The following is a 57,671-nucleotide window of genomic DNA, read 5'->3' as shown; positions in this document are numbered from 1 at the left end:
CAAACCTTCGGGCCCCAGCGAGTTCTTGCTGTCCAGCGATTGCGGCGTCTCGATCAGGCCGGGAATCACCGCGTTGCAACGGATGCCCTTCGGGGCGAGTTCCACCGCCAGTGACCGGCACAGCCCTGGCACGCCGGCCTTGGCCGCTGCGTAATGGGAATGGTCCTGCCAGCCATACACACCACCGGCAATCGAGGAAATCGCCACCAGCGCGCCGCCCTCGCCCATATGCCGGACGGCGGCGCGGAAGGTGCGCATAACGCCGGTCAGGTCCACGTCGAGCATCTCGTTCCAGCGCTCGTCGGTCATTTCCAGCAACGGCGCGCGGCGCAACAGCCCGGCATTGGCGACTGCGTAGTCGATGCGGCCGAACAACTTGACCGCCTGCGCGGCCAGGTCATCGACCGACTCGGTGAAGGTCACGTCCAGTGGCAGCATCAGGCATTCGCCGCCCGCCTCCGCCACCAGCCTGCGGGTTTCGTCCGGATCATGCGGGTCAGCCGGATAGAACCCGCCTGCCACCGCCACACCCTGGCGGGCAAAAGCCACTGCCAGGGCCTGACCGATGCCGCTGGCGGCACCGGTTATCACTGCAACTTTACGCGTCATGTGCTGCTCCTCATTTCACCGTTTCAGGTCGCACGTGTTTAGCGGCAAACATCAGCGCACCCGACAGGAAGCAGGGCACTGCACCGAAGTACAACGCTGAGGTCTGCCAGTCGCCGCCTGCGCTCAGTACCGATGTGGCACCGAAGCCTGCGACCACAGCACCGAGCGGGCCCATGGCATGGATGATTGCGCCGCCCGTGGCACGAATGCTGGTCGGGAAGCTTTCGCTGATGAAGAACAATGCCGCCGAGTAAGGGCCGATCAGGAAGAACAGCCCCAGGCTGTACAAGCCGACCACTGTCACCATGTTGCTTGGCCCGTACAGCATGCCGGCAAACGCCAGGCCGCCGAGCATCCAGCCAAGGCCGATGACATTGCGGCGACCGATCCGGTCACCCATCCAGCCGTGACACAGGTAGCCGCAATAGCCCACCAGGTTGGACAGCACCAGAATGATCAGCGAGTTCTCGAACGAGATGTGGTGGACGCTGACGATCACCGTCGTACCCAGCACGCTGAACACCTGAATGGCCGCCCAGTTGAGCAGGATCGCAGCACCGATCACCAGGGTCGCGCGGCGCGAGGAACCGCGAAAGGCAGCGCCGATACCGGCCTTGCTGTGTTCTTCGTAATCCACCCCGTACGTCTGCGCCACGGCCTTCGCCTGGCTGAGGTCGCCCTTCTTGCGCAACTGGGTGATGCGTTGATGGATCTGAAACTGCGGGCTCTCCTTGAGCTTGCGCGCCAGGATCGCGATGACGATGGCCGGGATGGCCGCAAACACAAAGCAACCCTGCCAGCCGATGACCGGCAACAGCACCGCCGTCAAACCGGCCGCGATCAGCGCACCGACCGGCCAGCCGCCTTGCACCAGGCTATAGATGAAGCCACGGCGCTTGGTCAGTCGCGGGTCGTCGGATGCGGCGTAGATTTCGCTCAGGTAGGTCGCGTTGACTGTTTCCTCGGCATAACCCAGACCGCCCAGCGAACGAATGAGGATCAGGGGCGACTTGCCCCACGCTCCGCCGATGGCCGTGAGCGCCGAGCAGATCGCCGAGCCACTCACGGTGAAAATGATACCCACGCGCCGTCCCAGGCGATCTACCAGCGGGCCGATGGCCAGAGCCACCACCGCGGTGCCGACCGCGACCCAGGTCGCGATTTCGGCCTGTTCGACCTCACTCCAGCTGAAATGCCGACCGATTTCCGGTAACAGCGTGCCAAACAGAATGAAGTCATATACCGCAAACACCCACGCGAAAAACGCAATCCATGTGGCGAACCGTACTTGCTCCGGAGTCAGTTGCTCAGGTTTCCAGCCGGTCAGGTCGAGCTTATTGTAAATGGACATGAGTGACGCCTCGGACAGGGCAATGAATCAGCGGGTACGGGGGTTGCGACGCACGAAGTCGTCGGCAATCTCGTCGAAAGTGACGAACTTGACGCCAGCATGGCTTTGAATGTGCTCGATCAAGCGCTCCAGCATCAGCAGCACTTGCGGGCGACCAGACACGTCCGGGTGAATGGTCATGGTGAATACAGCGTGTTCGTGTTCGCGATAGACCCAGTCGAACTGGTCGCGCCACATTTCTTCCAGGTGCCGAGGGTTGACGAAACCGTGGCTGTTCGGCGCCTTCTTGATGAACATCATCGGCGGCAGATCGTCCAGGTACCAGTTGGCCGGGATTTCCACCAGATCGGTTTCTTCGCCACGTACCAGGGGCTTCATCCAGGTATCCGGGTGCTGGCTGTAATCGATTTTGGTCCACTTGTCGCCCACCCGAACGTAGTAAGGATGGAAGTCGTTGTGCATCAGGCTGTGGTCGTACTTGATGCCTTTCTTGAGCAGCAGCTCATTGGTGACGTTGCTGAACTCCCACCACGGCGCGACATAGCCGGTCGGACGCTTGCCGGTCATTTGGGTGATCAGGTCGATGGACTTGTCGAGCACGATCTCCTCTTGCTCCGGGGTCATGGCAATCGGGTTTTCATGGCTGTAACCATGCACACCGATTTCATGCCCGGCATCCGCCACGGCTTTCATCTGCTCGGGGAAGGTCTCCATGGAGTGCCCCGGGATGAACCAGGTGGTGCGCAGACCGTAACGCTCGAACAACTTGAGCAGACGCGGCGCGCCGACTTCACCGGCGAACAGGCCGCGGGAAATGTCGTCCGGCGAATCCTCACCACCATAGGAGCCCAGCCAGCCGGCAACGGCATCCACATCCACACCAAACGCACACAGAATTTCTTTGGCCATCGTTGTTCTCCCACGGGTTAATCAGATCGGCTTCGCGCGGTACGGCACGCGGGCCGGTTGGCACTGCAAAACGTGTTCAAGGGGCTGCGATCAGTGACTCCACAGCCAGCGCCGCACGCAGCAGCCGTGCGTCTTCGCCTGCCGGTGCACTGAGCAACAGCCCGGTGGGCAAGCCCGAGGCATCGCGGCCGCTGGGCAGTGACACGCCGGGCATGTTCAGCAGGCTGCCGGGCATGGTCAGGCGCAGCGTGGCGAGGTTGGTTTGAACGAACAGATCGTCGTCCGTCAGCAGCGGTGCGAGCGGCGGCGCCACATGGGCCACGGTCGGGGTAATCAGCAGCGCGCCGTCCAGTTCGAGGGTCAACTGCTCCTGCAAGCGCTCGCGCGCGGCATACAGATTGACCAGCAGGCTGGCCGGCATGGAACGGGCTGCCTCCAGGCGCTTGCGAACTCTGGGGTCAAGCTGGCTGGCGGCGTCGCTGTCGAGCAACGCCTGATGCAGCGCAAACGCTTCGGCCGCACCAAGCCAGCCCTGTTGCTGGGTCAACAGCAACGTGGCCTGAAATGCCTGGCAAGGCTTGACCTCGATCAGCGCACCACTTGCACGCAGGGCGTCGACGGCACGCAACAGGTTGTCGCGAACGGCCGGCGTGACGCGCTCGTCTTCCAGCACCGCCTGATCGAGCAGAAAACGTTGACCGGCCAGGCTGCGTGGTATCAACGATGAAGGTTTGCTGCGCGCACAGAGCAGATCGTCGATCACCAGAGCGTCACGCACGCTGCGGGTCAGTGGTCCGACGCTGTCCAGCGTCAGCGCCAGCGGGAAAACGCCGTCGCGGCTATAGCGGCGGCTGGTGCTGCGAAACCCTACCAGACCGTTGAGCGCTGCCGGCACACGAATAGAACCGGCGGTATCGGTGCCCATCGCGATTGGTACGGTTCCGTTGGCTACGGCGACTGCCGAACCCGAAGAGGAGCCGCCAGGAACGCGTGGCGAGCTGTCGCTGCTGGGGTTGACCGGCGTGCCGAAATGCGGGTTCAGGCCCAGCCCTGAATAAGCGAATTCACTGAGGTTGGTCTTGCCCAGGCTGACCATCCCGGACCGTGCCAGCAGCCCGACAGTCGGCGCATCCAGCAGCGCCGGCGAAAGGCTGGTGCGCACCGCGGCACCGGCGGTTGTAACGCTGCCTGCCACGTCGAAAAGATCTTTCCAGGCGATAGGCACGCCGTCGAAGGGGCTCAATGGCTGCCCTTGTTGCCAGCGGGCCGCAGACGCTTCGGCTTCCCGGCGTGCCCGTTCGATACTCATGGAAATGAACACATGATCGGCGGTTTCTGCCTGTTGCAGAGCCTTGTCCAGAGCCTGCACAGGGTCGCTGCACCCCTGAGCAAAATCCTCGGCCAGCGCGCAGGCATCACGGGTAACGCTGTGACTCCCGGTATCGGTCATGGACATCACACCCTTAAAAAATGTACTTATTAATAAAATGTACATTTAATAAAGGCAGGTTCCATGCCAATCTGCACGTCGCGACGCCCTGACCCGACCGGGCTGATAGCCCTTTCGCGCTGGAACCGCCGTGCTAGAAACCTTTTTTCAAAGGCATCAATCAGTTGCGACAACGCTTCGCCAGCGCACAAAATCGTCATAAAGAAATAATGTATCTTTTATAAAAGGTACATTTCGGTGCAAAAAAGTAACGGTGGCCCCATGAACGAGCATAAGGACGTGTGCCAAGGTGACAACAACGCTTCTGTGCGAGAATCGTCCGTCAACCGCCAGAAGTGTATGAAACCGATGTCAGAAGAGGACCCGCGCACCGCGTCGCGCTACGCCATGATCCGCGAGGTGTTGCGTAACGCTATCGTCTCGGGCGCGGCCGCCAACGGACTGGTGCTGCTTGAAGCACCGCTGGCAGAACTGTTCGGCACCAGCCGGGTGCCGGTGCGCAAGGCGCTCAACCTGCTGCATGAAGAAGGCTTGATCAGCCGCTTCGACGGCCGGGGCTATCTGGTCAATCCTGACGCGCGGGAAGTCGAGCCGCTGCGCCTGAGCCTGAGCCACAAGCAGTTCGGGCTGGACAGCAGTGAAGAACTGGTCGACACCCGCCCGCTCGGCGAACGTATTCATGACGAGATCGGTGCGGCACTGTCGGCCTGTATCGCCTTTGGTCACTACCGGCTCGATGAGCAAAGCGCCGCGCAGCATTATGGAGTAAGCCGCGCAGTGGTTCGTGAGGCGCTGATGCGTCTGCGCGATCGCGGCCTGGTGGAAAAAGAGCCTTACTCGCAATGGCTGGCGGGGCCGCTGACGGCCCGGGAAATCACTGAAGACTACGAACTGCGTGCCTGCCTCGAGCCCGAAGCCTTGCGCCAGACTGCGCCACAGCTGAGCCGCGAAACCCTCGAAGCAATGCTGGCCAGGGTCATCGAGGCGCAAGACGCCGAACAGTGCAGCCTTGAGGAAATCGAGCGCCTTGAGGATGATCTGCATCAGCAATGCCTGGGCGGCCTGCAAAACCGCAAGATCGCCACGCTGATCAGCCAGGCGCAGAGCCCGATGATCATCAACCGGATTTTCTACCGCCTGCTGAGCATTGGCGCCGATGACGCGATGCTGGCCGAACACCGGCTGATCATCGAATTGCTGCTGCACGGTGCCTTCGACGCTGCTGCCCTGAACCTCAAGGAACACCTGCTACGCGCCCGGCAGCGCATGCTGCAACGCCTGAAAGTCCTGTCGGTATTGCCGGAGCAGGAAGTGCCGGGGTATCTGACGCGGTTGAGTTGAGGCGGGCTGGATCACTCTCGCTGCCACGCTATATAAACGAGTCAACTCGCACTCGGTGTGAAACCCGGTTTCTGTAGGAGCGGACTTGTCCGCGAAAGGGCCTGTACATTCACAACATTTCTGCTGCTCAAAGGCCCTCTTCGCGAACAAGTTCGCTCCTACACAAGCGTCCGATTTCGTAGCGCCCGGCAGCGCATGCCACGCTATAAACGAGTCAACTCGCACTCGGTGTGAAACCCGGTTTCTGTAGGAGCGGACTTGTCCGCGAAAGGGCCTGTACATTCACAACATTTCTGCTGCTCAAACGCCCTCTTCGCGAACAAGTTCGCTCCTACACAAGCGTCCGATTTCGTAGCGCCCGGCAGCGCATGCCACGCTATAAACGAGTCAACTCGCACTCGGTGTGAAACCCGGTTTCTGTAGGAGCGGATTTGTCCGCGAAAGGGCCTGTACATTCACAACATTTCTGCTGCCCAAACGCCCTCTTCGCGAACAACTTCGCGCCTGCACAAGCGTCCGATTTCGTAGCGCCCGGCAGCGCATGCCACGCTATAAACGAGTCAACTCGCACTCAGTGTGAAACCCGGTTTCTGTAGGAGCGGACTTGTCCGCGAAAGGGCCTGTACATTCACAACATTTCTGCGGCCCAAACGCCCTCTTCGCGAACAAGTTCGCGCCTGCACAAGCGTCCGATTTCGTAGCGCCCGGCAGCGCATGCCACGCTATAAACGAGTCAACTCGCACTCGGTGTGAAACCCGGTTTCTGTAGGAGCGGACTTGTCCGCGAAAGGGCCTGTACATTCACAACATTTCTGCTGCCCAAACGCCCTCTTCGCGAACAAGTTCGCGCCTGCACAAGCGTCCGATTTCGTAGCACCCGGCAGCGCATGCCACGCTATAAACGAGTCAACTCGCACTCGGTGTGAAACCCGGTTTCTGTAGGAGCGGACTTGTCCGCGAAAGGGCCTGTACATTCACAACATTTCTGCGGCCCAAACGCCCTCTTCGCGAACAAGTTCGCGCCTGCACGAGCGTTCTATTTCTTAAGATCCAGGCTACGACTTACTTGCCGATCACTTGGCCACGCATCGGTGCCAGGCGGGCGATGAGGCGGTTTTGTACGGGGACCGGGACCTTTTCGGTGTCCATCGAGGCGATGAGGTCTTCGACCAGCGCGTTGAAATCGCTGGGGGTCAGGTTCTGCCCCTTGTGCGCCTCGGCCATGCTGTCGCCGCTATAGCGACACGGGCCGCCGGACTCGACGCAGAGTTGTTCGACCAGCTTGTCGCGCAGACGCACGATGTCCACTTTCTTGAAGTGCTCGACGATCCGCTGATCCTTGGCCACGTTTATCAGCATGCCTTCGACGATGCGCTGGATACCGGCACGCTGGCCCAGGTCGTGGTAGAGGCTGTCATCCTTGGGTGGCTGTTGCTGCTGCGCGCAACCGGCCAGCAGCGTCAGCATCATGGCTATCAGCAGACGCCTCATCAAAAACTCCCCTGCACAGACAGATAGGTGCCGTTCTGGTTGTCCAGGGTGGCGATTTCACCCAGGCGGGCGTAAGCCAGGACCACGGACACGTGCTTGTTGGGGAAATAGCCGAGAAAAACATCGGCCCAGTCACTTTCGCCCGCAAACGAAAGGTTGTCCGGCTTCTCGCGATATTCGACGCCCAGCGCCCAGCGCGGATTGAACAGCACGGCTACCGAACCCTCCTTGAGCAGGCTGCGGCTGTCGCGCCGATCGCCGCCGAACCCCAACAGTCCGGTTTCGTTGGCGCGGCTGTAACGCACGCCGCCGTTGACCACGACGTTGTAGCCGAACGCCGCGCCCATGAACAACCGACTGGCCGTCAGGTAGCCTTCGACATCCGAGTCACGCCGGGCGCCGACCAGGCTGGGAATCAGGAAATCGTTCTGATGCTTGTACTGCACACCCAGAGAAACCTGCGGCAGGCTTTCGTAAATCAGGTCGCCGAACAGCCGCACTTTGACGCCGAACACGTCCTGACTGAGGTTATCGTCCGGCAGGCTGAGCCTGTGCTGCAGGTTGCTGATATCGAAACGCTGATGGGCGTAGGACAACTCCACGCGATTGCCATAGGCGAACGCCAGGCCTGCCACATCGAGGTTGTAGTCCGGCAGATTCACGTGCGTGGCGAAGGCGGTAGCGCCCCACTCGCCTTGCTCGCTGTACCCGGTGATCACCGCCCACGGGGTTATGCCGCCGCCGGCGCTGCCTTCAATGCTGGTCGCGCCGCCCGTGGCGATCAACCGGCCGTTGTCGCCCAGGGCGGACGTCGGAGTAGCGCCCGCCATGCCCACCAGCAAAGACCCCAACAGCAGCGATGTTTTGTGCAACATGGATTAATTCACCATAAGACCGGGTGAGGCCTGATACGTAGCAATCCATGCCTCGAACGCCGACGCGGTCAGCGGTCGACTGATCAGGTAACCCTGGGCCGTATCGCAGTGCCAACGCCGGAGCAGGTCCAGGCTGTGTTGATACTCGACACCTTCTGCCACCACCTTCAGTCCGAGGTTGTGGCTCATTTCAATGGTCGATCGCACGATCACTGCGTCTTCACTGGTTTCATCCAGGTTGCGCACGAAAGACTGATCGATTTTCAGCTCTTGTACGGGCAGACGTTTCAAGTGGGCCAGTGACGAGTAACCGGTGCCGAAATCGTCGATCGACAGGCTGATGCCGCAATCGCGCAGGCGATGCAGGACGATCAGTGCCTTTTCCGGTTCGCTCATGACGGCGCTTTCGGTGATCTCGAATAACAGTTGTTCGGCAGGTACGGCGTATTGCTTGAGCAGTTTCACGACATAGCCGACCAGATCATCACCCAGCAGGTCATCAGCGGAAATGTTTACCGATACCTGCAGGACCAGACCGCGCTTGCGCCATTCGGCCAGCTGGCGCATCGCCTCTTCGATCACCCAGTTGGTCAGCAGGTAAATGCTCCCGGTGCGCTCGGCGAGGACGATGAATTCGGCGGGCGAGACACTGCCGAACTGCGGATGAGCCCAGCGCAATAGCGCTTCAGCCTGACGCACATAGCCCTGGCGGATATCCAGCTTGGGCTGGTAATGCAGCATCAATTCGCCATTCTGCGCGGCCTTGCGCAGGTCACGAATGAGCGTGATCTGTCGCTGGTGAGCCAGGTCGCGGCCATCCTGATAGATCTGCAGGCGACCGGGGAGGAACGCGGCGTCCTTGCGGGCAATTACCGCACGGTTGAGCAACTCCTGGGCGGAGTCACCGTGTTCCGGGTACACCGTGATACCAATGCAGCATTCAAGCTCCAGCTCATGATTGTCGATACGCTGCGGCTCACTGAGCAGACGCTGCACAGCGTCAGCCATGCCCACCGCGCCATCGCTGGCCGTGTTGTCCAGCAGCAGCAGAAACTCATTGGCCCCCAGGCGCGCCACGGTATCGCCTGCGCGCAGATTACCTTGCAGGCGCTGGCCCACCTGTCGCAACAACTGGTCCACGCCTTCGGCGCTCACGCTTTCGCTGACCGTAGCGAGGTTCTCGACACTCAGAGATAGCAGGGCAACTGCACGATCTGCGGCAATCGAACTGCCCAGACGCTCCATCACCAGCGCCCGGTTGGGCAGCCCGGTCAGGTTGTCGTGCAGGGCGTTGTGGGCCAATTGCCCCTCACGCACCGCAATGCCTTGCTGCATGGTGTTGATCGCGTCGGCGAGCATGCCCAGTTCATCACTGCGGACCAAGGTGACCGGGGTTTTATAGTCGCCATCACCAATACGCTTGGCCGCCGTGGCCAGGACCTGAACCGGCAGCGAGACGCTTCGCGCCAGCGCCAGGGTGCCGATCAGCGAAGCCACCAGGGCGGCCATGGAAATCCAGAAGATCTTTTGATTCAGTGGCGCGAATGCCTGATAGGCCTTGTCCAGAGGGCTCTGCAACAGCGCGATGACCTGCCCGTCGCCGCCATTGCTGGTGTTGGCGAGCATCAGCGTCTGGCTGAGAAAGTTAAGGTTCGATTGCTCGGTGAGCAGCATCTGGCCTTCCGAGGAACTGCGCATCAGCTCGATCAGGCCCGCGTGCAGGGCCTCCGGCTGGGTACTGATCAGATCGCCGTTCTTGCCGTCTTCTACAGTGAGAAAAGACACTTCCAGGCCGCTGAGCGAACGCAGCTCTTCGGCAATATCGCTGTCGATGGTAAATCCCATGACCACACGGCCGATCGGCAATGGCGCGAGAACGGTGGCCTCCACCAGCAAATGAGGGTCTCCGCCGCCGGGCACAATGAGCACTGACTGACCGGCACGTTTGGCGTTGCGCAGGGCCTGGTCATAGACAAACCTGGAACCCTCGGGAACTTTCTGTACGGTGCTGGCAATCACTGTGCCATCCATGCCCAACAGGAACATGTCGCTGGCATTGATGCGTTTGCCATGGTTGAGCAACACCGAACGAATGGTCGAGGAGTCGGCACTGGCCACCGCGTCGCGAAAGCCGAAATCGGCTGCAACCAATTGCACGGTGTCACGCAGACGTTTGCCGCGCAGATCGATCAGCCGTTCGAACACACGACTGCCCACCTCCAGTTGCGCCTGAGCCTGAGTGCGTACCGCCTCCTCTGTTGCAACCTTGACGGCGAGATAGACCGCACTCACGACAATCAGCAACAGAACAATCAGCACCCCGGCGATGCGCGCCTGAAAGCTGGCTTTAAATTTCATTAATGCGTGGCCTTGTGGAAAGCGTCACCGAAGCCGCCAGGTGCGGGCTTGCCGGGTTTGTCCTCAGCTTGAATTTCAACCGCGAGGTTGAAACGCTGGGTAAGGCCGGCGGCAGGCACCTCGAACTCGCCGCCCGATACCGGCTGCATGTCCGCGATCTTCGGGTGCCAGAGGGTGGCATTGTAGTGCCCGGCAGGCATCTGATCGAGCTTGAGCTGGCCGTTGCTGTCGGTCACGCCGAACCATGAATCGTCTGTGACGTAGATGTAACCGACCATCCAGTCGTGAATGTTACAGCCCAGCACCACGATGCCGGGCTTGTCGAACAACAACGGATCCGAGGGTGTGCCCTCGTAAAGTCGCAATTCGAAGCGCTTGGCCTTAGAAAAGGAGTAGACCTGATGGCGGATGTTGTCGCTGTTGGGAAACTTGACCTGAGTGCCGGTGTGGATGGCCAGTACATGTGGCGCAAACTCCTGATCACGCTGATCCATTGATGCCTTCAGCGCAACGGGTGAAGGATCGGGCGGCCCTTTGAGGGTGACCACCGCATTCGCAAGGGGCTTGTCCTCCTTGTCCATCACCTGCGCGGTAAAGGTAGAAGCGGATGCGCTCGCAGCCGAGGCTACGCACAGTCCGGCCAGTAATGCCGATATAAATACGTTGGTCATACCTGATTCAACCCATAACGGCAGCGCCGTAAATGAAATAAGCCCGCTCTTTTCTACCTGACAGGCCCACCACTCATAAATAGCGGTTTTCCAATCGCTTTACAGACTATCGACCGAGACTATTGAAACCTGAGAGCCACCGCCCCATCTAAGAGCCATGTTCAACTTCTCAGGTGCCCCATGAACGACCAGCAGACAGACTCGCCAGATTTGCCCAACGACGCAGACGAGCACGATGTGTCTCTGAGTTCCGACAGCACCTCGCTTGCCTTGCCCGGCCAGAACCTGCCCGACAAGGTCTACATCATTCCGATCCACAATCGTCCTTTCTTTCCGGCGCAGGTCCTGCCTGTCATCGTCAATGAGGAGCCGTGGGCCGAAACGCTGGAGCTGGTCAGCAAGTCCGAGCATCATTCGCTGGCGCTGTTTTTCATGGACACTCCGCAGGAAGATCCACGCCACTTCAAGACCGACGCACTCCCCGAGTATGGCACTCTGGTCAAGGTTCACCACGCCAGTCGTGAAAATGGTCGTTTACAGTTCGTCGCGCAGGGCCTGAGCCGGGTGCGCATCCGCACTTGGCTCAAGCATCATCGCCCGCCGTATCTGGTAGAAGTCGAATACCCGCAGCAGCCCAATGAGCCGACCGATGAAGTGAAGGCCTACGGCATGGCCCTGATCAACGCGATCAAGGAACTGCTGCCGCTCAACCCGCTGTACAGCGAAGAGCTGAAGAATTATCTCAACCGTTTCAGCCCCAATGACCCCTCGCCGCTCACCGACTTTGCCGCTGCCCTGACCTCCGCCACCGGCGTCGAATTGCAGGAAGTACTCGATTGTGTGCCGATGCTCAGGCGCATGGAGAAGGTCCTGCCGATGCTGCGCAAGGAAGTCGAGGTTGCGCGCCTGCAAAAGGAAATTTCTGCCGAGGTGAACCGCAAGATCGGCGAGCATCAGCGGCAGTTCTTTCTCAAGGAACAGCTCAAGGTCATTCAGCAGGAACTGGGCCTGAGCAAGGACGATCGCAGCGCCGACATCGAACAGTTCGAGCAGCGTCTGGAAGGCAAGACCCTGCCGCCACAGGCGCGCAAGAAGTTCGACGAAGAAATCGGCAAACTCAAGGTGCTGGAAACCGGCTCGCCCGAATACGCTGTGACTCGCAATTACCTGGATTGGACCAGCTCGCTGCCGTGGGGCATCTACGGTGCCGACAAGCTGGACCTCAAGCACGCGCGCAAGGTGCTCGATCAGCACCATGCCGGGCTTGACGACATCAAGGCGCGGATTCTGGAATTCCTCGCCGTCGGTGCCTACAAGGGTGAAATCAGCGGTTCGATCGTGCTGCTGGTCGGCCCGCCAGGCGTGGGCAAGACCAGCGTCGGACGCTCGATTGCCGAATCGCTGGGGCGGCCGTTCTATCGCCTGAGCGTGGGCGGCATGCGCGACGAGGCCGAAATCAAGGGCCACCGCCGTACCTATATCGGTGCGCAACCGGGCAAGCTGGTGCAGGCGTTGAAAGACGTTGAAGTCATGAACCCGGTCATCATGCTCGATGAAATCGACAAGATGGGCCAGAGCTATCAGGGCGACCCGGCATCCGCGCTGTTGGAAACCCTGGACCCGGAACAGAACGTCGAGTTTCTCGATCACTACCTGGACCTGCGTCTGGACCTCTCCAAGGTCCTGTTCGTGTGCACGGCCAACACACTGGACTCGATCCCCGGCCCGCTGCTTGACCGGATGGAAGTGATCCGCCTGTCCGGCTACATCACCGAAGAGAAACTGGCGATTGCCAAGCGGCATTTGTGGCCCAAGCAGTTGGCGAAAGCCGGCGTTGCGAAAAACAAGCTGAGCATCAGTGACAGCGCCCTGCGCGCCGTCATCGAGGGTTACGCTCGCGAAGCCGGTGTGCGGCATCTGGAGAAGCAACTTGGCAAACTGGTGCGCAAGGCGGTGGTCAAACTGCTGGATGCGCCCGATTCGGTGATCAAGATCGGACCGAAAGACCTCGAAGCGTCGCTGGGCATGCCGGTGTTCCGCAGCGAGCAGGTGCTGTCCGGCACTGGCGTGATCACCGGTCTGGCCTGGACCAGTATGGGCGGCGCTACCCTGCCGATCGAGGCGACGCGCATTCATACCCTTAATCGCGGCTTCAAGCTGACCGGCCAATTGGGCGATGTGATGAAGGAGTCGGCCGAAATTGCCTACAGCTACGTCAGCGCCAATCTGTCGAAATTTGGTGGTGACGCGAAGTTCTTCGATGAGGCGTTCGTGCACGTACACGTTCCCGAAGGTGCCACCCCGAAAGACGGCCCGAGTGCGGGTGTGACCATGGCCAGCGCCTTGCTGTCCCTGGCCCGCAACCAGCCGCCGAAAAAAGGCGTCGCCATGACCGGCGAACTGACCCTGACCGGGCACGTACTGCCCATCGGCGGCGTTCGCGAAAAAGTCATTGCCGCGCGGCGCCAGAAAATCCACGAACTGATCCTGCCGGAGCCTAACCGTGGCAACTTCGAAGAGCTGCCGGACTATCTGAAGGAAGGCATTACCGTGCACTTCGCCAAACGCTTTGCGGACGTGGTGAAGGTGTTGTTCTAGAGCTTGATACTGCGCATGCCCCCACGCTGAATGGGCACAAGAGGTGTTCTATCGGGCGCCTCTCGTGCCGCACGCTCCAGCGTGGGGATGCAGTTCTGGACGCTCTGCGTCCGATCCAGAGCGCGACTGTCCTACTCCCCCACAAAACTCCGATCAGTTATCCTTGCGCCTCGTCTCGCAATACCGGAATTTGCCATGACCCCTGCCCGTTTCATTGCCCCGCTGAGCCTTGCGCTGCTGACGGCGTGCGCTCAGACGCCGAAAAACATTGTGTCCATCGACACGCAAAGCGACTGCCCGCTGACTCTCACGCCCGGACAGACGCTGATCCTGACGCTGCCCAGCAACCCGACCACCGGCTTTCGCTGGCTGACCCAGAACCCGGCCCAGAATATCCTGCGCAGCCTGGGGCCTGAGGTGTATGCCAACGCCGAGAGCAAGGAAATGGTCGGCAACGGTGGGCAATCGGTCTGGCGCTTCAAGGCCACCGATGCCGGGACCGGCCGGCTGATGATGGTCTATCAGCAACCCTGGGCACCCGAAGTCGCCCCGGAGCAGACCTTCGAGTGCGCCATCAGCGTGAAATGAGGCTTTGCGCACGGCTTGTCCGACTGCACGTACTGCATCATGCATCCCGGCGGCAAGTTGGCTAGAATGCCCGCTTTTCAAAGCCTTCGCCGGAACCGCCGTGAGCAAAGAAACCGACCGCATTTTCGCCCAGCCGCTGACCCAGGTGCCTGACTTCGCCTTCAACGAAGACGTGGTGCGGGTATTCCCGGACATGATCAAACGCTCGGTGCCCGGCTATCCGACGATTGTCGAAAACCTCGGTGTGCTGGCCGCGCAATTTGCACAGCCAAACACTGTGCTCTATGACCTGGGCAGCTCTCTGGGCGCCGTCACTCAGGCGCTGCGCCGCCATGTACGCGGCGAGGGTTGTGAGGTCATCGCGATAGACAACTCCAGTGCCATGGTCGAGCGTTGCCGTGAATACCTCAACGCGCAGGACTCCATGTTTCAGGAGTTGCTGCCGGTGCAGGTCCTCGAAGGCGATATTCTCGCGCTGACGTTCAAACCCGCCTCGGTGGTGGCGCTGAACTTCACCCTGCAATTCATCGCTCCCGAACAACGCCTGGCATTGCTCGGGCGCATTCGTGACGCACTGGTGCCCGGCGGCGCGCTGATCCTCTCGGAAAAACTGCGCTTCGACGATCAGCAGGAACATGCGCTGTTGACGGACCTGCACATCGCCTTCAAACGCGCCAACGGCTACAGCGACCTGGAAATTGCCCAGAAGCGCAGCGCCATCGAAAACGTCATGAAACCCGACAGCCTCGAAGAACACCGCCAACGCCTGCTTGCGGCAGGCTTTTCCAAGGTGGTGCCGTGGTTTCAATGCCTTAACTTCACCTCATTGATTGCCCTGCCATGATTGATCTCGCCCCCCTCGTCCGTCGTCTGGCGGGAACCCCTCTGGCCGATTGGGCCAATGGCCTGCAGGCCCAGCTCGATACCAAGATGGCCAAGGGTCACGGTGATCTGCAGCGCTGGCAAAGTGCGCTGGATGCCTTGCCCGACCTGCAGCCCGAGCGAATCGATCTGATCGACAGTTTTACCCTGGAAGCCGACTGCAACGGCGAGACCCGCACCGTCCTGCGTAAGGCATTGCTGGGCCTGTCACCGTGGCGCAAGGGGCCGTTCAATGTGTTCGGCGTGCATATCGACACCGAATGGCGCTCGGACTGGAAGTGGTCGCGGGTTTCGCCACACCTGGACCTGAAGGGCAAACGCGTTCTGGATGTGGGTTGCGGCAACGGTTATTACCAATGGCGCATGCTTGGCGCCGGGGCCGACAGCGTGATCGGGGTAGACCCCAACTGGCTGTTCTTCTGTCAGTTTCAGGCCATGCAGCGCTATCTGCCTGATCTGCCCGCCTGGCATCTGCCGTTCGCGCTGGAAGACCTGCCCGCCAACCTGGAAGGTTTCGACACGGTGTTTTCGATGGGCGTGCTGTATCACCGCAAATCCCCCATCGACCACCTGCTGGCCTTGAAAGACTGTCTGGTAAAAGGCGGCGAGCTGGTGATGGAAACCCTGGTAGTGCCGGGTGATGTCCATCAGGTGTTGGTCCCGGAAGATCGTTATGCGCAGATGCGCAATGTATGGTTCCTGCCTTCAGTGCCTGCTCTGGAGTTATGGATGCGCCGTGCCGGCTTCACCGATGTGCGTTGCGTCGACGTCAGCCACACGACGGTCGACGAACAACGCAGCACCGAGTGGATGCGCTTCCAGTCCCTGAGCGACTATCTGGACCCCACCGACCACAGCAAGACAGTCGAGGGCTTGCCTGCCCCCATGCGTGCGGTGATCGTGGGGCGCAAGCCCTGAGGGAAGAGTTATCTGGCCGCAGCCACGATCAACGCCTTCATCTCGGCCACTGCCGCCTTGAAGCCGACGAACAGAGCATGAGCCACCAGCGCGTGGCCGATGTTCAGTTCGTTGATGCCCTTGATCGCGGCGACCGCTTCGACGTTGTGATAATGCAGGCCATGACCGGCATTGACGATCAGCCCTTGGGAGAGACCAAACGCGACACCATCGGCGACCCGCTGCAGTTCTTCGGCGACTTCAGTCGGGGTCTGAGCATCGGCATAGCGACCGGTGTGCAGTTCGATGGCGGGTGCACCGACGCGTTTTGAAGCGGCGATCTGACGCTCGTCGGCGTCGATGAACAGTGAAACCTCGCAGCCAATCTTCGCCAGTCGCTCGACAGCCGCCTTGATCCGCGCTTCCTGCCCTGCCACATCCAGACCGCCTTCGGTGGTCAGCTCCTGCCGTGTCTCAGGCACCAGACAGATGTGCGCCGGGCGAATGCGTTCGGCGAAGGCGAGCATTTCTTCGGTCACGCCCATCTCGAAATTCATGCGGGTTTGCAAGACGTCCTTGAGCAGCAGGACATCGCGCTCCTGAATGTGTCGGCGGTCCTCACGCAGGTGAACGGTGATGCCGTCGGCGCCTGCCTCTTCGGCGTCCAGGGCAGCCTTGACCGGGTCCGGGTAACGCGTGCCACGGGCCTGACGCAAGGTGGCTACGTGGTCGATGTTCACGCCGAGAAGGATACGAGTGCTGTGGGTCACGGTGGTCTCCAGAAAAATGGGCGAGCTGGTCGAAGCAGGCTGTAGAGAATAAAGCCTGATCACGGCTTGCGAAACAGTTCACGACTGACTAAAGGGCGACCGCCCAAGTGAACCGCCAGCGCCTGACGCATCAGGCGCTTGGCAGCGGACAATGCGCCGGGGACGCTCCAGTCCGCTTCGGACATGGCCAACAATTCCGCGCCCTGAAACAGACCGGGCTGAAGCAAGTACACACGCTCGAGCCCGGCATCGACCTGCAGACGATACATACCATCAATGGCCAGCGGTTCGCCGTTGATGTCGGCGTCCATCGCGAAGCCATAGCCCAGGTCATCCAGCAACCGCCATTCGAACGAACGCAGCAACGGCTCCAGTGGACGCCCCAGAGAAAGGGCCAGCAGCGTGGCAGCGTAATGTTCGAACACGGCAGGATGAGGGTCTTCGGCAGGCAACAGGCGAATCAGCAGCTCGTTGAGGTACATGCCGCTGAACAGCGCTTCGCCGGTCATCCAGGTAGCGACGCCGGCGCTTTCCATGCGACCGACATTCTTCAGCTCGCCCCGCCCTCGAAACTCGACCTCGAGGGGCACGAACGGACGTGCCAGCGAACCGGCCTTGCCCTTGGCACTGCGCAGCACGGCACGCAGACGGCCCTGAGGCGTGAGGAAGTCGACCAGCGCGCTGTTTTCGCGATACGCACGGCTGTGGAGCACATAAGCAGGTTGGCCGGTAGGCGTGCTCATCAGGCTGGCTCGAAAGGGAAGTGTTCGCCCGACCATAGCAAGGTCGGGCGAAAGGACAGCTTAGAGGTCGCCGTAGCCAAGGGAACGCAGTGCGCGCTCGTCATCGGACCAGCCACCTTTGACCTTGACCCACAGGTTGAGCATCACCTTGGAGTCGAACAGCAGTTCCATGTCACGACGCGCGTCACTGCCGATGCGCTTGATGCGATCGCCCTTGTCGCCAATGATGATCTTCTTCTGTCCGTCGCGCTCGACGAGAATCAGCGCATGGATATGCAGGGTGCGGCCCTGCTGCTTGAATTCTTCGATCTCGACGGTGATCTGGTACGGAAGCTCGGCGCCCAACTGGCGCATGATCTTCTCGCGAACCAGTTCGGCAGCCAGAAAGCGGCTGCTGCGATCGGTGATCTGGTCTTCCGGGAAGAAGTGGTCGTTCTCGGGCAGGTGCGAGGCAATCAGGCTTTCCAGCGCTTCGAGGTTGTGGCCATGCTGCGCGGAGATCGGCACGATGGACGCATTCGGCAGTTGGCCCTGCAGCCACTCCAGATGCGGCATCAGGTCGCTCTTGTCCTCGATGCGATCGGTCTTGTTGATCGCCAGGATGACCGGCCCCTGCACATACTGAACACGCTCCAGAACCATCTGGTCTTCGTCTGTCCAGCGGGTGCGATCGACGACGAAGATGACCACGTCGACGTCCTTCAGCGCCGCCGAAGCGGTCTTGTTCATGTAACGGTTGAGCGCTTTCTCGCCATTCTTGTGCATGCCGGGGGTATCGACATAGATCGCCTGCACGGCGCCCTCGGTCTTGATGCCCAGCATGTTGTGGCGCGTGGTCTGCGGCTTGCGCGAGGTGATCGCGAGCTTCTGACCGAGAATGTGGTTGAGCAGCGTGGACTTGCCTACGTTGGGACGGCCGACAATGGCAACATAGCCACAGCGTGTTGCGGTTGTATCATTCATGACCGTTCTCCACGCCCAGGGCGATGAGTGCTGCTGCGGCGGCTACCTGTTCGGCAATCCGGCGGCTGACACCCTGTCCTCGGCTTTTTTCATTCAATAGGTTGATCTCGCATTCGACGAAAAACGTCCGGCAATGCGGTTCGCCCTGGATATCCACCACCTCGTAACGCGGCAGTTCGCAGGCCCGCGACTGGAGAAATTCCTGCAGTCGGGTCTTGGGGTCCTTGTTGGTGTCCACCAGCGTCAGGCTGTCAAACTCGGTTGTCAGCCAGGCCAGGACGCGCTCGCGCGCCGCCTCCATGCCCGCATCCAGGTAGATCGCCCCGATCAGTGCCTCGAGCGCGTCGGCGAGAATCGACTCACGACGGAAACCACCGCTTTTCAACTCGCCCGAACCAAGGCGCAGATATTCGCCCAAGTCAAAACCACGGGCCAGCAACGCCAGAGTCTCGCCCTTCACCAGCCGCGCCCGCAAGCGGGACAACTGGCCTTCGCGAGCCTGGGGGAAACGCTCGAACAGCGCCTCGCCAGCCACGAAGTTGAGAATGGCATCACCGAGAAACTCCAGACGCTCATTGTTGCGACCGGCAAAACTGCGATGGGTCAGGGCCAGGACCATCAGCTCCTGATCCTTGAAGGTGTAGCCGAGCTGACGCTCAAGGCGGCTCAAGGATACGCTCACGGTTTACCCACGCTGAATTGCTTGTCGAACTTCAACACCAGATCGATGTTCTGGAACCACGGTTCACGCTGCTCATAGTTCAAATGAGCCTGGAACGCATTGTTCTCCACCGTCACTTTCAACGCCTTGTTCAAATCTATATCCCGAATGCTGTTGACCTGCATGTTCTTACCGACATAACCGTAAAAATCGTCGACCGTGGTGATGTCCAGGGTCTTGTTGGTGTCGACCGCTTCGATGATTTTCTTCATCGTCATGTAGTCGAGGTAGTGCGGGACCAGCTTGAAGGCCGTGCTCGTCGCAAACGCGACCAGCGCCAGCACTAACAGCCAGCCCACGAAAGAAAAGCCTTTTTGAGAAGTAGAGAACGTCATGTTCGACTTCGACCTCAAGAGTGCAACGCCTCCTGACCGGGTCGACTCATGCTTCAGAGGCGTTTCCAGTCAGCCCAAATGACATACGGCGCTGCTCAGGCAGCGCCGCATCGATTACTTGATCAGCCCTACGCGCGCAAAATTGGGGAAGTGGCTCAGTTTCGGCTCGGGCCAGCTCATCCACACCGCGAACGCCTTGCCTACGATGTTCTTGTCCGGGACCATGCCCAGCTCATCCTTGGGAATGTTGGGATCATCCCAGTAACGGCTGTCGTTGGAGTTGTCACGGTTGTCGCCCATCATGAAGTAGTGCGCGGCAGGCACGGTCCATTCACTGTCAGGCGGCGCGCGGTAGCGGCTCATTTCCTGACGGATCTGATGTTCGACTTCGCCCAGCTGCTCTTCATAGAGTTCCGCGCTGCCCAGTGTACCGGGCTCGGTGCCGATCAGCTTCTTGGCGACCAGCTCGCCATTGATGAACAGCCGCTTGTCGCTGGTGTAGCGGATACGATCACCCGGCAGACCGACGACGCGCTTGATGTAATTGACGCTCGGGTCGCTCGGATAACGGAACACCATCACGTCGCCACGCTGCGGATCACCGATCTGAATCACCTTCTGGTCCAGTACCGGCAGGCGAATGCCGTACGCGAACTTGTTGACCAGAATGAAATCACCCACATCCAGTGTCGGCTTCATGGAGCCCGAAGGAATCTGGAACGGCTCGACCAGAAACGAACGAAGCACCAGCACGATGAACAACACCGGGAAGAACGATTTGCCGTACTCGACCAGCAAAGGCTCTTTGTTCAAGCGCTCCACGACAGCAATGTCAGGTTCGCCCACGCTGCCCTGATAGTTGGAAATGGCAGCCCGGCGACGAGGCGCCAGGATGACCAGATCAATCAGTGCAAGCACGCCACAGACGAAGACAGCGATGACCAACAACAGCGGGAAATTTAGTGACATAGGACCTGACTATTCCAACCTGAGCACTGCAAGGAAGGCTTCCTGTGGAATTTCCACGTTGCCGACCTGCTTCATGCGTTTCTTACCGGCCTTTTGCTTCTCCAGCAATTTACGCTTGCGGCTGACGTCACCGCCGTAGCATTTGGCCAATACGTTCTTTCTAAGCGCCTTTACGGTTGTCCGGGCCACAATCTGACCGCCGATAGCCGCCTGAATTGCCACGTCGAACATCTGTCGAGGGATCAGCTCTTTCATCTTCTCGGTCAGCGCACGCCCTTTGTAGTGTGCATTGTCGCGATGAACGATCAGGGCAAGGGCGTCGACCTTCTCGGCGTTGATCAGAACGTCGAGCTTGACCAGATTGGCCGACTGGTAACGATCAAAATGATAATCCAGCGAAGCATAACCGCGGCTGACAGACTTGAGACGATCGAAGAAGTCGAGAACCACTTCGTTCATCGGCAAATCGTAGCTCACCTGAACCTGCGTGCCGAGGAACAGCATGTCGTGCTGTACGCCACGTTTTTCGATGCACAACGTAATGACGTTGCCCAGGTGCTCCTGCGGCACAAGAATATTTGCGCGAACGATGGGCTCGCGCATGTCTTCAATGGCCGACAGGTCAGGCAGCTTGGAAGGGTTATCGACGTAAATCGTTTCGCCGGTCTTCAGCAACAGCTCGAAGATTACGGTTGGTGCGGTGGTGATCAGGTCGAGATTGTACTCACGCTCCAGGCGTTCCTGGATGATCTCCATGTGCAGCATGCCGAGGAAGCCACAGCGGAAGCCGAAGCCCAGCGCGTCGGAGCTCTCGGGCAGGTATTGCAGTGAAGAGTCGTTAAGCGTCAGCTTTTGCAGCGCTTCACGGAAGTCTTCGAAGTCGTCCGAGCTGACCGGGAACAGGCCTGCGTAGACTTGTGGCTGAATACGCTTGAAGCCGGGCAGTACGTCGACATCGGGAGTGGTGCTCAGGGTCAGGGTGTCACCGACCGGCGCACCGTGAATGTCCTTGATGCCGGCGATGATGAAGCCTACTTCGCCCGCTTTCAGATCGACGGTCGCCGAGTGCTTGGGGTTGAACACGCCCACGCTGTCGACCAGATGCAGCTTGCCGGTCGACTTGACGAGAATCTTGTCGCCCTTCTTGACGCGGCCGTGGCGCACACGCACCAGAGACACGACGCCCAGGTAGTTGTCGAACCAGGAGTCGATGATCAACGCCTGCAGCGGATCTTCGATATTGCCGGTCGGTGCAGGAATGGTTGCGACCAAGCGCTCGAGGACCTCGTCAACGCCCATGCCGCTCTTGGCGCTGCACGCCACGGCATCGGTGGCGTCGATACCGATGATCTTCTCGATCTCTTCCTTGACGCGGTCCGGATCGGCCTGTGGCAAGTCCATCTTGTTTAGTACCGGCATGACCTCAAGGCCCTGCTCGATGGCGGTGTAGCAGTTGGCGACCGATTGCGCCTCGACGCCCTGCCCTGCATCGACCACCAGCAACGCACCTTCGCACGCGGCCAGAGAACGGCTGACTTCGTAGGTGAAGTCGACGTGCCCCGGGGTGTCAATGAAGTTCAGCTGGTAGGTGATACCGTCTTTGGCCTTGTAATACAGGGTAACGCTATGGGCCTTGATGGTGATCCCGCGCTCGCGCTCAAGATCCATGGAGTCGAGCACCTGCGCTTCCATTTCGCGCTCGGTCAGGCCGCCGCACATTTGAATGAAGCGGTCGGCCAGCGTCGACTTGCCATGGTCAATGTGGGCGATGATGGAGAAATTGCGGATATGACTCAAATCACTCACGGATCAACACTCAAAAAGGTTGCAGGCAGATTGCCCGCCGAAAAATAGCCGGGAATTGTACCTGAACTAAGCAAGAGGCGTCACGCTTACAGGCACCCGGATCGGCGCACGGTAAACAAACGGGCACAAAAAAGGGTGGCCATGGCCACCCTTTCCGCTTAAACCGACCGGTTACTCGGACAGCTTGAAGGTGATGAAGGTCGCACGACCCTGACGCAAAACGCGCATCGAGACAGAGCGATCCTTGGGCAGGCTTTTCGCCACCTCGGTGAACTGCTTGCTGGACGTGATCGCCTGATTGTTCAAGTGAGTGATCACATCACCCGCCTGCAGACCGATCAGCGAAGCCGGGCCACCTGTGACTTCCTTGATGGCAACGCCGCCTTTGAGGTCCAGGGACTTCTTCTGCTCGGCGGTCAACTCGATCACCGATACGCCCAGACGATTACTGCTGCGCTCGGCACCCGTACCGCCAACATCGCCCATCTCCTGACCTTCATCAGGCAGTGCGCCGACGGTGACCGTCAGCTTCTGACGCTTGCCGTCGCGAATCACTTCAAGTTCGGCCTTGCTGCCGTCCTTGAGGTTGCCGATCAGGTGCGGCAGGTCAGCCGACATGACGATTGGCTGGCCGTTGGCGCTCAGAATCACGTCACCCACCTGCACACCGCCCTTGGCAGCAGGGCCATCTTCAAGAACCTGCGCAACCAGCGCGCCGGCAGGCTTGTCCAGGCCAAACGACTCGGCGAGGTCCTTGTTCACCTCTTGGATGACCACACCCAACCAGCCGCGGCTGACTTTGCCATTAGCCTTGAGCTGGTTGGCGACATCCATGGCGACGTCGATCGGAATCGCGAACGACAGGCCCATGAAACCACCGGAGCGGGTGAAGATCTGCGAGTTGATCCCGACGACTTCGCCAGCCATGTTGAACAGCGGGCCACCGGAGTTACCCGGGTTGATGGCCACGTCGGTCTGAATGAACGGCACATAGGTATCGTTAGGCAGGCTGCGCCCCTTGGCACTGACGATACCCTTGGTCACGGAGTGATCGAAGCCGAACGGCGAGCCGATCGCCAGAACCCATTCGCCGACCTTGAGCGTATTGGAATTGCCCAGTTTGGCGGTCGGCAGGTCCTTGCCATCAATTTTCAGCACGGCAACGTCGGTACGCGGATCGGTACCGACCAGCTTGGCCTTCAACTCGCTGCGATCGGACAGGCGTACGAGAATCTCGTCAGCACCATCGATTACGTGATTGTTGGTCAGAACGTAGCCGTCAGGGGAGATGATGAAGCCCGATCCAAGGGACTGAGCCTCACGCTGGCGATCACCCTTGCCTGCACCCGAGCCTGGCGGACGCGAACCCGGCGGCATGCTGCGCTCTAAAAACTCGCGAAGCATCGGCGGCAGCCCTTCCAGATCAGGCATCTGCTGATTGGCGACGGCACGGTCCGGCAATTTCTGACGCGTACTGATATTCACCACTGCGGGCGATGCCTGCTCGACCAGCCCGGTGAAGTCCGGCAGGTTTTCGGCCTGAGCCGTAGCCACCTGACCGAGCATCAGCACAGCGGCAATCAATGAAAAGTAGGATTTCATGCGTGGTATCGACATATGGCTCCCGTTTGTAACGAGGAAAAAATTAAGCAGTCCGAAGCAACCGACTCAAAGACCTCAAGCAGCGATGCTTATCTCTGGATCAGCGACATGACCTCTGAAAACGACAAAAGGCCAGAGCTGCGAGGCTCTGACCTATAGAAAAAAAACAGAGTTTTTGCAATCTGCAAACCTCACCAAACATTTCAGCGCCTTTGCTCAAGCCAGGTTGAGTGCGGCCTGGCGGCTTCTGTAACCCAGGATGAAAATTTTTACATCCTGGGAGCCGTGACTCCAAATGTTTATTTATTGGCTGAAGGTTCGTCGTTACGCATCGACAATGCTATGCGCTCTGCAGTGCCCATCGGAACTTCTCCGACGACCGTCACCATCATGTCGCCCTGCGGCGTTGTCAGACGGCGGGATACGGCCACTGTCGGGCCTAGCTGGGTGCGAATATCCGAAGACGCGCCACCTTTAACCGTTTCGATGAACACCGAAAAACGCGCCAGACCGTCGCTGTACATAAGATGTGTCACCGGCGACTGCGTAGCGGGGTCTTTGCGTACACCGCTGCTGCTGACGTCAAAACCCGGCGGTAACCAGTCCGAATGCCAGGCCACAGGGCTTATGGAAGCCTCAGGCTTGGTCTTCACCACAGAAACAGGCTTGCAGTCAGCACTGGTCTTGAGCATCTGCTCGGATAGCACGCTGGCGGTATCGAGATCGGTAAACTGAAAACGCTCGAGCAACTGCCCCTTCTCACTCAACAGAAGCGACTTGAGCACAAGACCGGTTTCGTTATCCAGGTGCAGTTCGAGGCCGTATCGATGCTGGTCCTTGGGGGACAGCGCAACGATAGTCGCCTGACGACCGGCCACTCTGGATTTGCCGGCAATTTTCATGTCGTACCAGGCGGACAATCTTTTGACATCGAATGCGCGGGCAGAAGAGTCGGCCGGATTGGCTACACCCGCTTCGAGCGTGCCGCTGACGCACTGAGTAAGCCCGTCAACACGCAATACTTCCTGAGCAGAACCATCAAGCTGCAGCAAGCGCTCCTGAATATGGCCGTCCGCTATGCGGTGCCAGATTCGGTGGGTAGAAAAACTACCGTTGCGCTCGTATACGAAGGTGCCTTGATAGCTTTGCTGCTGATCAACCTTGGCAAGACGATTTATTGCGTCTTGCGCATCATCAGCCTGTACCGGGAGGGCAAGCCATCCACCAAGCAGTAGTGGCAGTAGAGGGACGGCTCGCATGATCCTCCTTAACGGTTTTCCAGACTCGCAGCACGTGCGTATGGCAACGCGCTTTCAGTGCCTTTCAGCGCTGCTTCCTGGGCGTGCTGACGCAGATAGCCCGGCAGACGCTGGTCACCTTGACCACCGCCTTGCAGTACACCGTTGGCCATAGGACCAGGTGCTTGCTCGGCGCTTTCAGTGTAGCCAGCCAGTACGGCAGGGCCTTTCACTTGCGGAACAGTCAGATTGGCAGGCTGTTGAGTCTGCTGTGCCAACTGTGCACCGGCAATGTCGTCCTGGTTATACAGGCGGACACCAGCCAGAACGGCTACGGTAACCGACGCTGCAACGGCCAGACGACCCAGCGTACGCCAAGGACCGCGAGCTGCCTTGAGCGGGCTGACTTCATCGGCGATCGCGGCAGATACAGCAGCCGAAATATCCAGATGAGGGACCAGCAACTCTTTGTGCATTGCTGCACGAGCAACTTGGTAACGCGACCAGGTGGCGCGGGTATCGGCATCGTCAATGGCATTCAATACCCGACGTAATTCCAGTTCGTCCGCTTCATTATCAAGTACCGCGGACAGCGATTCCTGCAGGGCTTCACGACTCATGGCGGGTTCCTCTCTTGGGCTATCGCCGCTGTCTCAGGATTCCTGCAACAACGGCTGCAGGGCTTTATCGATGGCTTCCCGAGCGCGGAAGATCCGAGAGCGCACGGTACCAACTGGACACTGCATGACGCTCGCAATGTCTTCATAACTCAGACCATCGAATTCACGTAAAGTTAGTGCCGTACGTAAATCTTCCGGGAGAAGCTGGATGGTCCGATGGACGGTGCCCTCGATCTCATCCCTCAACAATGCACGCTCCGGCGACTCGATGTCCTTGAGGCCGTGGTCGCCGTCGTAGAACTCCGCGTCTTCAGACCTTACATCGCTATCCGGTGGTCGCCGACCTCGCGAAACCAGATAGTTCTTCGCCGTGTTAATGGCGATACGGTACAGCCAGGTGTAGAAAGCACTGTCACCGCGAAAATTTCCGAGAGCACGATAGGCCTTGATAAAGGCTTCCTGTGCAACGTCTTGAGCCTCATGGGTGTCGTGCACGAATCGCACGATCAACCCTAGAATTTTGTGCTGATACTTCAGCACCAACAGATCAAATGCTCGCGTATCGCCACGCTGTACGCGCTCGACAAGCTGCTGATCCTCTTCCTGGGTTAGCATGAACACTCCTCGTTAAGCATGAAGGAGTGTTGCAACTGATAGTGTTCAGGCTTGCAAACATAGACTCGGGCTTTTCGCAAAAGTTCTCCCCCTTCAAGCAAGTTTCCTGCAAGCCATCATAAAGCGTGCACGAAAAACGCAGCTCGACACGGTCGGCTGCGCGAATAGTCTTGTCGTCAGTTTCGCAGTTGATGATCACTTATCTAACCCTGCGAAATAGACGCTGTTCCTGTGTAGGCAACCTGCTATTGAGCATGGTTCTTTACAAAAAGTTCCATTGACACAATTGCCGGCGTGAGACTCAAACTGCTTAAAGTTCCCTTGAATCAACGCACTGGAGCATTTCCAGCGACCGAACAAAAGGAAAACAATAGGCATGCCGTCCGGGACTGGAGCACAATCCAGACCCGCCGTGGTCTCACATTGCCATGTAGGCGAGGCTATTGTGCCGTTACCCCAATACTTATACTAGTGGTCGCCAAGAGCAGAATTCGCAGATGAGTCAACATTTTCAGCATGACGTACTGGTAATCGGCAGCGGCGCTGCCGGGTTGAGCCTGGCACTGACCCTGCCCGACCACCTGCGGATTGCGGTCCTGAGCAAGGGTGACCTCGCCAACGGCTCGACCTTCTGGGCGCAGGGCGGTGTTGCGGCAGTGCTGGATGACACCGACACCGTGCAATCTCATGTTGAGGACACGCTGAACGCAGGCGGCGGCCTTTGCAACGAAGACGCTGTGCGCTTCACCGTCGAACACAGCCGCGAGGCGATTCAATGGCTGATCGATCAAGGCGTGCCTTTTACCCGCGGCGATGACGCAGGCACCGACGAAAGCGGATTTGAATTTCACCTGACGCGTGAAGGCGGCCACAGCCACCGACGGATCATTCATGCTGCAGACGCCACGGGTGCCGCCATTTTTCGCACCCTGCTGGAACAGGCAATCAAACGCCCCAATATCGAATTGCTCGAACAGCGCGCTGCCATCGACCTGATCACCGAACGCCGTCTAGGCCTGGAAGGCCAGCGCTGCCTCGGCGCCTACGTGCTCAATCGCCACAGTGGCGAAGTGGATACTTACAGCGCGCGCTTTACAATCCTGGCGTCGGGCGGCGCCGCCAAGGTTTACCTGTACACCAGTAACCCTGACGGCGCCTGTGGCGACGGCATCGCCATGGCCTGGCGTTCCGGCTGCCGGGTGGCGAACCTTGAGTTCAACCAGTTTCACCCCACTTGCCTGTATCACCCGCAGGCCAAGAGCTTTCTGATCACCGAGGCACTGCGCGGTGAAGGGGCGTACCTCAAGCTGCCTAACGGCGAGCGCTTCATGCAACGCTTCGATGAGCGGGCAGAACTGGCGCCGCGCGATATCGTTGCCCGCGCGATAGACCATGAGATGAAGCGGCTGGGCATCGACTGCGTGTATCTGGACATCAGCCACAAGCCGGAAGCCTTCATCAAGACGCACTTCCCAACCGTCTATGAACGCTGCCTGGAATTTTCCATCGACATCACGCGCGAACCGATCCCCGTAGTCCCCGCTGCGCATTACACCTGTGGTGGCGTGATGGTCGACAGCAAGGGGCATACCGATGTGCCGGGCCTTTACGCCATCGGCGAGACCAGCTTCACAGGCCTGCATGGCGCCAACCGCATGGCCAGCAACTCGCTGCTGGAGTGCTTCGTCTATGCCCGATCGGCCGCCGCAGACATCGAGAAGCAACTGAATGACGTGCAGATGCCCGCCGACCTTCCGGCCTGGGATGCCAGCCAGGTCACCGACTCGGACGAGGACGTGATCATCGCGCACAACTGGGACGAGCTGAGACGGTTCATGTGGGACTACGTCGGCATTGTGCGCACCAACAAACGCCTGCAGCGCGCTCAGCACCGCGTACGCCTGCTGCTGGACGAGATTGACGAGTTTTACAGCAACTACAAGGTCAGCCGCGACCTGATCGAGTTGCGCAACCTGGCGCAGGTGGCGGAACTGATGATCCGCTCGGCCATGCAGCGCAAGGAAAGCCGCGGTCTGCACTACACGCTGGACTATCCCGATATGTTGCCGGAGGCGCTGGACACTATTCTGGTGCCGCCCACCTATGCCGGCTGAATTTCAAACGCACGCGCAGACGTCGGTGAATGTCCGGCGTCAATGCGTCATGCGGGATACAACAACTGTTTATTGATCGTGCTGGCCGACCGGCGATAATCGGGCGAAAACGCAGAATCACCATCCACGGCAAGGCAAGGCTGTCGGGGCATAACTGCACAGGCTGCCAGCCGGTACGTGCATTCCACAGCTGCCAGCCTTGATGATCGCGCTTGAGCGCAGTGAATGCCGCCGGATGCGTCAGCAGGATGGCGCGTGGTATCACCCAGGCAGCATGCGCCAGACATATCAGCGCACCCAGCGCCGCAGCCCACACAGCGATGTCCAGCCAGCACAACGCTACCAGTGCCAGACACTGGACCGCGAGATACGCCGTCACCAGCAGACGCGAGGCCTGCCAATGACATTCGAAGCGATCACTGGGGCTGGACACGGTCCAGAATCATGCGAACCATGCGCTGCAATTCAGCATCTTCGGATTCGGCACGCTGCATGAACCAGCCGAACATATCCTGATCCTCACAGGTCAGCAGACGGCGGTACAAATCGCGGTCCTCGTCATTCAAGTGGGGATAGACCTCACGGACAAACGGCACCAGCAGCACGTCCAGTTCAAGCATGCCGCGGCGGCTGTGCCAGTAAAGGCGGTTGAGTTCAACGTCTTCGACCATGGAGCGCTCCTCAAAGTAGGCGGCAAGTATACAGCCGTGAGCCGGGCGCGCGAATCTTGCAATGGTCGCAGCAGTTTTCATGTACCCGTATGCATAACCTCGACTCGGCACTATGATGTGCCCCCGGACTTTTTTCCCAATCTGCGATGACCATGGCCCACACAGCTTTTTTCTGCACGCTAACCCATGAGGGCGTTCTCGCCGTTCGCGGCGTGGATGCCAGCAAGTTTCTTCAGGGTCAGCTGACGTGCAACCTCAACTATCTGAATGAAGACAAATCCAGCCTGGGTGCCCGTTGCACGCAGAAAGGCCGGATGCAGTCGAGTTTTCGCATCGTGTTCGAAGGCGACGGCTGCCTGCTGGCGATGGCTGGCGAACTGATCGAAGCGCAATTGCCCGACCTGCGCAAATACGCAGTGTTCTCCAAATCGAAGCTCACGGACGAAAGCGCAGACTGGGTGCGCTTCGGCTTGCAGGATGGGGACGCCGCGCTGGTCAGCCTGGGCCTGGATCTGCCCCAGGAAACCGATAGCGTGGTGCGCGCCAATGATCTGATCGCGATCCGCGTCTCGCCAGGCCGGGCCGAGCTTTGGGTGCGCAGCGCACAGGCAGACAGCATCAAGTCGCGCCTGGCACCGCAGTTGAGTGAAGGCCTGCTGAATGACTGGTTGCTGGGCCAGATACGTGTCGGCATCGGCCAGGTGTTCGGCAGCACCCGCGAAGAATTCATTCCGCAGATGATAAATCTGCAAGCAGTTGGCGGCGTCAGCTTCAAGAAAGGCTGTTACACCGGCCAGGAAATCGTTGCCAGAATGCAATATCTTGGCAAACTCAAGCGCAGGCTTTATCGCCTGACCCTGAGCGACGAAGAGATCCCACAACCCGGTACTGCATTGTTCTCACCGGTACATGCCAGCGCCGTGGGCAACGTCGTCATGGCCGCACAGGATGGGCAGAACATCGAACTGCTCGCGGTATTGCAGGGTGATGCGGCAGAAGACGGTCGTATCAATCTTGGCTCGCCAGAAGGCGCAGCGCTGCAAATGAGTGAACTGCCCTACACACTGGACAGCAAACTCGAAACTCAGCGCTAGCCAGACGAACACATTCAGCTTCCTAGTGTCTTTAGAGCGATCCAGTACAGCCTGGCGCTCTGAAGAGCGCGCGGATAACTCTGGACACCCCCAACAGCTGCGAGATGCAACATGAGCAAGATGGCTGACGAGGTGCAGAGAAACTTGATCAAGGCCATCGACAGAGATGCCTTGTTTCTACCCACCCTGCCGGAAGTGGCACTGAGAATTCGCCTGGCTGCAGAGGACACCGAGATCAGTATCTCGGCCCTGAGCAAGGTCATCGGTAGCGATACAGCCCTTTCCGCGCGCCTGATCAAGGTCGCGAACAGCCCCTTGCTGCGCCCGAATTTTGAAGTCAGCGACGTCAACACCGCGATTCGGCGGCTGGGCGTCAACTACACCTGCAACCTGGCCATCGGCCTAGTGGTCGAGCAGATGTTCCACGCCAAGTCGCCGGTCATCGAGCAGAAGATGCGCGATATCTGGAAGCAAAGCCTGCAGGTGGCCGGTATCAGTTACACCCTGTGTCAGCACTACACCAATCTGAAACCCGATCAGGCCACGCTCGCCGGGCTGATCCATCTGATCGGGATCCTGCCGATCCTGACCTATGCCGAAGACCATTACGAGCTGCTGTCCGACCCGATCAGCCTCAACCACGTGATCGACAGCATTCATCCGGTCATCGGCGAGCGCCTGCTGCGCTCCTGGGATTTCCCCGAGCCACTGGCCTGTGTGCCGGGCCAGTTCCAGAACTTCGCACGTGTCTCGAAAAGCCCTGACTACACCGATCTGGTGCAGATCGCCACGGTGCATATCCACAGGAATACCGAACACCCCTTCAGCCTCATTGAAATGGTCGACCTGCCTGCCTACAGCCAGTTGCGGCTCGCCAGAGGCGAAGGCGTGCTCAGCGCCCAGATGGACGAAGCCAAGAGCATGCTCTACTAATTTCGACCCATCAGGTCGCGCTGAAACTGACCCTAACCTTCAGGCCGCGCTCGGCGCCCTCGTGCAACGTGATTCTGGCCAGATGTGCCCGGCAGATTTCGCCCACAATCGCCAGCCCGAGCCCGGCACCACTTCCCTGCTGACTGCGACGGTAAAACCGCTCGAAGACCCGCTCACGCTCATCTGCCGGAATGCCGGGGCCATCATCCTCGACCTCCAGAACACCCGGCGCATAGACCCGCAACACCACGTTGCCGCCCGGTGAAGTGTGGGCCAGCGCATTGTCGATCAGATTGCTCAGCAATTCGTTCAGCAAGGTCGGCTCGCCGCGCAACCAGACCGGCTCGTCAGCCTCCAGCGCCAGCGCAACGCCCCGGGAATGAGCCAACGGCGCCATGGCCATGCCCAGTTCCCTGGCCAGTTGACTGAGGTCCAGCTGTTGCGCCCCGCCCTCGGCGATAGCCCGCGCGCCGTTTTCGATGCGCGCCAGGGACAGCAGCTGGTTGGCCAGATGCGTGAGTCGATCGGTGCCGAGCGCCGCCGACTCCAGCGTGCTGCGCCAATGCTGCGGGTCGCGCTCGCGCAGCCCCAGCTCGACCCGCGCCTTCAAGGCGGCCAGCGGGGTGCGCAGTTCGTGGGCGGCATCGGCGATGAATTGCGCCTGACGCTCGAACTGCACGCGCAGTCGCTCGGTGAAGTGGTTCAGCGCCCCTACCAGCGGACGCAGTTCGTGCTGCACTTCAACCATCGGTAACGCGCGCAGATCATCCAGCTGACGCTCCTCGACGGCGGTGCGCAGGCGCTCCAGCGGTCGCAATGCCGCGCTTACCGTGAACCAGACCAGCAGCAGCGCGCCTCCTCCGAGCATGCCCAGACGCAGCAATGTGTCAGCCATCAGGCTGCGCGCCATGCCCTTGCGCGCTTCCTGGGTTTCGGCAACGCGGATCTCGGCAGTGCCGTTCATACCCGGATCGGTCACTGGTTTGAGCAGGCTGACAACCCGCACGTCCTGCCCCTGATAGATCCCGTTATAAAATTTCGCCAGGGCCGGGTAATCGTCGGTGCGCAATGTACCGGGCGGCGGCGACGGCAGGTTTTCATAGCCGGAAATCAGCTTCTGATGAATGTCATTGACCTGATAGTAGATGCGCCCTTCGCTGTCGTAGGCGAAGGTGTCCAGCGCCACGTAGGGAATGTCGGCGCTCAGCGTCCCGTCACGCTGGGTCAGGCCGGCCGCGATGGTCCGCGCGGAAGCCAGCAACGTGCGGTCATAGGCGGTGTCGGCCACTTCGCGGCCATTCCAGTAAGCGCTCATGCCGCTGGCCAGCATCAACACCACCAGCAGCAGGGCCAGGTTCCACAATAACCGCCAGCGCAGGCTGTCGTTAATCATCACGGCTTTCCAGCAGATACCCCAGACCGCGAAAGGTCACGATGGCCACGGAATGCCCGTCGAGCTTCTTGCGCAGACGATGGACATAGATCTCGATGGCGTCGGGGCTGGCTTCTTCATCGAGCCCGAACACTTGCGCCGCCAGTTGCTCCTTACTCATCACCCGACCCGGCCGGGCGATAAGCGCTTCCAGCACCGCCTGTTCGCGAGAAGTCAGGGTCAGCAGTTCTTCGCCGAGCGTGAAACGTCGAGTGTCCAGATCGTAGGCCAAGACGCCGCAACGCTGTTGCCGCTCGCCACCCAGCACGCTGCGCCGCAGCAAGGCCTTGACCCTGGCCTCCAGCTCGGAAAGTTCGAAAGGCTTGGCCAGGTAGTCGTCGGCGCCCAGATTCAGCCCATGGACCCGGTCCTTGACGTCACTGCGCGCCGTCAGCATCAGCACCGGCAGGTTTTTGCTGCGCGCTCGCAGACGCGCCAGCACTTCAAAGCCGTCCATGCGCGGCAACCCGACATCGAGAATGGCGACCGCGTATTCTTCGCTGTTCAACGCCAGGTCGGCGGCCACGCCATCGTGCAGCACATCAACGGTCAAACCCGCGCTTTTGAGCGCCTGCGCGACACTTTCAGCCAATTGCAGATGATCTTCCACAAGAAGAACACGCATCGCCGTCTCCTGATTGTCACTGTTGTTATCGATCTGGGTATCGAGGCTCGTGGCGGTGGAGTTTACAGGCCGGCTGCCGTCTGTGAAGGGCAGAAACGATTCGCGGCTCGCTAATCACGACGTGAAAGGCAACTGAAAGGTTTACGAAAGGTTTGTCGTTTAGCATCGCGAAACGACCCGATAAAAGGGTACGTAAAAAACAGGCGCCCGGATGCGTCTGAACAATAAAAACAATAAATTGTTAAACGGAGTCACGTCATGTCTACGCCCGTCCAGGCTTGCCAGCCCATGGAGCACCTCCCGTCGAGGAATGCTCTGCGCGCCCCTCCCGCCACCCGCCGCAAAACAACACTTCAGCGCAAACGCCAGTACCTGTGAAACAGCGCACAGGCTTCGCCGTGTGCGCGACAAAAGCGCCTGGCGAACAGCTTCTCTCTGCCAAAAACAACAATATCCCTGGAGACTGAACATGAAATTTTCCCTGCGTCACGTAGCCGCCACCGCTGGGTGCATGCTGATTGCCAGCCAGTTGCTTGCCGAACCCAAACGTCCGGAATGCATCGCCCCTGCCTCGCCAGGTGGCGGGTTCGACCTGACCTGCAAACTGGTACAGAGCGCGCTGATCAACGAGAAGATTCTGACCTCGCCGATGCGCGTCACCTACATGCCAGGCGGTGTCGGCGCGGTGGCCTACAACGCCGTCGTCGCGCAGCGCCCCGCCGATGCCGGCACACTGGTCGCGTGGTCCAGCGGTTCGCTGCTCAATCTGGCGCAGGGCAAATTCGGTCGTTTCGATGAGAACGCAGTGCGCTGGCTCGCCGCCGTGGGCACCAGCTATGGCGCCATCGCCGTGAAGAGCGACTCGCCCTACAAGAATCTCGACGATCTGGTCCAGGCGCTGAAAGCCGATCCCAGCAAAGTCGTGATCGGCTCAGGCGGCACCGTGGGCAGCCAGGACTGGATGCAGACCGCGCTGATCGCCAAGGCCGCAGGCATCAACCCGCGCGCACTGCGCTACGTGGCACTCGAAGGCGGCGGTGAAATCGCCACCGCGTTGCTTGGCGGCCACATCCAGGTGGGCAGTACCGATATTTCCGACTCCATGCCGCACATTCTGAGCGGCGATATGCGCCTGCTCGCGGTGTTCGCCGAAAAGCGTATCGACGAACCTGAAATGAAAGACATCCCCACCGCCAAGGAACAGGGCTACGACATCGTCTGGCCAGTGGTGCGTGGCTTCTACCTCGGGCCGAAGGTCAGCGACGAAGATTACAACTGGTGGAAAGCCTCGTTCGACAAGATCCTGGCCTCCGAGGACTTCGCCAAACTGCGCGACCAGCGCGAGCTGTTCCCGTTCGCCATGACCGGCGCGGAACTGGACACCTACGTCAAGAAGCAGGTCGCCGACTACAAGTTGATGGCCAAGGAATTCGGCCTGATTCAGTGATTGAACTCAATTGACTGACATTCAGTTGCGTCCGCCAACGGGCGCGGCTCAGGAGCTTCTCATGGTCATACAACGCATCTTCGCTGGCCTGCTGTTACTGGCATGCGCAGGCCTGGCCCTCATGGCCTGGCCTTATCAGGCACCTTTTTCCTATGAACCGGTCGGACCGCGCGCCTTCCCGCTGCTGATGCTCGGTCTGATGGGCGTCGCCCTGCTGTACCTGCTGATCAGACCCACGCCCATCGTGCATACCGAGGAAGACCCGGAGCTGGACCGTGAGACCCTGATCAAGATCGGCGTATGCATCGTCCTGCTGCTGATATTCGCGGGGCTGTTCGAACCGCTGGGCTTCATCCTCAGCAGCATTCTGATCGGCATCCCCATGGCCCGCCTGTATGGCGGCCGCTGGCTGCCGAGCGTGGTGGTGGTGATTCTGATGAGCGTCGGCCTGTACCTGCTGTTCGACAAGGCCATGGACGTCCCCTTGCCTTTAGGCCTGCTCAGCGTTCTGGAGAATTAAAATGGATACTTTCGGTTATCTGGGCCAGGGCTTCGGTGTCGCCCTGACGCCTTACAACCTGATCACGGCGCTGTGCGGAACACTGATCGGTACTGTCGTCGGCCTGCTGCCGGGGCTTGGACCGATCAACGGTGTAGCGCTGCTGATCCCTATCGCCTTCGCGCTGGGCCTGCCGCCCGAGTCGGCGCTGATCTTGCTGGCCGCCGTGTACCTGGGCTGCGAATACGGCGGACGTATCAGCTCGATCCTGCTGAACATTCCGGGTGAAGCGTCCACTGTGATGACCACCCTGGACGGTTACCCGATGGCACGTCAGGGCCTGGCCGGGGTTGCACTGTCGCTGTCGGCATGGAGTTCGTTCATCGGCGCGTTCATCGCCACCTGCGGCATGGTGCTGTTCGCCCCCCTGCTCGCCAAATGGGCGATTGCCTTTGGTCCGGCGGAATACTTCGTGCTGATGGTGTTCGCGATCGTCTGTCTGGGCGGGATGGCCGGTGACCGGCCGCTGAAGACGTTCATTGCCGCGCTGATCGGGCTGTTCCTGTCTGCGGTCGGTATCGACGCCAACAGCGGGGTGTACCGTTTCACGGGCGACAACATTCACCTCACCGATGGCATTCAGTTCGTGGTGCTGGTGCTGGGCCTGTTCTCGATCAGCGAAATCCTCTTGCTCCTGGAGAAGACCCATCGTGGCCAGGAGGCCGTCAAGGCCACCGGGCGCATGATGTTCAACGTCAAGGAAGCCGCTTCGGTGTTCGTGGTGAACATTCGCTGCGGTCTGCTGGGGTTCATCCTTGGCGTATTGCCTGGTGCCGGTGCGACGCTGGCCAGCGCGGTCGCTTACATGACGGAAAAACGCATCGCCGGCGCTAGCGGCAAGTTCGGCCAAGGCGACATGCGTGGCCTGGCCGCACCCGAGACAGCCATCGGCGCGACAGCCTGTGGCGCACTGGTGCCAATGCTCACACTCGGCGTGCCGGGTTCAGGCACCACGGCGGTGATGATCGGCGCGTTGTCGCTGTACAACATCACGCCCGGCCCGATGTTGTTTCAACAGCAACCGGATATCGTCTGGGGCCTGATCGCGTCGTTGTTCATCGCCAACATCATGCTGGTGATCCTCAACATCCCGATGATTCGCATCTTCACGCGCATCCTCGCCGTGCCGAACTGGGCGCTGGTCCCGGTGATTGCGATCATCACCGGCATCGGTGTGTATGCGGTGCACGCCACCACCTTCGACCTGTTCCTGATGGTCGGCATCGGTATCTTCGGTTACATCCTGCGCAAGCTGGACTTCCCGCTGTCGCCGATCCTGCTCGGGTTCATCCTGGGGGGCCTGATGGAGCAAAACCTGCGTCGTGCCCTGTCGATCTCCAACGGCGAACTGGGGATCCTCTGGTCCAGCCCGATCACCCTCGGGGTCTGGGTGGTGACCGTGTTCATGCTGCTGTTCCCGCTGCTGCGCATCTGGCGCAAGCGCGCCAAACAGAAGGCCGCTGCGGCACATGGCTGATTCGTCTCTGCGCCAATGGTGGGCAACGCCACTGATCGGCCTGCTAGGCGGCTACCTCGCCAGCCAGGTCGGCTGGCCGTTGCCATGGATGGTGGGCTCGTTGCTGGCAATCATCCTGGTGCGCTGCCTGACACCCTGGCAGCTGGCGCAGATTCCCGGCGGGCGCAAATGCGGTCAGCTGATCATCGGGATCGGCATCGGCCTGCACTTCACCCCGGTGGTCATTGAACAGGTACTGGCGCATTTCGGGCTGATTTTCATCGGTGCCCTGGTCACCAGCCTGTCGTGTCTGGTCGGCGTGTGGCTGATGCTGCGTACCGGCGAGGATCGCCCTACGGCGTTCTTCTCCAGCATGCCGGGCGGTTCCGGGGAGATGGTCAACCTCGGCGCTCGCAACGGTGCAACGCTGAGCAGTGTCGCGGCCGCACAAAGTCTGCGGGTACTCGCCGTGGTGCTGTGCGTGCCAGCGATCTTCAAATACCTATTGGGTGATGGCGCACCAGCCTTGCATGCCAGCGTCGTGGACTGGCGCTGGCTGGCCGTTCTGCTGCCGCTCGGGGCTGCGCTGGCCTGGCTGTGGCAACGCCTCAAGCAGCCCAATCCCTGGCTGTTCGGCCCGCTGCTGCTCAGTGCCGTGGCGAGCGTGGTCTGGGATCTGAAAATCGGCCTGCCCAACGGTGCCAGCCAGCTTGGCCAGTTGCTGATTGGCAGCGGGCTGGGTTGTCATTTCAATCGGGAGTTCTTTCGGCGTGCGCCATCGTTCCTGGCGCGCACGCTGCTGGGCACTGCGCTGACCATGCTGATCGCCGCACTGGCGGCACTGGTGCTGAGCGCCCTCACCCACCTGGACCTGCGTTCGCTGACGCTGGGCATGATGCCCGGCGGCATCGCAGAAATGAGCCTGACCGCCGAAGTGCTGCAACTGTCGGTGCCGCTGGTCACGGCCATGCAGGTCATGCGCCTGCTGTTCGTGCTGTTTCTCGCCGAGCCGCTATACCGACGCTGGAACAAACGGCTCGCTGACTGAACAGGTCGCTGGAATCCTCGCAAATCAAAGCGCTGGCAAGCGCCAGTCGATCGGCGCAATGCCGTTTTGCTCAAGGTACTTGTTGGCCCGGCCGAAATGCCCGTTGCCCAAAAAGCCTTTGTAGGCTGACAACGGCGACGGATGGACGGAGGTCAGCACCAGATGCTTGGTCGCATCGACCAGTTTCTGCTTGCTCTGCGCATGAGCGCCCCACAGCAGGAACACCAGATGCGGCTGGTGCTCGCTGACCACTTGAATGATCCGGTCCGTGAAGTGCTGCCAGCCTTTTCCTGCATGGGAAGCAGCGTTGGCGCGCTCGACAGTGAGCGTGGTGTTGAGCAACAGCACGCCCTGATCAGCCCAGGATTGCAGGCAACCGTGGTTCGGAATATCGATGTTCAGGTCGCGTTTCAGCTCTTTGTAGATGTTGACCAGCGATGGCGGCGTCGGCACTCCCGGCTGCACCGAGAAGCACAGGCCATGCGCCTGATTCGGACCGTGATAAGGGTCCTGGCCAAGGATGACCACTTTCACGTTATCCAGCGGCGTGGAGTTCAACGCGTTGAAGATCAGTGGCCCGGGCGGATAGATTTCCTTGCCCGCCGCGTGCTCCTGTCGCAGAAACTCGCGCAATTGAGCCATGTAGGGTTGTTCGAATTCGTCACGCAGGGCTTCTTTCCAGCTCGGCTCAAGCTTGATGCGGTCGTCGCTAGTCATGGTTACATCCGGTAAAAACAATGCGCGGACACTAGGAAAGCCGGACAGCAAAGTCAATGCCGGTTGCGCCATGCGCCTTCAAGATCGGACGCAGAGCGTCCAGAAAAGTGTGCCGACGCGGAGCGTCGGCACGATAGTCAGTTTGCAACAGTCAGTTCGCAGCTGTCAGTTCACAGGGTTGGGAGGATAGCGAGCGCGCATATTTCAGCTATCGATGCCCACCACGACCATCGCCGCGCCCGCCTCGTCCATGATCACGGCCATCCCGTCCGCCACGCCCACCGTGGTCGTCCCAGCCACGGCTACCTCGATCGCCGCGGAAGCCGTCGTTGCGGCCGAAGCCACCATTGCCGCGAAAGCCGTCATTGCGGCCGAAACCGTCGTTTCTCCAGCCATAACCCGGCGGACGTCCCGGCTGGTAATAGCGCGGCGGGGGCGGTGGCGCGTAATAACGGGGTGCCGGGGAGTAATAGCGCGGTTGAGGCGCCACATAGATGCGTCGCTCCTGATAGTAGGTAGAGCGGTAGCCATTGTCATACGCGTAGGCACCGCCAACGACAGTCGGCTGCGTGTACACATCGGATTCGTAGTAACCGGGACCTGCGTAGCAACCAGAAAGGAAAAGGGTCAGCAACGTGATAAGCAAGGGTCTTCGATACATGGCGGCCTCCTGGACCGCGATTGGGCCAAACCAGCGACGCTGGTCGGCGTCCGTCAAAGCGGTTGGCGGACGAATTATCTGACACCGAAAAGGCCTTCTAGTGCCTTGGGGCTGCATCGACGCCTCAATACAAATGATCGCCAGCAGATGCGCAAAGGCTCTGCAACCAAGGCCTGCAGGCCTGTTTCGGCTTTCTACAAACATGCTACAAAACATTTCATCTACCTTTGCCTCATCACGGTGCGTTCTCGCACCAGCACAAGGCAGTTCCTGCGGCAGCTGACCGTCGACGACTCGGCCAGGCCTTGAAAAACAAGGCGCAGCACGAGTTGGCACAACTCTCGCTTGATGAGCGATGTGCAGGAGTCAACACAGGTTCGCGGCACCACAATTTGCAATAGCCGACTAGGGTTCCGGCTTGCCGCCAGGCAAGTGGCTGGTCCGAGAGTTGGCGACCTCCAGTAGAGGTTACACGGCGGGACAAAAGCCCGGGAGACAGGGACACCAGTGGTGTCACGTTGCTCCTGGCCGCCTTTTTTCACTACTGGAGATTTCTCAACATGCAAAAGTCTCGTCTCTTCGGTCTGCTGACGGCAGGCCTGTTTGCTGCGTTGAGCCTCTCGGCGAATGCCGCCCAGAAAGATCACTTCAACGTCTGCTGGACCATCTACGCAGGCTGGATGCCGTGGGAATACGCAGGTAGCCAGGGCATCGTCGACAAGTGGGCGAAAAAGTACGGCATCAAGATCGATGTCACTCAGCTCAATGACTACGTCGAATCCATCAATCAGTACACCGCCGGCCAGTTCGATGGCTGCACCATGACCAACATGGACGCCCTGACCATCCCGGCCGCAGGTGGCGTGGAAAGCACGGCACTGATCGTCAGCGACTTCTCCAATGGCAATGACGGCATCGTGCTCAAGGGCGAAGGCAAGAAAGTCGCCGATCTGAAAGGCATGGACGTCAATCTGGTCGAACTGTCGGTGTCTCACTACCTGCTGGCCCGAGCGCTGGACAGCGTCAAGCTCAGTGAAAAAGACCTCAAGGTGGTCAACACCTCGGATGCCGATATCTCGGCAGCCTTCAATACCGACGATGTACAGGCCGTCACCACCTGGAACCCGATGCTCTCGGACATCAAGGCCAAGCCCGGCGTGACCGAAGTGTTCAACTCCAGCCAGATCCCCGGCGAGATCATGGACATGATGGTCGTCAACACCCAGACCCTGAAAGACAACCCGGCCCTGGGCAAAGCCCTGACCGGCGCCTGGTTTGAAGTGGTCGCGCTGATGAATGCCAAAAATGCTCAGGCCAAGGCTGCGCTGGAACACATGGCCAAGGCATCGGGCACCGATCTGGCCGGCTTCCAGGCGCAACTGGACACCACCAAGCTGTTTGCCACGCCCAAGGAAGCCCTTGAGTTCGCGACCGGCAAACAACTGCCGGATACACAGCGCAAGGTGGCTGACTTCTCGTTCGCTCACGGTTTGCTCGGCGAAGGCGCACGCGACGCCGATGCGGTCGGCATGTCGTTCGCCAATGGCGTGACGCTCGGCGACAAGGGCAATCTCAAGCTGCACTTTGACCCCAGCTACGTGCAGATGGCCGCCGACGGCAAGCTGTAAGTCACGCTCAGTAGAAAGGTCATTGCCATGCGTTTGATAAACCGCCATCCGGATCGTGCCGGTCGCCTGATACTGGTGATCCTGCCGTTCGCCCTGTTGCTGTTCGCCTATTTCATGGGCTCGGCGACCCGGCTTGCGGAAAACCCCAGCGACAAACTACTGCCCAGCGCGGTACAGATGGCCGATGCGGTCAAGCGCATGGCGTTCGTTGCCGATCCGCGCAGCGGTGACTACCTGCTGTGGCAGGACAGCGCCTCGAGCCTGAAACGCCTGGCCATCGGCCTGGGGATCAGCGCGCTGCTGGGCCTGGGTCTGGGCATCGCAGCGGGCATCCTGCCGTTGTGCGGCGCACCGCTGTCGCCCTTGCTGACGGTGCTGTCGATGGTGCCGCCGCTGGCCATCCTGCCCATTCTGTTCATCGTGTTCGGTCTGGGCGAGTTATCGAAGGTGATGCTGATCGTGATCGGTATCACGCCGATTCTGGCCCGTGATCTGGAACAGCGCGCCCGTGAAATTCCGGTCGAACTGCTGATCAAGGCGCAAACCCTCGGTGCCTCGACCTGGACACTGATCCTGCGGTTGATCCTGCCGCAATTGCTGCCACGCCTGTTGATCGCGCTGCGCCTGGTGCTGGGTTCGGCGTGGCTGTTCCTGATCGCCGCCGAGGCGATTGCTTCGACTGACGGCCTGGGCTACCGGATCTTCCTGGTGCGGCGCTATCTGGCGATGGACGTGATTCTGCCCTATGTGGTGTGGATCACCCTGCTCGCCTGGCTGATGGACTGGGGCCTGAAAGCTCTGACCCGACGCGCCTTTCCCTGGTACGAAGGAGCGCGAGCATGAGCTTTATCAGTGTGCGCAATGTCTGGCAGCAATACGCCGATCAGGTGGTGCTCGAGGGCCTCAACCTGGATGTGGCCGAAGGCGAGTTCTGCACGCTGGTCGGCGCGTCGGGCTGCGGCAAGTCGACCTTTCTGCGCCTGTTGCTGGGCCAGGAATCCGCCAGTCGCGGCGTGATCACGCTGGACGGCACGTCCCTACGCAATGAGCCGGATGCCAGCCGTGGCGTGGTGTTTCAGCGCTATTCGGTGTTCCCGCACCTGTCGGTGCTCGACAACGTGGCGCTGGGTCTGGAGCTGCCCCGCTCGCCCTGGCTCGGCCGTCTGTTCGGCCAGGCCAAAAGCGAGGCGCGCGAGAACGCCGCACAGTTGCTCGGCAAGGTCGGCCTGGGGCATGCGCTGGACAAGTACCCGACGCAATTGTCCGGCGGCATGCAGCAGCGTCTGGCGATCGCCCAGGCGCTGATCATGAAACCGCGCGTCCTGCTGCTGGACGAGCCGTTCGGCGCGCTCGACCCGGGCATCCGCAAGGACATGCACCACCTGCTGCTGGACCTGTGGCGCGAAACGAAACTGACCGTGTTCATGGTCACCCACGACCTGTCCGAAGGTTTCAACCTCGGCACCCGCCTGCTGGTTTTCGACAAGGTACGCCACGACCCGCACGCCCCCGGCGCCTACGGCGCGCGCATCACTTACGACATCCCCCTCAACAGCGAACGCCGCGCCGAACGCGCCGCCATCGATTCGCTGCTCAACGTTTCAGAGGAGCCCGTTCAATGACTGACTCAACCACGCTGTACCCGGTTTTCGCCGAAGAGATGCTGCCCGGTGGCGGCCATCGTTCGTTCATCCTCAAGCGCGGCGAACTGCTGCGCCTGACCGACCTGCACGGCAACGCCAACGTCAGCCTGACCCTGCTCAACGCCCACGAAAAAACCGAACGGCTGAACCTGCCTGACAGCCTCAAATGCCAGCACACCGCTCGTCTGAGCAACGGTCATTGCCTGTATTCGGACATGGGCCGCGTACTGGCGGCCATCGTCACTGACACCTGCGGCTGGAGCGACAGCATCGGCGGCGTGCTCAATGCTCAGGAAGTCGCTGAAAAATACGGCCAGGGCCGTTATCAGGAATTGCGCAACGGCTTCTTTCGCAATGGCGTCGACAACCTGCTGGTCGAGCTGGGCAAATGGGGGCTGGGGCTGTCCGACCTGCTGATGACCCTCAACCTGTTCAGCCGTGTCGATGTCGACGAGGCAGGAACCCTGCACTTCGCGCCGAATAATTCCAAAGCCGGTGACTACATCGAACTCTACGCACCGATGGACACGCTGGTGGTGCTGACCGCGCTGCAACACCCGATGGACCCCAACCCCGAATACACCCCACAACCGCTGAAACTCAGCTGGATGAAAGCCGACGCAAGCGTCGCCGAGCACTGCCGCACCTCGCGTCCGGAAAACGAGCGCGGCTTCATCAATACCGACCGCCTGTTCGCCTGAGGAGCCTTGTCATGAACTCACCCACCCACCTTTGCTGCGACGCGACCATCCCGGCCGGCGAGCCGTTTCTGGCCGAGGTCAAGGCCGGGCAGACCGTGCGCATCCTCGATCTGCAAGGCAATCAGGCCGTCGACACACTGTTTTTCAGTCTGAGCAACCCGCGTGAACGCTACGACGTGCAGCGCACCCTGCGCCGTCAGAACAGCGTGTACCTGACCACCGGCAGCGTGCTGTTTTCCAACCTCGGCCAGCCGATGCTGACCATTGTCGATGACACCTGCGGTCGCCACGACACGCTCGGTGGCGCATGCGCGCAAGAGAGCAACACCGTGCGCTATGCCCTGGAAAAGCGCTACATGCACAGCTGCCGTGACAACTACCTGCGCGCCTGCATGCATGACGGTCGCCTGAGTAAGGCCGACATCGGCCCGAACATCAACTTCTTCATGAACGTACCCGTGACAGCCGAAGGCGGCCTGACCTTCGAAGACGGTATTTCCGCACCCGGCAAATACGTCGAGCTGCGCGCTGAAATGGACGTGATCGTGCTGATTTCCAACTGTCCGCAGCTCAACAACCCCTGCAACGGCTACAACCCGACGCCTGCGCAGTTATTGATTCGCGACTGACCCGGCACCTGCCCTCAGCAACGGACGACCGTTGCGTAGATTGATCAATAGCGGGACGGCCCGCTTCCCATCACGAAACCGAGCGCGACTGGGTTTCCGGGGTTATGCCATGTTCGACAAACTGCTGATCGCCAACCGTGGCGCCATTGCCTGCCGCATCCTGCGGACCCTGCGCACCTTGCAGGTCAAGGGCGTGGCGGTGTATTCCGAAGCCGACGCTGCCAGCCTGCACCTGATGCAGGCCGACGAAGCCCACAGCCTGGGCGAAGGTGGCGCAGCCGGAACGTATCTGGCGGTGGACAAGATCATCGCCATCGCCAAAGCCAGCGGCGCCAAAGCCATTCATCCCGGTTACGGGTTTCTCTCCGAAAACGCTGCGTTCGCTCAGGCCTGCGAAGACGCCGGTATCGCCTTCGTCGGCCCGACGCCCGAGCAATTGCGCGTATTCGGCCTCAAACACACCGCCCGAGCGCTGGCCAGGCAGCATGGCGTGCCCATGCTCAAGGGCACTGAACTGCTCGACAGCCTGGAGTCAGCCATCGCGGCAGCCCGCACCATCGGCTACCCGGTGATGCTCAAGAGCACGGCGGGCGGTGGTGGCATCGGCATGCGTGTGTGTCGCAGCGCCGAAGAGCTGGCCGACTCGTTCGAGGCGGTAAAGCGCCTCGGTCAGAACAATTTCAGTGACGCGGGTGTATTCATCGAGAAATACATCCAGCGCGCCCGCCACCTGGAAGTGCAGGTGTTCGGCGACGGTCAGGGAGAAGTGCTGGCGCTCGGCGTACGCGACTGCTCGGTACAGCGGCGCAATCAGAAAGTGCTGGAAGAAACCCCGGCCCCGAACCTGCCGCACGGCATGGCTGAAGAGCTGTGCGCAGCGGCTGTCAAACTCGCCAGGGCAGTCGATTACCGCAGCGCCGGGACGGTCGAGTTCGTCTTCGACAGTGAAGATCAGCGCTTCTATTTTCTGGAAGTGAACACACGCTTGCAGGTCGAGCACGGCGTCACCGAGCAGGTGTGGGGCGTGGATCTGGTCAGCTGGATGGTGCAACTGGCCGCCGGTGATCTGCCGCCGCTGGATCAGTTGCAGGCCGGCCTGAAACCGGTTGGCCACGCCATTCAGGCGCGGCTCTACGCGGAAGATCCGGGCCGTGACTTTCAGCCCTGCCCTGGCCTGCTGACTGCGGCTGATTTCCCGCCTGCGGATGGCCGGTCGCTGCGCATCGACACCTGGGTCGAGGCCGGTTGTGAGATACCGCCGTACTTCGACCCGATGATCGCCAAGCTGATCAGTTGGGCACCGACCCGCGAGGACGCCAGCGCCGGGCTGATCGACGCGCTGAACGAAACGCGCCTGTACGGTGTGGAAACCAATCGCGACTACCTGCGCCAGATCATTGTCGACGCGCCGTTCGCCAGTGGCCAGCCGTGGACCCGCTGTCTGGAAGATCTGGTGTATCACGCTGACACCTTCGAAGTGCTGAGCGGCGGCACACAGACCAGCGTTCAGGATTATCCGGGACGACTGGGCTACTGGGCGGTCGGTGTACCGCCATCCGGGCCGATGGACAGCCGCGCGTTGCGCCAGGGCAACGGCCTGCTGGGCAACCCTGAAGGATGCGCCGCGCTGGAAATAACCATGAGCGGGCCGCTACTGCGCTTCAACACCGATGCGGTGGTCGCAGTGACCGGTGCACACATCCCGATCACCCTCAATGGCCAAGCCTGTGCGATGAACACCGCGCTATTCGTGAGCGCCGGTTCGACGTTGTCGCTGGGCACCATCGCAGGTGCCGGTGTGCGAAGCTATCTGTGCGTGCGCGGCGGGCTCGACGTGCCGGATTATCTGGGCAGCAAAAGTACCTTTACCCTCGGCCAGTTCGGCGGTCATGGCGGTCGCGCGCTGCGCGCCGGCGATGTGCTGCACATCGTGCCCCTGGTGGAGCGCAGTGCGGGGCAGCGGATTGCCGATGAGGCACTTGAAGCGCTGACAGACGTGCGCCGGATGAGGGTCATTTACGGCCCGCATGCCGCCCCGGAATACTTTACTGAAGCGTACATCGAGAGGTTTTTCGCGACCGACTGGGAAGTGCATTTCAACTCCAGCCGCACCGGCGTTCGCCTGATCGGCCCCAAACCCGAATGGGTGCGTGCCGATGGCGGCGAGGCGGGGTTGCACCCGTCCAACATCCACGACAACCCGTATGCGATCGGCGCGGTGGATTTCACCGGCGACATGCCGGTAATCCTCGGGCCGGACGGACCCAGCCTGGGCGGATTCGTCTGCCCGGTGACCATCATCGAAGCGGACCTGTGGCAGCTGGGGCAATTGAAGGCTGGCGACAGAGTCCGATTCACCCCGGTGAGCGTCGAGGCGTGTCATGCAGAACGATGTGGAAGCGCGCTTGCTAGCGAAGGCTATATTCCTGACGCAGAAAATCCATCGGCTGCAACGCCCTCTTCGCGAGCAAGCTCGCTCCCACAAGGCAACGCAAACTTCCGTAGGAGCGAACTTGTTCGCGAAGGCTATATTCCTGACGCAGAAAATCCATCGACTGCAACACCCTCTTCGCGGACAAGTCCGCTCCTACAGGGCACCGCAAACTCCCGTGGGAGCGAACTTGTTCGCGAAGGCTATAGTCCTGACGCAGAAAACCCATCGACTGTACCGCCCTCTTCGCGAGCAAGCTCGCTCCCACAAGGCACCGCAAACTTCCATAGGAGCGAACTTGTTCGCGAAGGCTATATTCCTGACGCAGAAAATCCATCGACCGCAACGCCCTCTTCGCGAGCAAGCTCGCTCCCACAAAGCACCGTAAACTTCCGTGGGAGCGAACTTGTTCGCGAAAGCTATATTCCTGACGCAGAAAATCCATCGACTGCGACGCCCTCTTCTCGAGCAAGCCAGATCCCACAAAGCACCGCAAATTTCCGTGGGAGCGAGCTTGCTCGCGAAGGCCATATTCCTGACGCAGAAAATCCATCGGCTGCAACGCCCTCTTCGCGAGCAAGCTCGCTCCCACAAGGCACCGCAAACTTCCGTAGGAGCGAACTTGTTCGCGAAGTCTATAGTCCTGACGCAGAAAATCCATCGACTGCGACGCCCTCTTCTCGAGCAAGCCAGATCCCACAAAGCACCGCAAATTTCCGTGGGAGCGAGCTTGCTCGCGAAGGCCATATTCCTGACGCAGAAAATCCATCGGCTGCAACGCCCTCTTCGCGAGCAAGCTCGCTCCCGCAAGGCACCGCAAACTTCCGTAGGAGCGAACTTGTTCGCGAAAGCTATAGTCCTGACGCAGAAAATCCATCGACTGTAGAGGACTCTTCGCGGACAAGTCCGCTCCTACAGGGCACCGCAAACTCCCGTGACAGCGAAGTTGTCCGTATAGAGGATCTTCCCTCCCCGGTCATCCTCGACATCGGTCAGGACGATAAACGCCTGGTTGCGCGTCTGTCCGGGGATACCCATCTGCTGCTGGAAATCGGTGCGCCGGAGCTGGATCTGGTGCTGCGTCTGCGCGGCCATGCCTTGATGCTTGCGCTGGAGGCCAAGGCGCTGGCGGGGGTGATTGATCTGACGCCGGGCATTCGCTCTCTGCAAGTCCACTACCGCCCCGAGCAACTGCCGCTTTGGCAACTGCTCGACATCGTCGCCGGAGAATGGGACGCCGTGTGCGCCGCGAAAGACCTGCAAGTGGCCTCGCGCATCGTCCATCTGCCGCTGTCCTGGGATGACCCGGCCTGCCAGCTGGCCATCGAAAAGTACATGACCACAGTACGCAAGGACGCGCCCTGGTGCCCGAGCAACCTGGAGTTCATCCGCCGTATCAATGACCTGCCCAACCTCGACGAAGTCCAGCGCACGGTGTTCGACGCCAGCTATCTGGTCATGGGGCTGGGCGACGTGTACCTCGGCGCACCGGTGGCCACGCCGCTGGACCCGCGCCATCGGCTGGTCACCACCAAGTACAACCCGGCGCGCACCTGGACCGCCGAAAACTCGGTGGGCATCGGCGGCGCGTACATGTGCGTGTACGGCATGGAAGGCCCCGGCGGGTACCAGTTCGTCGGCCGCACGTTGCAGATGTGGAATCGCTATCGCGACGTCGCTGCCTTCGAGGGTAAACCATGGCTGTTGCGCTTCTTCGATCAGATCCGTTTCTACCCGGTCAGCGCCGACGAACTGGTGCGTATCCGCCGCGACTTCCCGCTGGGTCGCTTCGCCCTGAACATCGAACACAGCACCCTGAATCTGGCTGATTACCAAGCCTTCCTGAGCCGCGAAGCCGAAGGCATTGAGGCGTTCCGCGCCCAGCAAAACGCCGCTTTCAACGCAGAGCGCGAACGCTGGATCGCCAACGGGCAGGCCGATTTCCAGAGCGATGAAGGCGTGACGCCAAACACCGAAGAACAGCCTCTGCAACCCGGTCAGCAAGGCGTCGACAGCCACATCGCCGGCAATCTCTGGCAAGTCCAGGTACAACCGGGCGACCACGTGGAAGCAGGCGATGTGCTGGTGATTCTGGAGTCCATGAAAATGGAAATCCCCCTGCTCGCCCCGATCGCCGGCGTGGTGCAGGACGTCAGGGTGCAACCCGGCTCGGCAGTACGCGCAGGGCAACGGGTGGTGGTGCTGAGCGCAGACTGAATCGACCCACTTTTCACTTCCAAGGGAATCCCGTCATGAACGACATAGCACTGCCCAATGACCTGCGTCTGGACACCGTACGCGCGCTCTACCAGTCCAGCAAAATATCGCCGCGCCAGCTGATCCTGGCGCTGCGCGAAAAAGCCGCAAGGCTGAACAGCGATTATCACCTGTTCATCCACCTGCTCAGCCCGGCTGAACTCGAGCCTTATCTGGCTGCACTGGATGCTCGTGATCCCAAAGACCTGCCGCTGTTCGGCATCCCCTTCGCGATCAAGGACAATATTGATTTGGCGGCCATTCCAACCACCGCGGCCTGTCCGGACTACGCCTACACACCCGAGCACTCGGCAAGCGTCGTCGCGCACCTGATCGCGCTGGGTGCCGTGCCCATGGGCAAGACCAATCTGGACCAGTTCGCCACAGGTTTGAACGGCAGCCGCTCGCCCTATGGCGCCTGCCCCAACAGCGTGTTGAACGAGTACCCGTCAGGCGGTTCGAGCGCCGGCTCGTCGCTGGCCGTGGCATTGGGCGTCAGCAGCTTCTCGCTGGGCACCGACACGGCGGGCTCGGGCAGGGTGCCCGCGGCACTGAATAACCTGGTGGGAATGAAAGCCAGCAAGGGACTGATTTCCACGGCGGGCGTGGTGCCCGCATGCCGAACGCAGGATTGCGTCTCGACCTTCACCGCCACGGCGCGGGAAGCCAGCGAGCTATTGGCACTGATCGCCGCATTTGATCCGCGCGATGAGTACAGCCGTCGCAACCCTTTGTGGAACGACGCCTCGGCTTTCGGCACACCTCGCCCGTTTCGCTTCGGTGTACCCCGTGCGGAGGACCTGCAGTTCTTCGGCTGTACCGAGGGGCCGAGACTGTTCAACGCAGCTATCGACCACCTTGCAGCGCTGGGTGGCGAAGCGGTCACAGTGGACTTGTCACCGTTTCTCGAAGCGGCGCGGTTGTTGTACGAGGGGCCGTGGGTGGCCGAACGCTACAGCGTCGCCGGACAGTTAATGGAAGAACGTCCTGACGCGGTATTGCCGGTAATCCGCGACGTGCTGGCCAAGGCTCCCCAGGTCAGCGGGGTCGATACGTTTCGCGCGCAGTACCGTTTGCAAGCACTCAAGGCGACGTGCGATCGGGCACTTGAAGGCCTGGAATGCATGGTGACGCCAAGCATCGGCCGCCCGGTGACATCGGCAGAGCTGGCGGCCGAGCCGGTGTTGCGTAACTCGGAGCTGGGTTACTACACGAATTTCGTCAACCTGCTCGACTACGCCGCCGTCGCCGTGCCCAGTGCCTTCATGGGCAACGGTCTGCCGTGGGGCGTGACGCTGTTCGGACGCGCATTCACCGATCAGTACCTGCTCAGTCTGGCCGACGCCTTGCAACGGCAAACCGCCCTGCCCTTGATTGGCGGCGAAGCACCTCGGCTGCCTGTACCGCAAACCACTGCGCGCAACGATAGGGCGCGGTTGGTGGTCTGCGGTGCTCACTTGGACGGACTGGCATTGAACTGGCAGCTCAGGCAACGAGGGGCACGCCTGCTGGAAACCACGCAAAGCTCGGCCGACTATCGGCTGTATGCGCTGGCCGGTGGTCCGCCCTTCCGGCCTGGCATGGTGCGGGTGACCGAACACGGCGTCGCCATCGACGTGGAGGTCTGGGAGCTGCCAAGTATCGAGTTGGGGTCGTTCCTGACCGGCATTCCAGCACCGCTCGGGCTGGGCAAGGTGCAATTGGCCGACGGCCGCTGGGAGACCGGTTTCATCTGCGAAGCCTATGGTCTGGAGGGCGCCCGCGACATCAGCCATCTCGGCGGCTGGCGTGCGCACGTGCAACCGCAGTGAGCGCAAGGCGGCATGCTCGGGCGTGCCGTCTCACTCTTTCAGCGCGACGGGAAGTTGCAATACATAGTTATGACCTTCCCCATCTCGCTTGCCGAAATAATGGGCATCCATTCATTTCGACCGCACGTCATGCCCCCCATCTGGAGTCCGCTTCGTCAGGACACGCTGTTTCACCCGTCCTCTTTACTGCTGGAGCAAACCAGCGTTCTGCGTCCCGAGCACAGCAGTAGCAGGCACGACACGCTGAACGCATCAATGCCGTTCATCCTGCCGGACGGCTTTTCAGTGCCCGAACCAACACCGTTGCCTGCGGTGACCGAAGAAAGCGAGCCGAAAGACGCCGCGCCACACATCGAGCGTCAACTCAGAGCCATGCGTAACAGCGCAGGTTTCCGGCTGATTGCCGACTCGACGTTACTCCTCCAAGCCTGCCAACTGGACATGGACTTTCCGCCGACGCGACAGGATTATGTTCGCCAGCAACTGACCACGCTGCTCACGCAGACGAGCGACAAGGCACTCGACCCGGACGCCCTGCAGATCACGTTCAGCAACGATGACCGACCTGCCGTGGACGACAATGGACACGAGCATTACAGCGTCAGCCTGTCGCTGACCGATGTGGCGCTGGCCAGCTTCGAGCCTGCGCACTTCCAGGCGCTGTCGCGTAGCACCCTCGCCGATAGTTCACTGTGCGAAGACACGCCTGCGCTGACAACCGCGCGGATGTTCAAGCTGATTGGCGAGCTGCCGCTCAAACGCAATTACAACGCCGTACTGCAGACATTCAGGACCCGGCACGAGGCAGCCTGGCGCACCTTGTCGCGGCTGGCGTTCCTTGACAACCTGGCTCGGCAGCTCAACCACAGACACATCAGTCGGGACGGTTATTGGTTGACGCTGGACGCCTTGGGGCTGGACCGGTTTCCCGCCGCCACCGACACGCTGAGCATGAGCGGACGAGGTGAAAAATCCGAAGTCCGAGCCCTGATGCTGAATGGCAAACAGGTGCCGGAGATATTTCAGATCAGCTCGAAAACCACGTCGCATTGTTTCATTCACATTCTGGGTGCCAAGGGTAACGTCATCGAATACATCAGCGATGATCCACGCCAGATGAGCAGGCGGCTGTTGGCGGCCATGAACGCCTCAGGGCTCTACGGCCAGGTATTTCTTTCGCTTGAGCAGCATGCCGGCATCGTTGTCGAGGCGTCGCTGATCGAAGGCGACCTGTTCACCGCAGTGACCCAGGCTTCGTTCGCCGGGCTTCTTGCCGACAGCCACGCGCGCAGCACGCTCGACCTGCTCAGGCCCGTCGCTCGTGGCCTGGCGCTGGCAGGTGCCGCAGACCTGTGGCAGACACAGCCGAGCATTCTGGAACAGATCCCGGTTGCGTCGAAAATGGCCGGGCAAGTCATGGCGAGCTATTTACAGGAAAACCACACGCTGACGATCAACCCCGAGCATGTGTTCATCGCTTATCGACCCGGCTATTCGAGCACCCCCCTGGGCAACCCCCGGTTGCCGCCTACGTCTGTTCACACGCCCGACCCAAGGCCAATCAGCCTGAGCGAGGCGCTTATAAGCAATTACCGAGTCGATCATCCGGCTGGCTACATCGATCACGGCGGCAGCACCGTGGTGTTCTTCGACCCCACCGGGCAGGGCGACAGTGAGCAGGGTCAGGTGCTTGATATCAGCCCGCAGGCGCTCGAGGACTACATCAGAGCCTTCGACTTTCTGACCTGGATGACTCAACGCATCCACGACTTCTGGGATCAGCAGCGAACCACCATACAACAGGCATTCAGAACCACCTTCATCAACCAGGCACTGATCAGCCTGAAGCGCGGCAGCCTCACGCGCGGCACCTTCGATCTGCTCGTGGACACCCTCGCGCACCCTGCTCCTCATAACTGGCGGTCACTCGGTTTTTTCGTTCAGGGCGCGTTGATCGACGCCATGCAACAGCAGTACACCGGCCTGCTGGTACTTGAGCAGCCGGGCTCACCGAACGTGCTTTATCAGGCGGGCCATGCCGATGCGTTCATCGAGTTTGCAGACGACACGGCGCTGAAGCTGCATCTGAGCCGGGCAACGGCCAGTCCGGAGTGGCGTGAGACGGTCATGCGTTATGTTCCGCGCCGTCATCACCAGCGCCTGGACTACCTGCTCAAATTATGGGGCGGGACACAGGCGCCCAACCCGCCCGTTTCCATCCTTCGCCCCTGGATCGATGCACTCTACAACCCGGACACGCGCCAGGCCATGAACCACTCGTTGTGTGAGAAAAGGCTGGAAGACACGCCATTCGCTTTTCTGCACCGACTGCTCAAGCAGAACGCGCTGGATGACGCAGAAGATCAGATCGTCACATCAACACAGGTAACACTGGCGGACTGGACCGACCGGCTTCAGCAATTACAGCGGCTCCTGGTGCCGATGTCCTTGTTGCTGACACCTGCGCTCGTTGCCTCCCTGGCCACGGAGATTGGCATCACCTCGCTGGCCATTGCCGCAACGCATCTGCCAGGCAGCCGTTACGCAGAGAAAAACCAGGCGCTGCTGGCCACGCTAACGCTGGGCTTGCTGCAACTGGCTCCGCACACACCAAGGATGCTGCGCTCACTGAGCCGAATCGTAAAACCTGCCGTGAGCAGTTCCCAAACCGTAGCGATTACACTCGACCGGGCGTTCGGCACCCGGCCGTTGCGCAGACAATTTGTCACCCCGCGCCAGACCCGGCTGGAGAAATTCTTTCACACCGACGCCCTGCTCAAACGCTGGACAGTCAGCACTGCCGTCTCGTCAAACCTGTTGCAGGTCCATGCCTGGAAGCTGGGTAAAAGGTTCCTTCTATGGACGTCCGACAGGGGTCAGGCGCGCACTCTGGTGGTCAGCAGCCATGGGTACTACACACCGTGGTCCCGGACGGTGAAGATCCCCAATGGCACCGAGATTCGCACCTACGCGCCGCATGGCTACGAACTGGTGGACCCGAAGCTGCATCGGGTCGTCAACAAGAACGCCCGGCCATTCGCACTTTCCAATACGGCGGTGCATAGCGTGATGCAGCCCACGCCGCTTGAACCTCTACTTCTCACCGACAAGCTGATAGCAGGCACTTCGCTGCCCGGCAGACTGAAGAACTACAGCCTGTCCAAGTTTCAGACAACGACCAGCGAGAGCTATGACGAGATCGCAAGCGTGGTGGGCAACTCGCGGGCGTCGCCCTTGCGCGGCTGGTTGCCGCCGACGCCGATGGATGTTCTGACAGTGCGCAACCGCTTCGGCATGCCCCCACCATCGTTGGCCGACCTGTTCGAAAGCCTGTCCATGCAAGGCATCCATTACGACAGAATATTGCTCGTGCACTGCCGGTGTGCGGCGATATCGGCGCTGATGAACCGCTCACCCGTCTATCATGCCCCGACAGCGAGCTCGGTGATTGCTAATATGGCCTGAACCAGACACCCCGATCATCCAGCACGGCGCTTACTCTCGACATGACAACGGCCTCCCCTGACACCGCGCTGTGCCCCTTGTGCGGCTTCAGCAACCAATGCAGCCTGGCCGATCCGCGCACCGTGGACCGGCCCTGCTGGTGCTTTTCGCAAAGCATCGACCCGGCATTGCTGGCAGCCCTGCCGGATAACCTTCGCGACAAGGCGTGTCTGTGCCCGCGCTGCGCCGGGATCGAAGATGCAGCGCCAGGTCCCCAGGCACGCCGGGCCACAGAGTAAGATGCGCGCCCCTTCCTCCGCTCGCCGTTATCGCCATGCGCCTTGATCGTTTCCTCAGCAACCTGCCACGCTTCAATCGTCAGCAAGTGCGCCTGGCACTGGCCAGCGGACGCGTGCAGGTAGACGGCCAGGCAACCCGCGACCCGCACCACGAAGTACGCGAATTCAGTTGTGTGGCGCTCGACGAAGAGATCCTCCAGGCAGGCAAAGTCCCCCGCTACTTCATGCTGCACAAACCTGAAGGCTGCGTCAGCGCGACGAGCGATGCGCAGCATCCGACCGTGCTCGATTTGCTGGACGAGCCTGACAAGCACGAACTGCACATCGCCGGACGGCTGGACTTCAACACCACCGGCCTGATGCTGATAACCAACGATGGTCAATGGTCGCGGCGCCTGACTCAGCCACAGACCAAAATGCCCAAGGTGTATTACGTCGAGACCGAGCAACCGATCGACGAACGCTACGCCGCGAAGTTTGCCGAAGGCCTGTATTTCGCATTCGAAAACCTCACCACACAACCGGCGCAATTGACCTTGTTGGGGCCGCAAAGTGCGCGCCTGAGCATTGTCGAAGGCCGCTATCATCAGGTGAAACGAATGTTCGGCCACTTCGACAACAAAGTGTTGCGCCTGCATCGGGAAACCATCGGCGCGCTGGCGCTGGACCCTGGCCTGCGCCCAGGCAGCTATCGCGCGCTGAACGCCGGCGAAATCGGCCTGTTTTGAACGTCATGGCCTCCTGGCAGACGCTGGTCGGATCGGCACAGGCCGTTGATCGACTATCGCATGTCTGTCACGAAACGCGGGCAATGTCATAGGCACGCATACCTGTCTACGCCAGGAGTGAAACCTATGTCGCCAGAAAAAGCAGTGCTCGACATACAAGGACAGTTTCGGGTTTATACCGAACTCTATCGCACCGATGCCGCCGCCAAGACCATCATTCTGGTCAACGGCTCATTGGCCACCACCGCTTCATTTACCCAGACCGTCCGCAACCTCTACCCGACCTTCAACGTGGTGCTTTACGACCAGCCCTATTCAGGCAAATCCAAACCGCACAACCTGCATGGCGCGCCACTGACCCGGGAAGAAGAAGGCCAGTTGCTGCTGGAACTGATCGATCACTTCAACGCCGAGCACGTGCTGTCGTTCTCGTGGGGCGGCGCGGCCACGCTGGTTGCTTTGGCGCATCGGCCGAAACGCATCGAAAGCGCAGTGATCAGCTCGTTCTCCCCAGTGATCAACGAGAAGATGCATGACTACCTGTGTCACGGCATCACGCACCTGGGCGCGCACAACCGTTATGACATGGGCCACTTGATCAACAACACCGTCGGCAAGCATCTGCCTACGTTGTTCAAACGCTTCAATTTCCGTCATATCAGCAGCCTGGATGCTCACGAATATGACCAGATGCATTACCACTTCAGCCAGGTCCTGGAGCTCGACCCGGACAATTACCTGACCGCAGGCAAGAACATCACCGTCCCCGTGCTGTTCATCAACGGAGCCCTGGACGAATACACCTGCGCAAACGACGCCGCCCACTTCTCCAGATACCTTCGCGACTGCAGCTTCAGCACCATCGACGCCACCGGCCACTTTCTGGACATGGAACACAAGGCCGCCTGCCGCGACTCGAAACAGGTGCTGATGAACTTCCTGCAACCGGGACAGGTGTCACGCGACGTCCATAACCGGGTTCAGGACTACCCGTCCCTGACCTTCTGAAAACCACACACGAAGCCGCCGTCAGTTACGGAGCATCGCCATCTGGCGGTTGGTTTTCAGGGTGAGTATCAGGAGGCAAAGCGCTGCGCAGTGAAATTAGCGCTTCAAATCAGGGCAGGGTTCTGGTACAAAGTCAGCCGCTCAGAGCAGCTATCAGAGCGGGTATAGTTTAGTGGTAAAACGAAAGCTTCCCAAGCTTTAGTTGAGGGTTCGATTCCCTCTACCCGCTCCATCTTCCAGCCAATGATCCCGGGCATGCCAAGCAATTTCGCCCTAGCGCCTAAGGCCATCAATACCTTCTCGCCGCCCCACCATCAGTTCTCCCGGAATCCCCAAAAATTTGATGCACCGTCGATTCCCTCGACACGGCGTCTTGTCTGACCCGCGTTTCCCCTTCGATCACTCAATAAACCCCTACCAGGATGTCTGAGTTTTGAAGCTCAACGATCGCCCGGACAGCGTCAGGGTACAACTCAATCGACGAAATCTCCTTCTCCAATGCCTCGCTCAGCTCGACGTGTTTAGAAACGGAGAGAGAAATCCCCAAGTGGTCTGCAACCCCGGCGAACGTAAGGTTTGCAGCCATCGCGAAGTCAAACCCAATCAGCATGCCCTACCAGGTGAATGAAGCCGGCATCGCCTTGAGTCAGTGCAGCAGACTCCGCGGAGTTGGCGATATTGAATGCGACCTGTCCACGGCTTGTGCCGCCGTCCAGCGAGTGGACCCAATAGGCAAGGCCGTTAGCGTCGCTGCCTCTGTCCAGGACATTGTGATACAGATGTTCGACAAAGGCTGTATTGCTGCTGCCATTGGGCAGGCTTTGGGAAAATTCGGCAGATTGCACAAAACCACCCGCAACCTGGGCACCGGTTGCGCCTGCGGCGCCATGAGACAGCCAGGACTTCAGGCCTTCAATATCGGGAGCACGATCCAGAATGGTATACAGACGACCAATGCTTGCCTGCGCAGAGTCGAGGACGAACAGTTCGCGATCTGCGAAATCGAGCACATTGAACCCACTCAGTTCGAATTTCGCCGCCGCTCCAGTGGAACGACTGACTGATAGCGTGTCGGTATCAAGCGCGCTGATCGTGTAGGCGGATGCAGCGCCGTTGAAAATAAAGGTGTCGATACCAGCGTTGCCCGCCAGATGCGAAACCGCATTGCTGTCCAGCCTGACTTCCTGCTCACTGATCTGATCATCCCCAGCCGTGCCGGTAGCCACGCCCTTGCCTATGACCATATCCAGATTGTTCCAGGCGTTATGAGCCACGATCCTGATGAACCCCGTCTCGCCTTCCGAGAGGTCACGGCTCTCGCGCGAATTCAGGAAGCCATCAGCGACCGCTGCTCGACTCCCACCCGCCTGCAGCAGCGTGCTCCAGGACGACACACCTGATTCTTCGCCTGTGCGATGCAATACGGTCTGATAGAGATCAAGGACAAAGTCCCGATCACCAAGCCCGCTGTAGCGCTGCATCCCTTCAATGGAATTCAGAAAGCCATCGCGAATCTCTGCATCCGAACTGCCGATCGCCTGCTGCGTCAGCCAGTTATTCAACCCCTGATAATCGGGCGTCCGACCGAACAGTGAATAAAGCCTGGCAATGTCAGCCTGATCCTCGGTGAGCGCGATGTGATGAAGATCGGTGCTAAAACTCAACGAAACAGTGGCGTCACTCTCGGCGTTGAAGGCGCCATAACGGCTGTGAAAAGCCATGAGCAGTTCGTCAAGACTGGCATTGCGGTCGCTGAAAGACAGCCTTTCGACGCTTGAAAGTGTGTCCACATCGGACGTTTGCGCATCATGAACGCTGAGGGTGGCATTCCTCACCAGCGCGGTATCGTACGTTGCAAAGTAGCGAGCACCTGCCTCGGTATACAAGGCGGTGTCGATGCCGTTGCCACCATTGAGCACGTCCGAGCCCGCCCC

The 57,671-nt window shown here is 60.2% G+C and carries 49 protein-coding genes, 1 tRNA gene and 1 riboswitch (2 of these 51 cut by a window edge); of the genes, 24 read left to right on the top strand and 26 right to left on the bottom strand.

Going from position 1 to position 57,671, the window contains the following annotated elements; translation table 11 throughout:
- From JOE29_RS05255 to JOE29_RS05240, 4 genes are all read right to left on the bottom strand, one after another.
- Positions 1-609, bottom strand: the 5' portion of a protein-coding gene (locus JOE29_RS05255; protein ID WP_004393769.1) for an SDR family NAD(P)-dependent oxidoreductase. The gene continues 153 nt to the left of window position 1, outside the view; the window shows 609 of its 762 coding nt (coding positions 1-609); the start codon lies at positions 607-609; its stop codon lies beyond the left edge, outside the window.
- A gap of 10 nt (positions 610-619) precedes the next feature.
- A complete protein-coding gene (locus JOE29_RS05250; protein ID WP_003412976.1) occupies positions 620-1,960 on the bottom strand; it encodes an MFS transporter in 1,341 nt (446 codons plus the stop codon).
- Between the two features lie 27 nt (positions 1,961-1,987).
- Complete coding sequence (locus tag JOE29_RS05245; RefSeq protein WP_002554892.1) at positions 1,988-2,869, bottom strand: polysaccharide deacetylase; 882 nt, start codon at positions 2,867-2,869, stop codon at positions 1,988-1,990.
- 76 nt (positions 2,870-2,945) lie between these two features.
- On the bottom strand, positions 2,946-4,319 hold the full coding sequence (locus JOE29_RS05240; protein ID WP_210078941.1) for an amidase: 1,374 nt from the start codon (positions 4,317-4,319) through the stop codon (positions 2,946-2,948).
- Between the two features lie 339 nt (positions 4,320-4,658).
- Here JOE29_RS05240 and JOE29_RS05235 point away from each other — a divergent pair, with 339 nt between their 5' ends.
- Positions 4,659-5,660 (top strand): GntR family transcriptional regulator, encoded by a 1,002-nt coding sequence (locus tag JOE29_RS05235; RefSeq protein ID WP_032706738.1) that lies wholly within the window; start codon positions 4,659-4,661, stop codon positions 5,658-5,660.
- A gap of 1,062 nt (positions 5,661-6,722) precedes the next feature.
- Here JOE29_RS05235 and JOE29_RS05230 read toward each other — a convergent pair.
- From JOE29_RS05230 to JOE29_RS05215, 4 genes are read right to left on the bottom strand one after another with little or no spacing between them, the layout of a single operon-like run.
- The gene (locus JOE29_RS05230) at positions 6,723-7,151 is read right to left on the bottom strand and encodes a group 1 truncated hemoglobin (protein WP_004404302.1); all 429 of its coding nucleotides are present in this window, start codon (positions 7,149-7,151) and stop codon (positions 6,723-6,725) included.
- Positions 7,151-8,026, bottom strand: a complete 876-nt coding sequence (locus JOE29_RS05225; protein WP_004404304.1) for a DUF3034 family protein — start codon at positions 8,024-8,026, stop codon at positions 7,151-7,153. Before JOE29_RS05225 ends, JOE29_RS05230 begins: the two co-directional genes overlap by 1 nt.
- 3 nt (positions 8,027-8,029) lie before the next feature.
- Positions 8,030-10,384, bottom strand: a complete 2,355-nt coding sequence (locus JOE29_RS05220) for an EAL domain-containing protein (protein ID WP_044312081.1) — start codon at positions 10,382-10,384, stop codon at positions 8,030-8,032.
- On the bottom strand, positions 10,384-11,055 hold the full coding sequence (locus JOE29_RS05215; protein ID WP_044312082.1) for a methylamine utilization protein: 672 nt from the start codon (positions 11,053-11,055) through the stop codon (positions 10,384-10,386). Before JOE29_RS05215 ends, JOE29_RS05220 begins: the two co-directional genes overlap by 1 nt.
- Positions 11,056-11,235: 180 nt before the next feature.
- On the opposite strand from JOE29_RS05215, the gene lon reads away from it, so the two are divergent.
- From lon to cmoB, 4 genes are all read left to right on the top strand, one after another.
- Positions 11,236-13,653 carry an endopeptidase La gene (gene lon, locus JOE29_RS05210; protein WP_003412995.1) on the top strand — a complete coding sequence of 806 codons (2,418 nt, stop codon included), beginning with the start codon at positions 11,236-11,238 and terminating at the stop codon, positions 13,651-13,653.
- 195 nt (positions 13,654-13,848) lie between these two features.
- Positions 13,849-14,241: a protease inhibitor I42 family protein gene (locus JOE29_RS05205; protein ID WP_003425303.1), complete on the top strand. Its 393-nt coding sequence runs from the start codon at positions 13,849-13,851 to the stop codon at positions 14,239-14,241.
- Between the two features lie 100 nt (positions 14,242-14,341).
- The gene (gene cmoA, locus JOE29_RS05200; RefSeq protein ID WP_003425300.1) at positions 14,342-15,085 is read left to right on the top strand and encodes a carboxy-S-adenosyl-L-methionine synthase CmoA; all 744 of its coding nucleotides are present in this window, start codon (positions 14,342-14,344) and stop codon (positions 15,083-15,085) included.
- A complete protein-coding gene (gene cmoB, locus JOE29_RS05195) occupies positions 15,082-16,041 on the top strand; it encodes a tRNA 5-methoxyuridine(34)/uridine 5-oxyacetic acid(34) synthase CmoB (RefSeq protein WP_024648818.1) in 960 nt (319 codons plus the stop codon). The genes cmoA and cmoB overlap by 4 nt, the downstream gene beginning before the upstream one ends.
- An 8-nt stretch (positions 16,042-16,049) precedes the next feature.
- On the opposite strand, the gene pdxJ is transcribed toward cmoB, so the two are convergent.
- The 11 genes from pdxJ to rpoE form a co-directional block, all read right to left on the bottom strand.
- Positions 16,050-16,790 (bottom strand): pyridoxine 5'-phosphate synthase, encoded by a 741-nt coding sequence (pdxJ, locus tag JOE29_RS05190; RefSeq protein WP_210078939.1) that lies wholly within the window; start codon positions 16,788-16,790, stop codon positions 16,050-16,052.
- Positions 16,791-16,849: 59 nt separating this feature from the next.
- Complete coding sequence (gene recO / locus JOE29_RS05185; protein WP_003413003.1) at positions 16,850-17,533, bottom strand: DNA repair protein RecO; 684 nt, start codon at positions 17,531-17,533, stop codon at positions 16,850-16,852.
- 60 nt (positions 17,534-17,593) lie between these two features.
- Entirely contained in the window at positions 17,594-18,496 is a 903-nt protein-coding gene (gene era / locus JOE29_RS05180; protein WP_003363707.1) for a GTPase Era, read from the bottom strand.
- Complete coding sequence (gene rnc / locus JOE29_RS05175) at positions 18,489-19,178, bottom strand: ribonuclease III (protein WP_002554906.1); 690 nt, start codon at positions 19,176-19,178, stop codon at positions 18,489-18,491. Before rnc ends, era begins: the two co-directional genes overlap by 8 nt.
- Complete coding sequence (locus tag JOE29_RS05170; protein ID WP_003384196.1) at positions 19,175-19,552, bottom strand: DUF4845 domain-containing protein; 378 nt, start codon at positions 19,550-19,552, stop codon at positions 19,175-19,177. The genes rnc and JOE29_RS05170 overlap by 4 nt, the downstream gene beginning before the upstream one ends.
- Positions 19,553-19,666: 114 nt before the next feature.
- Positions 19,667-20,521: a signal peptidase I gene (gene lepB / locus JOE29_RS05165; RefSeq protein WP_003363711.1), complete on the bottom strand. Its 855-nt coding sequence runs from the start codon at positions 20,519-20,521 to the stop codon at positions 19,667-19,669.
- Positions 20,522-20,530: 9 nt separating this feature from the next.
- Positions 20,531-22,327 (bottom strand): translation elongation factor 4, encoded by a 1,797-nt coding sequence (gene lepA, locus JOE29_RS05160; protein WP_003413009.1) that lies wholly within the window; start codon positions 22,325-22,327, stop codon positions 20,531-20,533.
- 171 nt (positions 22,328-22,498) lie between these two features.
- Positions 22,499-23,929: a DegQ family serine endoprotease gene (locus JOE29_RS05155; RefSeq protein WP_226487942.1), complete on the bottom strand. Its 1,431-nt coding sequence runs from the start codon at positions 23,927-23,929 to the stop codon at positions 22,499-22,501.
- Between the two features lie 299 nt (positions 23,930-24,228).
- Entirely contained in the window at positions 24,229-25,188 is a 960-nt protein-coding gene (locus JOE29_RS05150) for a MucB/RseB C-terminal domain-containing protein (RefSeq protein ID WP_065088886.1), read from the bottom strand.
- An 8-nt stretch (positions 25,189-25,196) separates the two neighbouring features.
- The gene (locus JOE29_RS05145; RefSeq protein ID WP_003405339.1) at positions 25,197-25,787 is read right to left on the bottom strand and encodes an anti sigma-E factor RseA C-terminal domain-containing protein; all 591 of its coding nucleotides are present in this window, start codon (positions 25,785-25,787) and stop codon (positions 25,197-25,199) included.
- A 33-nt stretch (positions 25,788-25,820) separates the two neighbouring features.
- The gene (gene rpoE, locus JOE29_RS05140; RefSeq protein WP_002554912.1) at positions 25,821-26,402 is read right to left on the bottom strand and encodes an RNA polymerase sigma factor RpoE; all 582 of its coding nucleotides are present in this window, start codon (positions 26,400-26,402) and stop codon (positions 25,821-25,823) included.
- A gap of 497 nt (positions 26,403-26,899) precedes the next feature.
- On the opposite strand from rpoE, the gene nadB reads away from it, so the two are divergent.
- Positions 26,900-28,516, top strand: coding sequence for an L-aspartate oxidase (nadB, locus tag JOE29_RS05135; protein WP_103694840.1), 1,617 nt, complete (start codon positions 26,900-26,902; stop codon positions 28,514-28,516).
- Here nadB and JOE29_RS05130 read toward each other — a convergent pair.
- Together JOE29_RS05130 and JOE29_RS05125 are read right to left on the bottom strand one after the other, a co-directional pair.
- Entirely contained in the window at positions 28,485-28,949 is a 465-nt protein-coding gene (locus JOE29_RS05130) for a protein YgfX (protein ID WP_046234989.1), read from the bottom strand. The two genes, nadB and JOE29_RS05130, sit on opposite strands and share 32 nt — an antisense overlap.
- The gene (locus JOE29_RS05125) at positions 28,933-29,187 is read right to left on the bottom strand and encodes a succinate dehydrogenase assembly factor 2 (RefSeq protein WP_003418591.1); all 255 of its coding nucleotides are present in this window, start codon (positions 29,185-29,187) and stop codon (positions 28,933-28,935) included. The genes JOE29_RS05130 and JOE29_RS05125 overlap by 17 nt, the downstream gene beginning before the upstream one ends.
- Positions 29,188-29,339: 152 nt before the next feature.
- Here JOE29_RS05125 and JOE29_RS05120 point away from each other — a divergent pair, with 152 nt between their 5' ends.
- Positions 29,340-30,281 carry a folate-binding protein YgfZ gene (locus JOE29_RS05120; RefSeq protein ID WP_210078937.1) on the top strand — a complete coding sequence of 314 codons (942 nt, stop codon included), beginning with the start codon at positions 29,340-29,342 and terminating at the stop codon, positions 30,279-30,281.
- A 111-nt stretch (positions 30,282-30,392) separates the two neighbouring features.
- Positions 30,393-31,214 carry an HDOD domain-containing protein gene (locus JOE29_RS05115; protein WP_032703140.1) on the top strand — a complete coding sequence of 274 codons (822 nt, stop codon included), beginning with the start codon at positions 30,393-30,395 and terminating at the stop codon, positions 31,212-31,214.
- Between the two features lie 10 nt (positions 31,215-31,224).
- On the opposite strand, the gene JOE29_RS05110 is transcribed toward JOE29_RS05115, so the two are convergent.
- Both JOE29_RS05110 and JOE29_RS05105 read right to left on the bottom strand, forming a co-directional pair.
- Positions 31,225-32,607, bottom strand: a complete 1,383-nt coding sequence (locus JOE29_RS05110; protein ID WP_003413020.1) for a sensor histidine kinase — start codon at positions 32,605-32,607, stop codon at positions 31,225-31,227.
- On the bottom strand, positions 32,600-33,271 hold the full coding sequence (locus JOE29_RS05105; RefSeq protein WP_003363740.1) for a response regulator: 672 nt from the start codon (positions 33,269-33,271) through the stop codon (positions 32,600-32,602). The genes JOE29_RS05110 and JOE29_RS05105 overlap by 8 nt, the downstream gene beginning before the upstream one ends.
- A 463-nt stretch (positions 33,272-33,734) precedes the next feature.
- Between JOE29_RS05105 and JOE29_RS05100 the strand changes: the two genes are divergently transcribed.
- The 4 genes from JOE29_RS05100 (at position 33,735) to JOE29_RS05085 (ending at position 37,781) form a co-directional block, all read left to right on the top strand.
- Positions 33,735-34,718 (top strand): tripartite tricarboxylate transporter substrate binding protein, encoded by a 984-nt coding sequence (locus JOE29_RS05100; protein WP_170963816.1) that lies wholly within the window; start codon positions 33,735-33,737, stop codon positions 34,716-34,718.
- Positions 34,719-34,779: 61 nt separating this feature from the next.
- The gene (locus JOE29_RS05095) at positions 34,780-35,238 is read left to right on the top strand and encodes a tripartite tricarboxylate transporter TctB family protein (protein ID WP_003425277.1); all 459 of its coding nucleotides are present in this window, start codon (positions 34,780-34,782) and stop codon (positions 35,236-35,238) included.
- 1 nt (position 35,239) lies between these two features.
- Positions 35,240-36,754: a tripartite tricarboxylate transporter permease gene (locus JOE29_RS05090; RefSeq protein WP_010414611.1), complete on the top strand. Its 1,515-nt coding sequence runs from the start codon at positions 35,240-35,242 to the stop codon at positions 36,752-36,754.
- Entirely contained in the window at positions 36,747-37,781 is a 1,035-nt protein-coding gene (locus tag JOE29_RS05085) for an AbrB family transcriptional regulator (RefSeq protein ID WP_096134544.1), read from the top strand. Before JOE29_RS05090 ends, JOE29_RS05085 begins: the two co-directional genes overlap by 8 nt.
- Before the next feature lie 24 nt (positions 37,782-37,805).
- Here JOE29_RS05085 and ung read toward each other — a convergent pair whose 3' ends face one another.
- Positions 37,806-38,498, bottom strand: coding sequence for a uracil-DNA glycosylase (ung, locus tag JOE29_RS05080; protein ID WP_003425266.1), 693 nt, complete (start codon positions 38,496-38,498; stop codon positions 37,806-37,808).
- 208 nt (positions 38,499-38,706) lie between these two features.
- On the bottom strand, positions 38,707-39,075 hold the full coding sequence (locus tag JOE29_RS05075; RefSeq protein WP_210079998.1) for a hypothetical protein: 369 nt from the start codon (positions 39,073-39,075) through the stop codon (positions 38,707-38,709).
- A gap of 478 nt (positions 39,076-39,553) precedes the next feature.
- A riboswitch (guanidine-I (ykkC/yxkD leader) is annotated at positions 39,554-39,656 on the top strand.
- Between the two features lie 63 nt (positions 39,657-39,719).
- Between JOE29_RS05075 and JOE29_RS05070 the strand changes: the two genes are divergently transcribed.
- From JOE29_RS05070 to JOE29_RS05015, 12 genes are all read left to right on the top strand, one after another.
- Positions 39,720-40,787 (top strand): putative urea ABC transporter substrate-binding protein, encoded by a 1,068-nt coding sequence (locus JOE29_RS05070; protein WP_210078914.1) that lies wholly within the window; start codon positions 39,720-39,722, stop codon positions 40,785-40,787.
- Positions 40,788-40,814: 27 nt separating this feature from the next.
- On the top strand, positions 40,815-41,630 hold the full coding sequence (locus JOE29_RS05065; RefSeq protein ID WP_074951812.1) for an ABC transporter permease: 816 nt from the start codon (positions 40,815-40,817) through the stop codon (positions 41,628-41,630).
- Positions 41,627-42,409, top strand: coding sequence for an ABC transporter ATP-binding protein (locus JOE29_RS05060; protein ID WP_058446261.1), 783 nt, complete (start codon positions 41,627-41,629; stop codon positions 42,407-42,409). The genes JOE29_RS05065 and JOE29_RS05060 overlap by 4 nt, the downstream gene beginning before the upstream one ends.
- Positions 42,406-43,131 carry an urea amidolyase associated protein UAAP1 gene (locus JOE29_RS05055; RefSeq protein WP_010414581.1) on the top strand — a complete coding sequence of 242 codons (726 nt, stop codon included), beginning with the start codon at positions 42,406-42,408 and terminating at the stop codon, positions 43,129-43,131. The genes JOE29_RS05060 and JOE29_RS05055 overlap by 4 nt, the downstream gene beginning before the upstream one ends.
- A gap of 11 nt (positions 43,132-43,142) precedes the next feature.
- On the top strand, positions 43,143-43,760 hold the full coding sequence (locus tag JOE29_RS05050; RefSeq protein WP_003395856.1) for an urea amidolyase associated protein UAAP2: 618 nt from the start codon (positions 43,143-43,145) through the stop codon (positions 43,758-43,760).
- Between the two features lie 109 nt (positions 43,761-43,869).
- Positions 43,870-48,408: a 5-oxoprolinase/urea amidolyase family protein gene (locus JOE29_RS05045; protein ID WP_210078912.1), complete on the top strand. Its 4,539-nt coding sequence runs from the start codon at positions 43,870-43,872 to the stop codon at positions 48,406-48,408.
- A 35-nt stretch (positions 48,409-48,443) separates the two neighbouring features.
- Positions 48,444-50,258 (top strand): allophanate hydrolase, encoded by a 1,815-nt coding sequence (gene atzF / locus JOE29_RS05040; RefSeq protein ID WP_103694532.1) that lies wholly within the window; start codon positions 48,444-48,446, stop codon positions 50,256-50,258.
- A gap of 129 nt (positions 50,259-50,387) precedes the next feature.
- Positions 50,388-53,723 (top strand): DUF6543 domain-containing protein, encoded by a 3,336-nt coding sequence (locus JOE29_RS05035; RefSeq protein WP_210078901.1) that lies wholly within the window; start codon positions 50,388-50,390, stop codon positions 53,721-53,723.
- A 41-nt stretch (positions 53,724-53,764) separates the two neighbouring features.
- Positions 53,765-54,001 carry a cysteine-rich CWC family protein gene (locus tag JOE29_RS05030; protein ID WP_024648702.1) on the top strand — a complete coding sequence of 79 codons (237 nt, stop codon included), beginning with the start codon at positions 53,765-53,767 and terminating at the stop codon, positions 53,999-54,001.
- Positions 54,002-54,036: 35 nt separating this feature from the next.
- The gene (locus tag JOE29_RS05025; protein ID WP_010424107.1) at positions 54,037-54,729 is read left to right on the top strand and encodes a pseudouridine synthase; all 693 of its coding nucleotides are present in this window, start codon (positions 54,037-54,039) and stop codon (positions 54,727-54,729) included.
- Positions 54,730-54,855: 126 nt separating this feature from the next.
- A complete protein-coding gene (locus JOE29_RS05020) occupies positions 54,856-55,737 on the top strand; it encodes an alpha/beta hydrolase (RefSeq protein ID WP_046237516.1) in 882 nt (293 codons plus the stop codon).
- Positions 55,738-55,895: 158 nt separating this feature from the next.
- Positions 55,896-55,969: transfer RNA gene (locus JOE29_RS05015), tRNA-Gly, on the top strand.
- Between the two features lie 361 nt (positions 55,970-56,330).
- On the opposite strand, the gene JOE29_RS05010 is transcribed toward JOE29_RS05015, so the two are convergent.
- Positions 56,331-57,671 carry the 3' portion of a DUF4214 domain-containing protein gene (locus JOE29_RS05010; RefSeq protein ID WP_210078899.1) on the bottom strand. Its footprint extends 1,017 nt past the window's final position, so the window shows 1,341 of its 2,358 coding nt (coding positions 1,018-2,358); its start codon lies beyond the right edge, outside the window — the gene reads right to left on this strand; its stop codon occupies positions 56,331-56,333.

The sequence above is a fragment of the Pseudomonas sp. PvP009 genome (assembly GCF_017832995.1).
GTDB classification, from domain to species: Bacteria; Pseudomonadota; Gammaproteobacteria; order Pseudomonadales; family Pseudomonadaceae; genus Aquipseudomonas; species Aquipseudomonas syringae.
This window is presented reverse-complemented; position numbering and strand designations above follow the sequence as displayed.

Excerpts from the sequence above, each read along its gene's own strand:
- JOE29_RS05250 (WP_003412976.1), bottom strand. The coding sequence starts at position 1,960 with ATGTCCATTTACAATAAGCTCGACCTGACCGGCTGGAAACCTGAGCAA.
- JOE29_RS05245 (WP_002554892.1), bottom strand. The coding sequence starts at position 2,869 with ATGGCCAAAGAAATTCTGTGTGCGTTTGGTGTGGATGTGGATGCCGTT.
- JOE29_RS05240 (WP_210078941.1), bottom strand. The coding sequence starts at position 4,319 with ATGACCGATACCGGGAGTCACAGCGTTACCCGTGATGCCTGCGCGCTG.
- JOE29_RS05235 (WP_032706738.1), top strand. The coding sequence starts at position 4,659 with ATGAAACCGATGTCAGAAGAGGACCCGCGCACCGCGTCGCGCTACGCC.
- JOE29_RS05230 (WP_004404302.1), bottom strand. The coding sequence starts at position 7,151 with ATGAGGCGTCTGCTGATAGCCATGATGCTGACGCTGCTGGCCGGTTGC.
- JOE29_RS05225 (WP_004404304.1), bottom strand. The coding sequence starts at position 8,026 with ATGTTGCACAAAACATCGCTGCTGTTGGGGTCTTTGCTGGTGGGCATG.
- JOE29_RS05220 (WP_044312081.1), bottom strand. The coding sequence starts at position 10,384 with ATGAAATTTAAAGCCAGCTTTCAGGCGCGCATCGCCGGGGTGCTGATT.
- JOE29_RS05215 (WP_044312082.1), bottom strand. The coding sequence starts at position 11,055 with ATGACCAACGTATTTATATCGGCATTACTGGCCGGACTGTGCGTAGCC.
- lon (WP_003412995.1), top strand. The coding sequence starts at position 11,236 with ATGAACGACCAGCAGACAGACTCGCCAGATTTGCCCAACGACGCAGAC.
- JOE29_RS05205 (WP_003425303.1), top strand. The coding sequence starts at position 13,849 with ATGACCCCTGCCCGTTTCATTGCCCCGCTGAGCCTTGCGCTGCTGACG.
- cmoB (WP_024648818.1), top strand. The coding sequence starts at position 15,082 with ATGATTGATCTCGCCCCCCTCGTCCGTCGTCTGGCGGGAACCCCTCTG.
- recO (WP_003413003.1), bottom strand. The coding sequence starts at position 17,533 with ATGAGCACGCCTACCGGCCAACCTGCTTATGTGCTCCACAGCCGTGCG.
- era (WP_003363707.1), bottom strand. The coding sequence starts at position 18,496 with ATGAATGATACAACCGCAACACGCTGTGGCTATGTTGCCATTGTCGGC.
- JOE29_RS05170 (WP_003384196.1), bottom strand. The coding sequence starts at position 19,552 with ATGACGTTCTCTACTTCTCAAAAAGGCTTTTCTTTCGTGGGCTGGCTG.
- lepB (WP_003363711.1), bottom strand. The coding sequence starts at position 20,521 with ATGTCACTAAATTTCCCGCTGTTGTTGGTCATCGCTGTCTTCGTCTGT.
- JOE29_RS05155 (WP_226487942.1), bottom strand. The coding sequence starts at position 23,929 with ATGAAATCCTACTTTTCATTGATTGCCGCTGTGCTGATGCTCGGTCAG.
- JOE29_RS05150 (WP_065088886.1), bottom strand. The coding sequence starts at position 25,188 with ATGCGAGCCGTCCCTCTACTGCCACTACTGCTTGGTGGATGGCTTGCC.
- JOE29_RS05145 (WP_003405339.1), bottom strand. The coding sequence starts at position 25,787 with ATGAGTCGTGAAGCCCTGCAGGAATCGCTGTCCGCGGTACTTGATAAT.
- rpoE (WP_002554912.1), bottom strand. The coding sequence starts at position 26,402 with ATGCTAACCCAGGAAGAGGATCAGCAGCTTGTCGAGCGCGTACAGCGT.
- nadB (WP_103694840.1), top strand. The coding sequence starts at position 26,900 with ATGAGTCAACATTTTCAGCATGACGTACTGGTAATCGGCAGCGGCGCT.
- JOE29_RS05125 (WP_003418591.1), bottom strand. The coding sequence starts at position 29,187 with ATGGTCGAAGACGTTGAACTCAACCGCCTTTACTGGCACAGCCGCCGC.
- JOE29_RS05120 (WP_210078937.1), top strand. The coding sequence starts at position 29,340 with ATGGCCCACACAGCTTTTTTCTGCACGCTAACCCATGAGGGCGTTCTC.
- JOE29_RS05115 (WP_032703140.1), top strand. The coding sequence starts at position 30,393 with ATGAGCAAGATGGCTGACGAGGTGCAGAGAAACTTGATCAAGGCCATC.
- JOE29_RS05110 (WP_003413020.1), bottom strand. The coding sequence starts at position 32,607 with ATGATTAACGACAGCCTGCGCTGGCGGTTATTGTGGAACCTGGCCCTG.
- JOE29_RS05105 (WP_003363740.1), bottom strand. The coding sequence starts at position 33,271 with ATGCGTGTTCTTCTTGTGGAAGATCATCTGCAATTGGCTGAAAGTGTC.
- JOE29_RS05095 (WP_003425277.1), top strand. The coding sequence starts at position 34,780 with ATGGTCATACAACGCATCTTCGCTGGCCTGCTGTTACTGGCATGCGCA.
- JOE29_RS05090 (WP_010414611.1), top strand. The coding sequence starts at position 35,240 with ATGGATACTTTCGGTTATCTGGGCCAGGGCTTCGGTGTCGCCCTGACG.
- JOE29_RS05085 (WP_096134544.1), top strand. The coding sequence starts at position 36,747 with ATGGCTGATTCGTCTCTGCGCCAATGGTGGGCAACGCCACTGATCGGC.
- ung (WP_003425266.1), bottom strand. The coding sequence starts at position 38,498 with ATGACTAGCGACGACCGCATCAAGCTTGAGCCGAGCTGGAAAGAAGCC.
- JOE29_RS05070 (WP_210078914.1), top strand. The coding sequence starts at position 39,720 with ATGCAAAAGTCTCGTCTCTTCGGTCTGCTGACGGCAGGCCTGTTTGCT.
- JOE29_RS05065 (WP_074951812.1), top strand. The coding sequence starts at position 40,815 with ATGCGTTTGATAAACCGCCATCCGGATCGTGCCGGTCGCCTGATACTG.
- JOE29_RS05060 (WP_058446261.1), top strand. The coding sequence starts at position 41,627 with ATGAGCTTTATCAGTGTGCGCAATGTCTGGCAGCAATACGCCGATCAG.
- JOE29_RS05055 (WP_010414581.1), top strand. The coding sequence starts at position 42,406 with ATGACTGACTCAACCACGCTGTACCCGGTTTTCGCCGAAGAGATGCTG.
- JOE29_RS05050 (WP_003395856.1), top strand. The coding sequence starts at position 43,143 with ATGAACTCACCCACCCACCTTTGCTGCGACGCGACCATCCCGGCCGGC.
- JOE29_RS05045 (WP_210078912.1), top strand. The coding sequence starts at position 43,870 with ATGTTCGACAAACTGCTGATCGCCAACCGTGGCGCCATTGCCTGCCGC.
- atzF (WP_103694532.1), top strand. The coding sequence starts at position 48,444 with ATGAACGACATAGCACTGCCCAATGACCTGCGTCTGGACACCGTACGC.
- JOE29_RS05035 (WP_210078901.1), top strand. The coding sequence starts at position 50,388 with ATGCCCCCCATCTGGAGTCCGCTTCGTCAGGACACGCTGTTTCACCCG.
- JOE29_RS05030 (WP_024648702.1), top strand. The coding sequence starts at position 53,765 with ATGACAACGGCCTCCCCTGACACCGCGCTGTGCCCCTTGTGCGGCTTC.
- JOE29_RS05025 (WP_010424107.1), top strand. The coding sequence starts at position 54,037 with ATGCGCCTTGATCGTTTCCTCAGCAACCTGCCACGCTTCAATCGTCAG.
- JOE29_RS05020 (WP_046237516.1), top strand. The coding sequence starts at position 54,856 with ATGTCGCCAGAAAAAGCAGTGCTCGACATACAAGGACAGTTTCGGGTT.